At 67.5% G+C, this 57,531-nt stretch carries 52 protein-coding genes, 6 tRNA genes and 1 pseudogene (1 of these 59 only partly in view); 28 read left to right on the plus strand and 31 right to left on the minus strand.

Going from position 1 to position 57,531, the window contains the following annotated elements; genetic code table 11:
- Positions 1-287 precede the first annotated feature (287 nt).
- On the minus strand, positions 288-1,313 hold the full coding sequence (gene tdh, locus O9271_RS11400; RefSeq protein ID WP_298269650.1) for an L-threonine 3-dehydrogenase: 1,026 nt from the start codon (positions 1,311-1,313) through the stop codon (positions 288-290).
- 756 nt (positions 1,314-2,069) lie between these two features.
- Here tdh and O9271_RS11405 point away from each other — a divergent pair.
- Positions 2,070-2,357, plus strand: coding sequence for a hypothetical protein (locus O9271_RS11405; RefSeq protein ID WP_298269652.1), 288 nt, complete (start codon positions 2,070-2,072; stop codon positions 2,355-2,357).
- A gap of 122 nt (positions 2,358-2,479) precedes the next feature.
- Here the strand turns inward: O9271_RS11405 and O9271_RS11410 are convergent, their stop codons facing one another.
- The 12 genes from O9271_RS11410 to O9271_RS11465 all read right to left on the minus strand — a co-directional run bounded on the left by O9271_RS11410 (position 2,480) and on the right by O9271_RS11465 (position 11,991).
- Positions 2,480-2,659, minus strand: coding sequence for a hypothetical protein (locus tag O9271_RS11410; RefSeq protein ID WP_298269654.1), 180 nt, complete (start codon positions 2,657-2,659; stop codon positions 2,480-2,482).
- 236 nt (positions 2,660-2,895) lie between these two features.
- Positions 2,896-3,762 carry a hypothetical protein gene (locus tag O9271_RS11415; protein WP_298269656.1) on the minus strand — a complete coding sequence of 289 codons (867 nt, stop codon included), beginning with the start codon at positions 3,760-3,762 and terminating at the stop codon, positions 2,896-2,898.
- A gap of 66 nt (positions 3,763-3,828) precedes the next feature.
- Complete coding sequence (locus O9271_RS11420; RefSeq protein ID WP_298269658.1) at positions 3,829-4,281, minus strand: hypothetical protein; 453 nt, start codon at positions 4,279-4,281, stop codon at positions 3,829-3,831.
- Positions 4,282-4,293: 12 nt separating this feature from the next.
- Positions 4,294-5,787, minus strand: a complete 1,494-nt coding sequence (locus O9271_RS11425) for a glycosyltransferase family 1 protein (RefSeq protein ID WP_298269660.1) — start codon at positions 5,785-5,787, stop codon at positions 4,294-4,296.
- Positions 5,788-5,899: 112 nt separating this feature from the next.
- Positions 5,900-7,072: a class I SAM-dependent rRNA methyltransferase gene (locus O9271_RS11430; protein WP_298269661.1), complete on the minus strand. Its 1,173-nt coding sequence runs from the start codon at positions 7,070-7,072 to the stop codon at positions 5,900-5,902.
- A gap of 120 nt (positions 7,073-7,192) precedes the next feature.
- The gene (locus O9271_RS11435; protein ID WP_298269664.1) at positions 7,193-7,858 is read right to left on the minus strand and encodes a glycosyltransferase family 2 protein; all 666 of its coding nucleotides are present in this window, start codon (positions 7,856-7,858) and stop codon (positions 7,193-7,195) included.
- Positions 7,859-7,865: 7 nt separating this feature from the next.
- A complete protein-coding gene (mltG, locus tag O9271_RS11440; protein WP_298269667.1) occupies positions 7,866-8,912 on the minus strand; it encodes an endolytic transglycosylase MltG in 1,047 nt (348 codons plus the stop codon).
- Positions 8,902-9,408: a Holliday junction resolvase RuvX gene (ruvX, locus tag O9271_RS11445; RefSeq protein ID WP_298269670.1), complete on the minus strand. Its 507-nt coding sequence runs from the start codon at positions 9,406-9,408 to the stop codon at positions 8,902-8,904. The genes mltG and ruvX overlap by 11 nt, the downstream gene beginning before the upstream one ends.
- A complete protein-coding gene (gene rho, locus O9271_RS11450; RefSeq protein WP_298269672.1) occupies positions 9,405-10,658 on the minus strand; it encodes a transcription termination factor Rho in 1,254 nt (417 codons plus the stop codon). The genes ruvX and rho overlap by 4 nt, the downstream gene beginning before the upstream one ends.
- A 60-nt stretch (positions 10,659-10,718) precedes the next feature.
- Positions 10,719-10,792, minus strand: a tRNA-Arg gene (locus tag O9271_RS11455).
- A 161-nt stretch (positions 10,793-10,953) separates the two neighbouring features.
- Positions 10,954-11,442, minus strand: a complete 489-nt coding sequence (locus O9271_RS11460; RefSeq protein ID WP_298269674.1) for a ferritin — start codon at positions 11,440-11,442, stop codon at positions 10,954-10,956.
- A gap of 138 nt (positions 11,443-11,580) precedes the next feature.
- Positions 11,581-11,991 (minus strand): cytochrome c, encoded by a 411-nt coding sequence (locus O9271_RS11465; protein ID WP_298269676.1) that lies wholly within the window; start codon positions 11,989-11,991, stop codon positions 11,581-11,583.
- Positions 11,992-12,122: 131 nt separating this feature from the next.
- On the opposite strand from O9271_RS11465, the gene O9271_RS11470 reads away from it, so the two are divergent.
- Positions 12,123-12,977, plus strand: coding sequence for an NAD(P)-dependent oxidoreductase (locus tag O9271_RS11470; protein ID WP_298269679.1), 855 nt, complete (start codon positions 12,123-12,125; stop codon positions 12,975-12,977).
- Between the two features lie 104 nt (positions 12,978-13,081).
- On the opposite strand, the gene O9271_RS11475 is transcribed toward O9271_RS11470, so the two are convergent.
- The gene (locus O9271_RS11475; RefSeq protein WP_298269682.1) at positions 13,082-13,264 is read right to left on the minus strand and encodes a hypothetical protein; all 183 of its coding nucleotides are present in this window, start codon (positions 13,262-13,264) and stop codon (positions 13,082-13,084) included.
- A 463-nt stretch (positions 13,265-13,727) separates the two neighbouring features.
- Here O9271_RS11475 and O9271_RS11480 point away from each other — a divergent pair, with 463 nt between their 5' ends.
- The 3 genes from O9271_RS11480 to O9271_RS11490 all read left to right on the plus strand — a co-directional run bounded on the left by O9271_RS11480 (position 13,728) and on the right by O9271_RS11490 (position 15,766).
- A complete protein-coding gene (locus tag O9271_RS11480) occupies positions 13,728-14,120 on the plus strand; it encodes a hypothetical protein (protein WP_298269685.1) in 393 nt (130 codons plus the stop codon).
- A gap of 190 nt (positions 14,121-14,310) precedes the next feature.
- A complete protein-coding gene (locus O9271_RS11485; protein ID WP_298269687.1) occupies positions 14,311-14,682 on the plus strand; it encodes a DUF3108 domain-containing protein in 372 nt (123 codons plus the stop codon).
- Positions 14,642-15,766, plus strand: a complete 1,125-nt coding sequence (locus tag O9271_RS11490) for a DUF3108 domain-containing protein (protein WP_298269690.1) — start codon at positions 14,642-14,644, stop codon at positions 15,764-15,766. The genes O9271_RS11485 and O9271_RS11490 overlap by 41 nt, the downstream gene beginning before the upstream one ends.
- Before the next feature lie 313 nt (positions 15,767-16,079).
- On the opposite strand, the gene O9271_RS11495 is transcribed toward O9271_RS11490, so the two are convergent.
- Complete coding sequence (locus tag O9271_RS11495) at positions 16,080-18,827, minus strand: TonB-dependent receptor (protein WP_298269692.1); 2,748 nt, start codon at positions 18,825-18,827, stop codon at positions 16,080-16,082.
- A 215-nt stretch (positions 18,828-19,042) separates the two neighbouring features.
- Here O9271_RS11495 and O9271_RS11500 point away from each other — a divergent pair, with 215 nt between their 5' ends.
- The gene (locus O9271_RS11500; protein ID WP_298269694.1) at positions 19,043-20,245 is read left to right on the plus strand and encodes a glycosyltransferase family 1 protein; all 1,203 of its coding nucleotides are present in this window, start codon (positions 19,043-19,045) and stop codon (positions 20,243-20,245) included.
- Here O9271_RS11500 and O9271_RS11505 read toward each other — a convergent pair.
- From O9271_RS11505 to O9271_RS11530, 6 genes are all read right to left on the minus strand, one after another.
- Complete coding sequence (locus O9271_RS11505; protein ID WP_298269695.1) at positions 20,196-21,344, minus strand: glycosyltransferase family 1 protein; 1,149 nt, start codon at positions 21,342-21,344, stop codon at positions 20,196-20,198. The two genes, O9271_RS11500 and O9271_RS11505, sit on opposite strands and share 50 nt — an antisense overlap.
- A gap of 38 nt (positions 21,345-21,382) precedes the next feature.
- Entirely contained in the window at positions 21,383-22,621 is a 1,239-nt protein-coding gene (locus tag O9271_RS11510; protein ID WP_298269698.1) for a glycosyltransferase, read from the minus strand.
- Between the two features lie 3 nt (positions 22,622-22,624).
- Positions 22,625-23,140 (minus strand): phosphatase PAP2 family protein, encoded by a 516-nt coding sequence (locus tag O9271_RS11515; protein ID WP_298269700.1) that lies wholly within the window; start codon positions 23,138-23,140, stop codon positions 22,625-22,627.
- Between the two features lie 103 nt (positions 23,141-23,243).
- A complete protein-coding gene (locus O9271_RS11520; RefSeq protein ID WP_298269703.1) occupies positions 23,244-25,121 on the minus strand; it encodes an ankyrin repeat domain-containing protein in 1,878 nt (625 codons plus the stop codon).
- Positions 25,122-25,141: 20 nt separating this feature from the next.
- Complete coding sequence (locus tag O9271_RS11525) at positions 25,142-26,521, minus strand: DUF1552 domain-containing protein (protein WP_298269706.1); 1,380 nt, start codon at positions 26,519-26,521, stop codon at positions 25,142-25,144.
- 8 nt (positions 26,522-26,529) lie between these two features.
- On the minus strand, positions 26,530-29,043 hold the full coding sequence (locus O9271_RS11530; protein WP_298269711.1) for a DUF1592 domain-containing protein: 2,514 nt from the start codon (positions 29,041-29,043) through the stop codon (positions 26,530-26,532).
- Between the two features lie 173 nt (positions 29,044-29,216).
- On the opposite strand from O9271_RS11530, the gene O9271_RS11535 reads away from it, so the two are divergent.
- Positions 29,217-29,633 carry a hypothetical protein gene (locus O9271_RS11535; RefSeq protein ID WP_298269715.1) on the plus strand — a complete coding sequence of 139 codons (417 nt, stop codon included), beginning with the start codon at positions 29,217-29,219 and terminating at the stop codon, positions 29,631-29,633.
- Positions 29,634-29,663: 30 nt separating this feature from the next.
- On the opposite strand, the gene O9271_RS11540 is transcribed toward O9271_RS11535, so the two are convergent.
- On the minus strand, positions 29,664-32,207 hold the full coding sequence (locus O9271_RS11540) for a zinc-dependent metalloprotease (RefSeq protein ID WP_298269717.1): 2,544 nt from the start codon (positions 32,205-32,207) through the stop codon (positions 29,664-29,666).
- A gap of 142 nt (positions 32,208-32,349) precedes the next feature.
- Here O9271_RS11540 and O9271_RS11545 point away from each other — a divergent pair, with 142 nt between their 5' ends.
- The 5 genes from O9271_RS11545 to O9271_RS11565 are packed head-to-tail and all read left to right on the plus strand — an operon-like array spanning position 32,350 to position 37,122.
- Positions 32,350-33,153 (plus strand): glycosyltransferase family 2 protein, encoded by an 804-nt coding sequence (locus O9271_RS11545; protein ID WP_298269720.1) that lies wholly within the window; start codon positions 32,350-32,352, stop codon positions 33,151-33,153.
- Positions 33,154-33,212: 59 nt separating this feature from the next.
- The gene (locus tag O9271_RS11550) at positions 33,213-33,713 is read left to right on the plus strand and encodes a hypothetical protein (protein WP_298269723.1); all 501 of its coding nucleotides are present in this window, start codon (positions 33,213-33,215) and stop codon (positions 33,711-33,713) included.
- Positions 33,714-33,717: 4 nt separating this feature from the next.
- Positions 33,718-34,236 carry an L-2-amino-thiazoline-4-carboxylic acid hydrolase gene (locus O9271_RS11555; protein WP_298269725.1) on the plus strand — a complete coding sequence of 173 codons (519 nt, stop codon included), beginning with the start codon at positions 33,718-33,720 and terminating at the stop codon, positions 34,234-34,236.
- Positions 34,233-34,676, plus strand: a complete 444-nt coding sequence (locus O9271_RS11560) for a hypothetical protein (RefSeq protein WP_298269727.1) — start codon at positions 34,233-34,235, stop codon at positions 34,674-34,676. The genes O9271_RS11555 and O9271_RS11560 overlap by 4 nt, the downstream gene beginning before the upstream one ends.
- 58 nt (positions 34,677-34,734) lie before the next feature.
- Positions 34,735-37,122: a DNA polymerase domain-containing protein gene (locus O9271_RS11565; protein ID WP_298269729.1), complete on the plus strand. Its 2,388-nt coding sequence runs from the start codon at positions 34,735-34,737 to the stop codon at positions 37,120-37,122.
- On the opposite strand, the gene O9271_RS11570 is transcribed toward O9271_RS11565, so the two are convergent.
- Positions 37,113-38,414 (minus strand): DUF1343 domain-containing protein, encoded by a 1,302-nt coding sequence (locus O9271_RS11570; RefSeq protein ID WP_298269731.1) that lies wholly within the window; start codon positions 38,412-38,414, stop codon positions 37,113-37,115. The genes O9271_RS11565 and O9271_RS11570 overlap by 10 nt on opposite strands.
- A gap of 24 nt (positions 38,415-38,438) precedes the next feature.
- Positions 38,439-38,999, minus strand: coding sequence for a hypothetical protein (locus O9271_RS11575; protein ID WP_298269732.1), 561 nt, complete (start codon positions 38,997-38,999; stop codon positions 38,439-38,441).
- A 176-nt stretch (positions 39,000-39,175) separates the two neighbouring features.
- On the opposite strand from O9271_RS11575, the gene O9271_RS11580 reads away from it, so the two are divergent.
- The 12 genes and pseudogenes from O9271_RS11580 (at position 39,176) to O9271_RS11635 (ending at position 49,903) form a co-directional block, all read left to right on the plus strand.
- The gene (locus O9271_RS11580) at positions 39,176-40,018 is read left to right on the plus strand and encodes a DUF1028 domain-containing protein (RefSeq protein ID WP_298269733.1); all 843 of its coding nucleotides are present in this window, start codon (positions 39,176-39,178) and stop codon (positions 40,016-40,018) included.
- Entirely contained in the window at positions 40,015-40,632 is a 618-nt protein-coding gene (locus O9271_RS11585) for a YbhB/YbcL family Raf kinase inhibitor-like protein (protein ID WP_298269734.1), read from the plus strand. The genes O9271_RS11580 and O9271_RS11585 overlap by 4 nt, the downstream gene beginning before the upstream one ends.
- Before the next feature lie 156 nt (positions 40,633-40,788).
- A pseudogene (locus O9271_RS11590) lies at positions 40,789-40,983 on the plus strand (fumarylacetoacetate hydrolase family protein); the annotation flags it as partial.
- Between the two features lie 136 nt (positions 40,984-41,119).
- Positions 41,120-41,671, plus strand: coding sequence for an RNA polymerase sigma-70 factor (locus O9271_RS11595; RefSeq protein ID WP_298269736.1), 552 nt, complete (start codon positions 41,120-41,122; stop codon positions 41,669-41,671).
- 65 nt (positions 41,672-41,736) lie between these two features.
- Positions 41,737-42,744, plus strand: a complete 1,008-nt coding sequence (locus O9271_RS11600) for a FecR domain-containing protein (RefSeq protein WP_298269738.1) — start codon at positions 41,737-41,739, stop codon at positions 42,742-42,744.
- A 2-nt stretch (positions 42,745-42,746) separates the two neighbouring features.
- Positions 42,747-45,479, plus strand: coding sequence for a TonB-dependent receptor (locus O9271_RS11605; RefSeq protein ID WP_298269740.1), 2,733 nt, complete (start codon positions 42,747-42,749; stop codon positions 45,477-45,479).
- A gap of 40 nt (positions 45,480-45,519) precedes the next feature.
- Complete coding sequence (locus O9271_RS11610) at positions 45,520-46,347, plus strand: DUF4249 domain-containing protein (RefSeq protein ID WP_298269742.1); 828 nt, start codon at positions 45,520-45,522, stop codon at positions 46,345-46,347.
- 410 nt (positions 46,348-46,757) lie between these two features.
- Complete coding sequence (locus tag O9271_RS11615; RefSeq protein ID WP_298269744.1) at positions 46,758-47,138, plus strand: type II toxin-antitoxin system RelE/ParE family toxin; 381 nt, start codon at positions 46,758-46,760, stop codon at positions 47,136-47,138.
- Complete coding sequence (locus tag O9271_RS11620) at positions 47,122-47,445, plus strand: DNA-binding transcriptional regulator (protein WP_298269746.1); 324 nt, start codon at positions 47,122-47,124, stop codon at positions 47,443-47,445. The genes O9271_RS11615 and O9271_RS11620 overlap by 17 nt, the downstream gene beginning before the upstream one ends.
- 261 nt (positions 47,446-47,706) lie before the next feature.
- Positions 47,707-49,131 carry a site-specific integrase gene (locus O9271_RS11625; RefSeq protein WP_298269748.1) on the plus strand — a complete coding sequence of 475 codons (1,425 nt, stop codon included), beginning with the start codon at positions 47,707-47,709 and terminating at the stop codon, positions 49,129-49,131.
- A gap of 33 nt (positions 49,132-49,164) precedes the next feature.
- Positions 49,165-49,413: a hypothetical protein gene (locus O9271_RS11630; protein WP_298269749.1), complete on the plus strand. Its 249-nt coding sequence runs from the start codon at positions 49,165-49,167 to the stop codon at positions 49,411-49,413.
- A 259-nt stretch (positions 49,414-49,672) separates the two neighbouring features.
- Positions 49,673-49,903, plus strand: a complete 231-nt coding sequence (locus O9271_RS11635; protein ID WP_298269751.1) for a hypothetical protein — start codon at positions 49,673-49,675, stop codon at positions 49,901-49,903.
- Between the two features lie 42 nt (positions 49,904-49,945).
- Here the strand turns inward: O9271_RS11635 and O9271_RS11640 are convergent, their stop codons facing one another.
- On the minus strand, positions 49,946-50,152 hold the full coding sequence (locus O9271_RS11640) for a hypothetical protein (RefSeq protein WP_298269754.1): 207 nt from the start codon (positions 50,150-50,152) through the stop codon (positions 49,946-49,948).
- Between the two features lie 140 nt (positions 50,153-50,292).
- Between O9271_RS11640 and O9271_RS11645 the strand changes: the two genes are divergently transcribed.
- From O9271_RS11645 to O9271_RS11655, 3 genes are all read left to right on the plus strand, one after another.
- Positions 50,293-50,853 carry a hypothetical protein gene (locus O9271_RS11645; protein WP_298269757.1) on the plus strand — a complete coding sequence of 187 codons (561 nt, stop codon included), beginning with the start codon at positions 50,293-50,295 and terminating at the stop codon, positions 50,851-50,853.
- A gap of 91 nt (positions 50,854-50,944) precedes the next feature.
- On the plus strand, positions 50,945-51,298 hold the full coding sequence (locus O9271_RS11650; RefSeq protein ID WP_298269760.1) for a hypothetical protein: 354 nt from the start codon (positions 50,945-50,947) through the stop codon (positions 51,296-51,298).
- Positions 51,291-53,141 (plus strand): DUF3631 domain-containing protein, encoded by a 1,851-nt coding sequence (locus O9271_RS11655; RefSeq protein WP_298269763.1) that lies wholly within the window; start codon positions 51,291-51,293, stop codon positions 53,139-53,141. The genes O9271_RS11650 and O9271_RS11655 overlap by 8 nt, the downstream gene beginning before the upstream one ends.
- Positions 53,142-54,717: 1,576 nt before the next feature.
- On the opposite strand, the gene O9271_RS11660 is transcribed toward O9271_RS11655, so the two are convergent.
- The 6 genes from O9271_RS11660 to O9271_RS11685 form a co-directional block, all read right to left on the minus strand.
- Positions 54,718-55,830 carry a type I restriction endonuclease gene (locus O9271_RS11660; RefSeq protein WP_298269766.1) on the minus strand — a complete coding sequence of 371 codons (1,113 nt, stop codon included), beginning with the start codon at positions 55,828-55,830 and terminating at the stop codon, positions 54,718-54,720.
- 255 nt (positions 55,831-56,085) lie between these two features.
- Positions 56,086-56,159, minus strand: a tRNA-Pro gene (locus O9271_RS11665).
- Between the two features lie 34 nt (positions 56,160-56,193).
- A tRNA-Arg gene (locus O9271_RS11670) sits at positions 56,194-56,267 on the minus strand.
- Between the two features lie 142 nt (positions 56,268-56,409).
- Positions 56,410-56,483: transfer RNA gene (locus O9271_RS11675), tRNA-Val, on the minus strand.
- Positions 56,484-56,501: 18 nt separating this feature from the next.
- A tRNA-Gly gene (locus O9271_RS11680) sits at positions 56,502-56,574 on the minus strand.
- Positions 56,575-56,666: 92 nt separating this feature from the next.
- Positions 56,667-56,739: transfer RNA gene (locus tag O9271_RS11685), tRNA-Ala, on the minus strand.
- Positions 56,740-57,052: 313 nt separating this feature from the next.
- Here O9271_RS11685 and O9271_RS11690 point away from each other — a divergent pair.
- Positions 57,053-57,531: the 5' portion of an RNA polymerase sigma factor RpoD/SigA gene (locus O9271_RS11690; protein ID WP_291263425.1), read on the plus strand. The gene runs 409 nt beyond the window's last position; 479 of the gene's 888 nt are visible here — the first part of the coding sequence; it begins with the start codon at positions 57,053-57,055; the stop codon falls past the right edge of the window.

Here is a 57,531-nt window from a genome sequence, read left to right on the forward strand (position 1 = left end):
ACAGCGGGCGGCGGGGTCAGGGTCGAGGCCGGGGGCTACCTGTCGGGGCACACCACGCCAACCCCCGCCCCCCGCCCCCGCCACCGCCGCCCCCCGACGCCCAGCGCAGCGAAGGCACGACCGGAGCCCCGACCCCGACCGCCCTCAAGACCCCGACCCGGGCCCAAACCCCGACTGGAGGAAGACCCCGACCGTGGTGGCCGTACCCCGACCGCTGTGGCCGTACCCCGACCGTCGTGGCAGTGCCACGACTACACCCCCGACCCCGACCCCGACCCGCGTGCGGTCTACGCGATGCTGAAGATGATCTTGCCCGCTTCGCCCGACCGGATGAGATGCATCGCCTCGTCGACCGCCTCGAGGGGGAGACGGTGCGTGATGACCGGCGTGGGGTCGAACTGCCCCGAGCGAACGAAGCGCGACATCTGGTGCCAGGTGTCGTACATGCGACGGCCGACGACCCCGTAGATGGTGAGCCCCTTGAAGATGATCTCGGTCGCGAAGTCCACATCGATCGTCCGCGACGGAATGCCGAGCATGTTGACCCGCCCCGCCGGCCGCGCCAGCGCGAACGCCTGGTGCACGGCGCTCGGTACGCCGCTCATCTCGAGCACGACATCGGCCCCGTGGCCGTCGCTTGCCGCCATCACCGCTGCCTGCGCCTGGTCCGGGTGGACCGCGTCGTGCGCTCCCATCGTGCGGGCGAGGGCGAGCCGCTTCGGGTTCACGTCGGTCGCGATGATGTGCGCCGCGCCCGCCGCCTTGCAGATTCCCACCGCGAAGGCGCCGATGGGGCCGCAGCCGGTGATGAGGACCACGCTCCCCGGAATCTCAGCGGTCAGTGCCGTATGGAAGGCGTTCCCCATGGGGTCGTGGATACCGCCAATGTCGTAGCTGATGGCATCATCCAGGTGCCAGATGTTCGTGGCGGGCATGGCGATGAACTCGGCGAAACAGCCGTCGCGGTCCACGCCGATGATGCGCGTGGAGGGGTCGACGTGCGCGTTCCCGGTGCGGCTGAACAGCGAACGGTCGTCCACGATGTGCCCCTCGGCCGTCACCCGGTCGCCGACCTGCACGCTTTCGACGAGGTTGCCGACGGCGACCACATCACCGGCGAACTCGTGTCCGCAGATGAACGGCGGACGGCATCGCCCCGCGGCCCACGCATCCCACTCGTAGATGTGCACGTCGGTGCCACAGACACCGGCGCTCCGTACGCGCACCAGGACCTCGTCGTCGCGGATCGTCGGTTCCGGAACGTCCGTCAGCGTGAGGCCGCGTCCCGCGGTCTGCTTCACCAGCGCTTTCATGTCACTCCACGTCGTGAACCGGAGCGGCGCTCCGGAAGATGTTCGTCGCAGGGAACGACAAAAGTCGCACCATGGCGCGAGCTCTGGTAGACGTTCGCCCGCGTCAGTCTGCCGCGAGTCCGCTTAAATCGCGCGCGTTCTTTATACGCGCTATTGCGCGTTTGAATTATCCACGCGTATATTCGCGTCAATTCAACGACTTGCGCGCGCTGTCCACATCCGGAGTCCTCGAGCTGCAGAGTTCACGCAGGATCGGGGCGCGCAGTCCTCATCGGCAACGCGTGGCGATAAAACGGCACGAGTTCCACCTGAAGTCCCGCGTCGCGATTGCGACCCCCATCTTTGAGGCTGACGACCCCTGCTCGTCGGCCTCGGCTTCGCCGTCGTTGCTCGCGCCCGTGCGCGGACCGACGGCTCGCTCCGCTGTCGCCGTCAACATCTCGGTGGCGCGTCCGAGCGGTCCCGCCCGTCAGCATGCGGTGCTGGCACACGGCGTCGGCAGCCGGTCGGTTGCCTTGTACGCCGCTGCCACGTCTTGCCACCAACTGTCCGGTCCTCTCGCCACGCTGGCGGTGAGACGGTCCGCAGCCTTGTCTGCACCTGCCGCCGCGGTGGCGGTGCGGACACTCCACTACGCGTGCCTCCTGGAGGCCGCGTAGCGCACGACGACGCGGTGCATGCGCCGCCCGACGTGTGTGCTCACCTTTCCACCGGGGGAAAGTGAGCGTTTCCATCTCTCGTGAGAGGGTTGTTCAAATGGCTCCTGCCAAGAAGGCCGCCAAGAAGGCGGCAAAGAAGCCGGCCAAGAAGGCCGCGAAGAAGGCCGCGCGCAAGCCGGCCAAGAAGGCCGCCAAGAAGGCCGCCAAGAAGCCGGCCAAGAAGGCGGCCAAGAAGGCCGTGAAGAAGGCGGCCAAGAAGGTCGTGAAGAAGGCGGCCAAGAAGGGCGCCAAGAAGGCCGCCAAGAAGGCCGCGAAGAAGACGGCTCGCAAGCCGGCCAAGCGCGCCAAGAAGGCGGCGGCGGCTCCGGCTCCTGCTGCGGCGTAATTCGCTTTTCAGCGATCCCGCAGTACCCATACACGCGAAAGGCGCCGGCTTGTCTGCCGGCGCCTTTCACGCTTTGCGAGAGGACCGGTCGGCGGCAGCCACCGCCACCGCGTCCCCTGGCACTACGAATGAACCGCGACCAACTCCTGCGGGTCGCGCACGAGCGCCGGCTCGTCATCCGGAACCGGCCCCCACACGAACGCCGAGAAACGGGGAGCCATTGGCGCGCGGCCACCGTCGGCAATCACGATGCCGATCGGCTCCTGACTGGCGGTAGGCGGCAACAGTTGCTTGAGGCGCATGATGGGTGACCCTCCACCCGGGATTGAAGACCCGCGACGCACCGTGCGTCGAGGCAGGCAGCGGCACCGCCGACGGCGGTGACCTCAATCCCTCGTGCATAGCTGGTGCCATTCCGTGGAATAATCGCAAGTTCAAGAAAAACAATAGCTTGCGAAATAACCAGGGAGCTCATCCCAGGCGCCGGTGTCCCCACGACACAGACGACGAACCGTTTCCCGTGTCGAAGTGAAACGGGTCAGGCGACCGCTGCCTTCCGCGCCATGAATGTTTCGCGCAACCCGGAAGTACGCTCGACCGAAATCGTCCACCCACGATAGCGGTGCGCCAGCTCCTCGAGCGGAAGTCCATCGGCGCGGCTGTCGGCACCGGCAGCGATCGTCTCGACGAGGTGCACGCCCCCGTCCACGGTCGCACTCTGCAACACCTCGATGACCCGCGCCCGATCCTGTGGCGTGAGCCCGGCAAACGCACTCGGCGAGCAGACCACCGCGTGCAGGGCCACGTCGGGCGCCCAGGCTCCCAGATCGGCGCAGTAGCCGCGAATACGCTCGGTAAGCCCCGCCGCATGGGCGGCCTTCACCACACGCTCCACGGCGTCTTCGGCGGGCTCCACGGCCGTCACCGCCGCGCCCCGCGCCGCCAGGTACAGCGCCGGCCCCTCCCGCTCGGCCCCCGCCACCAGCACGTGACGGTCGCCCGAATCGGCCAGGGCGCGCACCAGCGCGGCGTCGGGATCGATTCCCCAGTGCTCCGGCCGACGGTACGCCTCGAGCATGCGCAGCCGCCGGCGCTTCCACGTGGCGTAGGTCGGCAGCCGGAGGCGGCGCGCAATGATGCGGTCCACTTCCTGCCACACCAGCAGCTCCGTCAACGCGATCTGGTCCGCCTTGCGCAGCGCCTCGACCGCCTCGTCGCCGATCTTCAGCAGCGCGTTGCGCGAGACCGAGTCCTTGTAGTCCTCGATCTCGTGCTCGACATACTGCTCGTATTCGTACTTGAGGGACCGGGGAGAACTGATAGCGCTAGCCCTCTGGATGTGGATGGAATGTGGACAACTTACCCGCTCCCGGCATTCCCGCAAGAGCCAGTTTTGTGATCGCACCGGGGGTAAGTGTTTGCGCTGCCGACAACTGACCGTCAGGGCAGAGTACGACGGGATCCTTCCGCCTCACGTGATTGTTCCCCCCGTATGCCGGAGCTCCCCGAAGTCGAACACGCCGCCGGACGCCTGCGCGCGGCCGTGCTCGGCCACACCGTTGCCTGTGTCGAAACGCTGCACGCCAGCCAGCGCCGCGCCTTGCCCCCCTCGGCCTGTCAGGCGGTACACGGCCTCCGCATCGAACGCATCGAGCGGCGAGCCAAGGTCCAGCTGCTGCATCTGCACAACGGCGCCGTCCTCGAAGTCCACTTTCGCATGACCGGCGACTGGGAGTTCACCGGCCTCGACGAGGCCCCCCCCAGGCACGAACGGGTACGCCTCGAAACGCGCGAGGGCACCCGCGTGAGCCTCGTGGACAGCCGTGCGTTCAGCGTGGTGCGGCTGCACGCCCCCGGCACCTTCACGGGTATCGACGCCGGTCCCGAGCCGCTGAGCGAGGCCTTCACCGCCAGCGTGCTGCACGCCGCCCTCGCCTCACGGCGTGGGCCCATCAAGCCGGTCCTTCTCGATCAGCGGCTCGTGGCCGGCGTGGGCAACATCTATGCGAGCGAAGCCTGCTGGGAGGCGAAGATTCACCCGCACACCCCGGCGCATTCGCTGTCCGCCGCGCGGGTGACGCGGCTGCGCGATGCCATCCGTCTCGTGCTGGAGACGGCCCCGACCGGACGCTACTGGGCGCAGGAGGGCGTGAGTGAAGACGCGATCTGGCGGGTGTACGGGCGCGACGGCGCACCGTGCCGCCGCTGCGGTTCCCGCATCGCGCGCACCGTGCAGGGGGGACGCAGCACCTTTCACTGCGGACGCTGCCAGCGGCGCTGACGGTCCCGGCGCCGCGAGTGCCGACGACATGACCGCGCCCTGGCGACGGACCATGGCGCGATCGAACGCCTGCAGCGTCTCGCGCGCCGTTGCCGCCCAGGACAACCGTGCTGCCTGCCGGCGCCCCGCCTCCTGGAGCGTGTGCCGCGCTCCCTCGTGCAGCGTCAGCTCCTGCATGGCATCGGCCATCGCGGCCGCATCGTTCCAGGCCACATAGCGCGCCGCGCTCCCTGCCACCTCCGGCAGCGAACTCTCCCGCGTGCAGATCACCGCGGCGCCTGCCCGCATGGCTTCCGCCACGGGCAGTCCGAAGCCTTCGTAGCGCGAAGGAAACACCAGCGCCGTGCACCGCCGGTACAGGGTGGCCAACTGGTCGTCGCTCACATACCCCACATGGTGCAGCCAGGGCGCCTTGCCGAGTCGCGCGCGCGTCTCGCGCGCCAGGGCGGGGCCGCACTGCACGAGAGGCACACGCACCCCACGCGCCCAGAGCATACCCATCGCCTCGTAGAGCATCACCAGATTCTTCCGCGCGTCCTGTCCACCCACCGTGAGCATGAAGGGTGCGCCCACGCCTGCCGCCTCGAGTGGCTGCGCGTCGTCGCTCCCCCGCAGCGGCACGTCATCGGCGGCCAGCAGGGCCACCGTGATGCTGGCGGGATCGGCCCGCAGGTGGTGCACGAGCTCGTCGCGCGAGAAGCAGGAGTCGGTGACAATGGCGTGCGCGAGCTGCACGGTGCGCCGATATCGGGCACGGTACTTCACACGCTTGAGCAGCTTCCACCACCGATGGTCGTGCTGCAGCATGGGGGCGATGTCGTGCACCGTGGCCACCATCGTGGCCGCCTGGGCAGGCGTCGTGATGAAGTTCCACGGATACCACGCCACCTCGGCGGCTGTTGTCGGCAGCGCATCGATGCAGTCGATCGTGGCGTTGGAGGCCAGTGTCGGATGCACCGAGGCGAGCAGAAGGCGCAGGGCCGCCACGTCCCGGCGGTCCTTCACGAACAGCGTGAGCTGGAGCGAGGGCCGCTGGAGGGCGAACTCCCGCAGCAGATTGCGCACATACCGCGCGATGCCGCGACGCTCCTGCAGGAGGCGTGTTGCCTCCACGGCAAGGTGGCGCAAGGGGAAGGTGGCGGACATCATGGGCTACCGAACGGGGGAGTGCAGCGAGGCATGACGCGAACACGCCAGTCGCGTTCCACCCTATCTGGCCCGCGGACCCATCGCGGTGCCCGGCATCACCGGCACGTCCGGTTCAGCTCATCGCTTCCAGCAGGGCGCCCTTGAGGTACCCCGACTCGGGGACGTTGATGAGCTCCGGGTGATCGAGGGGCTGACCGGTGATGGCGCGCAGGGCAAACGGACGGCCGCTGTCGGCCACCGCGTCGCTGAGCATCTCGAAAAAGAGCCCGCGCGACAGGTGAAAGCTGCAGCTGGCCGTGAAGAGCAGGCCACCCGGCGCCAGCAGCTTCATGGCCTGGAGGTTGATGTCCTTGTACCCGCGCAACGCCCCGTCGAGCGCGTTCCGGCTCTTCGCGAAGGCCGGCGGATCCACCACGATGGTGTCGAAGCGTCGCCCCTCGCGATGCCACGTACGCAGCACCTCGAACGCATCACCGACGACCGGTTCGATGTTGGTGAACCCGTTGCGCGCCGCGTGGTCGTGTACCCGGGCCAGGGCGGGGGCGGAGATGTCCACCGCACAGACATGCTCGGCACGGGTGGCCAGGTGCAGCGCGAAACTGCCGTGGTACGCGAAGCAGTCCAGCGCCTGGCCACGCGCCAGTGAACCAATGAGCACGCGGTTTTCGCGCTGGTCGAGGAATGCCCCCGTCTTCTGGCCGTCCCATGGCGCGGCGAGATAGCGGACGCCGTGCTCGAGCACTTCGACCACCGGCGGCACCTCGCCGTACAGCAAGGTCACCTCGCGCGGCAGCCCTTCGCGTGCGCGCGCGGCGGGGTCGTTGCGCGCGAGGATGCCACGGCATCCCGTGAGATCGCGCAGACAGTCCACGATGAGGTCGGTGTGCGCGTGCATGCCCGCCGACAGTAACTGCACCACGAGGGAATCGTCGTATCGGTCCACCACCAGACTGGGCAGGCCGTCTCCCTCCCCGTGCACCAGGCGGTAGGCATTGGCCACGGCCTCCAGCGGCGCGCGGCGTGCCACGGCGGTGCGCAGGCGCGCGTGCCACCACGCGGCATCAATCACGACCTCGGGGTCGCGCTCGATACGCCGCAGCGAAATCTCCGACTGCGGGCTCCACAGGGCCCAGCCCAGTGCGGCGCCATTCGCTTCCTCCACCCGCACCACACCGGCAGGCAGCGCGGGCAGCCGTTCGACGTCGCTGCGAAACACCCACGGATGCCCTTGGCGCAGGCGCTGGGCGCCCTTGCGATTGACCACGGCAATGTCGCCGCCTGTCACGGCGGTGGGCTCCCGGCGCGGCGAGGTGGCCCCTCCCCGGGAAGGGCCGGTGCGGGACGGTGAACGGCGATGGGGACGATTCACGGCAACCTCGACGTGCAGCGGGTGAAGCGCAGGCGGTCAGGCCACACGATTCGCGGGGGACAGATACTGATCGAGGCCGTGATCGCACCACGTGCGCCGTTCGCGCACGGTGCGCAGGAAACGATCGTGATTGCGTGCCACCGACTCGGTACTCGCGGAGCGGTGCCACAGATGATAGCACACCGCGGCGAACTTGAGGTTGCGCCGCACCACGCCCGCGTTGGAGAGCCGGGCGGCCAGTTCGCTGTCTTCCCGGCCCCAGCCTTCCATGGCTTCGTCGTAGCCCTTCACACGCCGCAGGTCGTCGCGCCAGAACGCCATGTGACAGCCCCGCACGCGGCGTTCGGCGCCGCGCTCGCCCCGCGCGTACGCGGCGTGCGCCTGGATGAAGCGGGGATGCAGGACAACATCTCCGTCGATCTGCACGATGTAGTCACCACGCGCCTGGGCGATGGCCTTGTTGCGGATCGCCGCCAGGCGAAAGCCCGCATCCTCGTGCCATACATGTACCAGCGGCACCGGCAACCCGGCGCGCTCCCGGTCGATGAGCGCGCGCGTGTCGCTGCGCGATCCGTCATCGGCGATCAGCACTTCGGTGGGCCACACCTGCTGCGCACGCACACTCCGCAGCACCACGGCCAGCGCCTGCGGCCAATTGTACGTGGCAATGATGAGCGAGATGGACGGCGACGGCAAACCCACGCTGTGTCTACCGGCGAGCGGCGGGCGACGCCACCCCGGCGCTCGCGCGCCGCGCGGCCTTGCTGCGCGCAATGGCGCGGGTATGCTGCGCAAACGTCTCCGTGAACTCATGGCTGCCGTCGGGGCGCGCCACGAAGAAGAGATACGGCACGTCGGCCGGTGCCAGCGCCGCGGCAATGCTGGCCTCGCCGGGGCTGGCAATCGGTCCCGGGGGAAGGCCCGCGTACCGGTACGTGTTGTACTTCGAGTCGACCTCGAGATCCTTGTAAAGGACCCGCTCGACGTGCTGCGGCAGCGCGTACTGCACCGTGGGATCGGCCTGCAGGCGCATCCCCTTCTTCACGCGGTTCCAGTACACGGCGCTGATGAGCGGACGTTCCTCGGCCTTGCGTGCCTCCTTCTCCACGATGCTCGCCATGGTGATGGCATCGTGGCGCGAGAGGCTCATGGCCTGCAGCCGGGCGTCCCATTCCGGCTTCCACACGTCGAGGAACCGCTCCACCATGGCGTTCACCGCGTCCCGGGCCGTGGTACCGGCGGGAAACGTGTACGTGGCGGGAAACAGATACCCCTCGAGGCTCGGTACGGGCACATCGAGTTCGCGCATCCACGCCGTGTCGGCCGTGGCGGCGCGCACCGAGTCGGCGGGCACATCGAGCGCCTTGGACAGCGCCGGCACAATGTCGCGCAAGTCGAACCCCTCGGGGATGACCACGCTCTTCATGAGCCCGCGACCGGTGACCAGCGCATCGAGCACATCGCGATACCCCGCGTCGGCGGCAAACTGGTATGTGCCCGGCTTGATCGTGGTCTCGGCACCGGTGAGGCGGGCAAAGAGACGGAACAGCGGCGGAGAGCCGATCACCCCGTTGGCCTCCAGCGAGTCTGCCGCCACACCAAGGCTTGCCCCCTTGGGCACCACCACCCGCGCCGGTTGCCCCGTGGGGCTGCTCGCGCCGCCCACTTCGCGCCACACCCACGCCATCAGCACGATCGCCACGGCAAGGACGCCGAGCGGGATCACGCGATTGGGCGTCGAACGCTTACGGGCCATCCGCGTTGTCCCCGAGCCCCATCCCCTCCGTGCCTCCCGCCACGGCCTCGCCAAGCGCGACGCCCTGCGACGCCGCACGGAGCACGCTTTCCAGCAGCACGCACGCCGCCATCGCGTCCACGTCGCCCTTGCGGCCGCGGGTGGAGCCACCCTGTTCGCGAATGCTGCGCAGCGCTGATGACGTGGTGAACCGTTCGTCCACGAGACGAATGGGGAGCGACTGGCGCGTGGCGAGCCTGGCCGCGATCTCGCGCACCTCGCGCGAGCGGTCGGTCTCGGCGCCAGCAGGGTCGAGCGGCAGGCCAAACACGTATCCGGTGGCGCCCAGCGCCTCGGCCTGACGCATGAGTTCCGCCAGCGGCGGGCGCTTGCCGGCGCGGCGGGTGATGATGCCGACGGGCGAGGCCAGCATGCCCAGTTCGTCGCTGATCGCGAGGCCGATACGCTTGTCGCCCCAGTCCACGGCAAACAGTCGCCCCGCCGACGCGGCCGTCACGCTTCCGCCATCTGCTCGAAGAACTCCTGATTGTTCTGCGCGCGCTCCATGCGCTTGAGCAGAAACAGCATGGCCTCGTCGCTCGGCATATCGGCCAGGAAGGTGCGCAGGAGGAAGACCCGCTGCTGCTCCTTCTGCGACAGGAGCAACTCCTCGCGCCGGGTGCCGCTCTTGTTGATGTCGATCGCGGGGAAGATGCGCTTCTCGGCAAGCTTGCGATCGAGCACCAGCTCCATGTTGCCCGTACCCTTGAACTCCTCGAAGATCAGCTCGTCCATGCGCGAGTTGGTCTCGATGAGTGCCGTGGCCACGATGGTGAGCGACCCGCCCTCGGTGAGGTTGCGGGCGGCGCCGAAAAAGGCCTTGGGCTTCTGCATCGCCGTGGCCTCCATGCCGCCGGACATGAGCCTGCCACCCTGCGGGGCCACCGCATTGTGGGCGCGCGCCAGTCGCGTGATGGAGTCCAGCAGGATCACCACGTCCTTGCCGCTCTCCACGAGCCGCTTGGCCTTCTCCAGCACCATTCCGGCCACCTGCACATGGCGTTCGGCGGTTTCGTCGAAGGTCGAGCAGATCACGTCGGCGCTCGGGCAGCTTGCCTGCATGTCGGTGACCTCCTCGGGGCGCTCATCGATCAGCAGGACGATGAGCGTGACCTCCGGATGGTTCTCCGCGATCGCGTTGGCGAGCTGCTGGAGGAGGATCGTCTTGCCCCCCTTGGGCGGCGCGACGATGAGGGCACGCTGGCCCTTGCCCAGAGGCGCGATGATGTCGCAGATGCGGGTCGCGACTTCCCCGTTCTTGCGCTCCAGATGGATACGCTCGTCGGGGTACTTGGCGGTCAGGTTGTCGAAGGCGCTGCGCAATTTGGACTGCTCGGGGTCACCACCGTTGATGCGCTCCACCTTGAGAAGCGCGAGGTACCGTTCCCACTCCTTGGGCGGCCGCACTTCGCCCATCACCGTGTCGCCGGTGCGAAGGTCGAAGCGCTTCACCTGGGAAGGGGAGACGTAGATGTCGTCGGGGCCGTGCAGGTAGTTGAAATCCTGAGCCCGCAGGAAGCCATACCCTTCGGGAAGGACCTCCAGCACCCCTTCGCCGTAGAGCGTCGTCTCGGTTTCGAGCAGGGCCTGCTCGATGCGGAAGATCAGCTCCTGCTTCTTCAACCCGTTGACGCTGGAGAGCTGCAGCGACTCGGCCAGCACCAGGAGTTCGGGAACCGACTTCCGCTTCAGCTCGGCAACGTGCACGGGGCAATGAGAGCGAGGGGAGCGCGGCAACCACCCACGACCAGCCACGTGGCAGTGCCATGCGCGCGGCAGGACTCGAACCTGCGACCTTCGGCTCCGGAGGCCGACGCTCTATCCAACTGAGCTACGCGCGCATTGCGGCATCCGGCGCCGACCGGAGGCCGACTCGGGAACCGCTTGGGCAGTACCACGGGAGCACGTCGTGCACCCGCATACCGCCAGACTGGGGAAGCTAACCGGGCAGGGGGGCGTGCGGCAAGGAAAGCCGGATGGGAAACACGCCGCCCCTGGCCATTCACGCGTTACCGTGCACCAGATACGCTTCCACGCTCAGCAGGTTGCGCTCGCCCGCCATGCGAATGACGCCCAGCAGCCGCTGCATCTTCGTGACCTCTTCGAGCTGCTCATCGACGAACCACTGCAGGAATCCCTGCGCCAGATAGTCCCCCTCGCTCGCGGCGAGGTCCATGAGCCCCTTGATCTGCCCAGTGACCTCCCTTTCCCAGCTCAGCGCGGCCTCCACGGCCGCCTCGGCGGTGGGAAAGACGTGCATCGGGGCGCGGACGGCGGGGATGCGCAGGCCACCACCGGTTTCGAGCACATACTTGAGGAGCTTCTCCGCATGCTCGCGTTCCTCCGTCGCCTGCTTGTGGAACAGGCCCGCCAACTGGAGCAGGTGCATCTCGTGGAAGTGCGCCGCGATCTGATGGTACTGCAGGCTGGCAGCAAGCTCGTTGCCGATCTGCGTGTTGATGGCCGCGGCGAGGGCGGAGGAGATGAGCATGGGTGACTCCGTGGCATTGAAGAGTGTCGGGAACAATCGCAAACTGGCGACGGACAGCGCGAACGGAAAGTTGATCGCGTGTCCGCGTTCAGTTCACGCGTTCCGCACGCAGTTGAACAGCGTGTGCCGATCGCACCGTCACTTGTGCGACAGGGTCCAGACGTAGGCCGCCACGGCGCTGATCTGCTCGTCGTTCAGATTCATGCGCCCGCCGCGGGCGCCCATGGCGTTCGGGCGCGTCGTCACCTTGATCTTTTCCTTGGGGACGCCGCTCACGATCAGGGCGCGAATCTCCTCGTAGCTGCCCGTGGCCAGCTGGTCCCAGGCATTGTCATTGAGGGCAGGGCCGTTCTGCGCGCCCACGCCCTTGGCCCCGTGGCAGCGCATGCAGCCGCCGTTGTTGAACAGCGAGTCGCCGAGCGCCACGCGCGCCGGGGTCACTTCGGTGGGCATCGCGGGCTTGGCGGCAACACCACTTCCCGTACCGGCGCCGGACGAGCGGCACGCAGCGGCAAGCAACAGCACGGACAGGGTAGCGAGGATACGCATGGCTCTGGGGCTGGGGACGAGGATCGGTTCCCGCGTGCTCGCAGGCAGCGGGCAGGGATCAGCAGCGACCGGCTGAGTTCGGCCGCGTTCTATTCTGCTGCCCGTACCCGTTGATCGCTATGTTTCGCCGTATGACGGTCATCGCCTATCTCGGAACCGGGCTGCTCGGCAGCGGTTTCGTCGAGGCCGCGCTCACGCGCGGCGACACGGTGCGGGTATGGAATCGGACGCGCGGCAAGGCACAGGCGCTGGCAGCGTTCGGCGCTCAGGTGGCGGCGTCGCCGGCCGATGCCGTGCGTGGCGCCGAGCGGGTTCACCTGGTACTCAAGGACGACGCGGTGGTGGAAGAAGTCGTCGCCGCCTTGCGCCCTGGCCTCGCGCCGGAGGCCATCATCTGTGACCACACCACCACCCATCCCGCGCTCACGGGCGAGCGCGCCGCGCGGCTCAACGCCGAGGGCGTGCGGTATCTGCACTGCCCTGTCTTCATCGGACCGGCGGCGGCGCGGCTGGGGCAGGGGATCATCATGGTCTCCGGCCCCTCGGTGTTGTACGACGCGGTGCGTCCGGCGCTCGAACAGCAGGCGCAACGGGTCGTGTACTGGGGCGAGCGGGCCGATCTCGCCGCCGCCTACAAGCTCATGGGCAACACGCTCATCATCGGGCTGGGCGCGCTGGTCAGTGACGTCTTCACCGTGGCGCAAGGATGCGACGTGCGCGCCCCCGATGCGCTCAAGCTGCTGGAGTTCTTCAACCCCGGCAGCATGTTGCAGAACCGCGGCAAGAAGATGAGCGAGGGCGACTTCACGGCGAGCTTCGAGCTGGTGATGGCACGCAAGGACGTGCAGCTCATGCTCGAGACCACCGGCGCGCGTCCGGTGGCGGCGCTCCCGGGGATTGCGGCGCGCATGGACGAGGTCATTGCGCAGGGCCACGGGCACGAGGACTTCGGCGTCATTGCCCGCGACGCGGTGCGCGATCGCTGAACGTCCCCGTCAACGCGCACGACAAAGGCCCGGAGCCGAGTGGCAGCTCCGGGCCTTGCAGGTGCCACGGCGGTCGGTGTCGTCGTGGCCGTCGCGTAGCAACGCTACGGCTGGTGCGGCCCCATGATGTTGCGCGTGAACAGGGCGATGAACGCCGCAATGATCGCAATCTGCCCGATCGGTCCGACCGCCAGGATCACCTGAAAGATCGAGGAGATCAGCAGGAGCGGCAGCTTGATGATCGGCAGGAGGAAATCGGCGTTGATCGGGGCGCTGAACGGCGGCATGGCAGGGCTGGTTGAGGGTCCAAGGGGCAGTATAACCACGCCCGGAGACGAACTGCAGCCCCGTTGTGCCGGTTCCGTTGTGCCGGTTCCGGGGCGCTGGGCACGAGGGCGGGGGAGCCCGAAGCCGCTTCACCGGGAGATCCGGCCCGCCGGTTCGCTTCAGCACCCGCGTGCATGGCCCCGGAGCAGGCGGCCGCCAATCCGACTCGCCCATGTGCCACAGGGGCTGGCCGCGATGGTCAACGTCGGGCGCGAATCGTCACCTGCATGGCACCGTCCGGGGGGGCCCCACCGTCGCATGTGCGCGTTCTTGTACGCTGCATTAGGATGCTCGGACTGGACTCCCCATCCCAATCACCCATCTGCTGCGGCCATCCCGTTCAATGGTCGCGTTCCACCCACCGGAGCCCCGTTGCCGACTCAGGATGACATAGCACCGACCGCTCGCGGCGAGAGCGCGTTGGTGAGCCCGGACGCGGATGCCCTGCTGTTCGAGGCCCGCTTGGCCCTACGCGATGTGCTGCCATCGGTGGTCCATCAGGATCACACATGGGCGGCCTCGCTTGTGCACTGCCATGTGACCGACGAGCGCGTGCGCCATGTGCTGCAACTGCACGCTGGCACGGCGCGCGCCGTCGGCGGAACCGCCGATGTGCAGGTCCACGTGCTCGAGCGCTATCTGAGCGTCGCCGGTGTGGTTGGGCTGCTCGGCGATGGAGCCGTGCGCACGGGCAGCTTGCCCCTGCACACGGGACGGTACGTGGAGGTGACGCTCGTGGAAGGCGGCACCCGTCTGGCGACCTTCTGGATGCCCCTGGTGCCCGTGTTCCGGGTGTCGTCGCGCATGGTGGCCTGACCGGCCGGACCGCGCACGCCGTGCAGACCGCCGTGAGATAGCTCGCACGGCAACTGTCGGGTAAATCCTCACGCAGGAGAGGGGGGGCGCTGCTGAACGGGGAGGGATCCCGTGTTCAGCTTTCCCCCCACATGCCCACCGTCTCGCTGCTCCCTCTTTCGCTGCCAACAATCGGCGGCTCGGCGCTGCTGTGCTGGCGTCACTCGTGGCGCCCGTCCGGGCGCAGGCGCAGCCATCGGCGCTACGCGACACGGCGGCAACGCCGCGCCTCCCGTTTCCGGTGGGTGAAGTCCTCGACTACCGCGTGAACGTCGCCTTCGGCGGCAACATCGGACACGGGCAGATGCGTGTCGAGGGGCCGGTGCTCGAGCGCGGCGTGCCCACCTGGCGCCTGGTCTCCGAAACGAAGGCCAGGCGCGCGTTCGTTCGCGCCACCGATCGCACGACCTCCTGGCTCGACCCCACGCGCTTCGTCGCCGTGCGCTTCGAGCAGCGCGAGCGTCATCCGTTGTCGCAGTCGGATGCCCTGGTGGAAATGGATCTCGCCGCTACCGCTCGATGAACTCTCCTTCCTGCAGTTCCTGCGCACCATCCCGCTCGACCGGGAAGGCGCTCACCAGTTCAATCGTCACTTCGACGTGACGCGCAACCCGACGCTCGTCACGGTCGGGGCCGAGGAAGTGGTGGAAACGTTCGCCGGGGCGTTCACCACCCGGGTGGTCATCATGCATGTGCGCGATCCCAAGCACCATAAAGGGGTCGGTCCATTCAAGCTCAACATCGAGCTGTCGTCCTGTCGCATCCCCGTGCGCATCGTGAGCCGCATGCCGATCGTCGGAGACCCCACGATGCGCTCCCCGCTTTCGCATCTCACCATATCCGCCGCGGCGCTGCTCCTCGTCGCCGCCACGCCCGCCGTGCCCGGCCGTGCGCTGACCTTGCGTGACGGCATCCGCCTCTGGTTCGACGGCACCTCCACGCTGCGGAGCGGGAGCTGCAGCGCCGACAAGATCGAGGTCTCGCTCAACGCGGCCACCGACGACGTCATCGAGCATACGCTCGACGGCAGGAAGGTGAGCGGCACGGTGGAGGTCGACTTCCCCGCGGCACAGCTCGAGTGCAGGAACGACACGCGGAACGAGCACATGGGCAAGGCACTCAAGATGAAAGAGTTCAGCAACGGTGCCGCTGCCGATGGGGGAAACGGGCAGGTACTCTACACCCCGCTCGTGGGCAACCTCATTCTCGATGCCTTCACCACCGAGGTCGGGGCCGAGGCCATCTTCCAGCAGCACGGCCTGCTCGGTGTGGTGGCACTGACGAACGGGGAAGTGCGGGGCCAGACGCTGCGTGCCAGTGATCGCTCCCCGGCCTTCATGGCGAAGCTTGGCTTCGACAAGCAGCTCAATGACGATCTGCGCACACGCCTCACGGGGTCGTTCCGCAATCAGGGGTCGGCGGCCAACGGCACCTTGTACAGCGGTGACCGCGCCGGCTCGCGCTACTACTACGTGCTCGAGAACACCGCGTCCACCGAAGCGGCGAACTTCACCTCGGGCATGATCAACCCGGGCTTCACCGACAAGGTCAACGCGGTCATGGTGAACCCGTTCGTCAGGTTCCGCGGCGGAAACCGCCACGCGTGAAGTGACCCAGCTGATGGGCGAAGGCACCGTCCGCCTTCTCAAGGGCGACAAGCTCTTCCTCTCGGCGCGCTGGAACCGGGTGGAAGGCGACCTGGGGTCGTACCGTGTCACCCCCAGTACCGGCGCCCCGGTGACCGTCACCAATCGCGACGTCACGGTGGCCCGCAGGACATCCGCAGCGGCGGCAAATGGCGGGGCTTCGTACTCGCAGCGGCAACCAGCTTCTGATCGGGGCAGGTGCAACGAGGCCCCCGCACCGGCATGGTGCGGGGGCCTCGTGGTGCATCGGGGGCATCCCCGATGCGGTGCGGTATCAGAGCGAGTACGCCAGACGCGCGTACAGGAACCGGCCGTTGAAGCCGAACGGCGACAGCCCCGAGAAGCGGAAGACGCCGAAGGTGCCCTGACCACCGTAGCCCGTGGCTACGTCGCCCAGATCGGTGATCTGGTCGGGATACACGTCGAAGACGTTGTCCGAACCCAGCGTGAGGGTGGCCCGCTTGAGCAGCTTGTACGAGGCGCTCACGTCGGTGATGACCTTCGCGCTCAACTCCACGTCCGGGACCTGCCGCGCTGTGCCGGTGGCGAGCAATTGCCGCCCCGTCACCTCACCGAACCGCTGCCCGCGCAGGGTAAAGGTGAAATCCTTGATGTCCCACGTGCCGTTGAGCACCAGATTGTTGCGCGGCTGTCCCACCTCGATGCGTCCGCGCTCAGCGCGACCGAACAGCGTTTCGTTCAGGTTACCCAGCTGCGGCGGCGTGTTCACCACCACGCGCGTCACCTTGGTCTGGTTCTGATTGTAGCCGGCCGTGAGCCGCACCACGCCGTTCGCCTTGAGGTCCAAGCCGTAGTTGACCACCACATCCAGGCCATTGGTGCGCGTGTCGATGGCGTTCGTGAAGTAGCGACCACCGCCAATGCCGGTGAGCCCGTTCTGGGCGAAGAAATTCACGATGCCCGTGCCAATGAAGTTCTCCGACAGCACGATGCGGTCACTGATGGCGATGTTGTAGTAGTCCGCCGTGACGGTGAGGCTCTTGTTGGGCTGGAGCGTGATGCCGGCACTCAGGTTCACCGAGTTCTCGGGCTTGAGGTCCGTGGCGCCCAGCAGACGCGCCTCACGGCTGGCCACCGGCAGCGTCTTGATGTCTACCGGCAGGCCGTTCACGAACGTGGTGGCCGTGGACGTGAAGAAGCTCTGCTGCAGCGACGGCGCCCGAAAGCCGGTCGAGGCGGCACCACGAATGGCAAACTGCTCCACGGGGGCAAAGCGTGTGGTGAACTTGCCCGTCGCCTGCGATCCGAAGTCGCTGAAGTTCTCGAAACGCGCCGCGGCACCCACGAGCCACTTCTTGGTGATGTCGCTTTCGACGTCCACGTACGCGGCAACGGCGGTACGCGACTGGTCGGTAGCGTCGGTGGGCGAGAATCCGGGAAACACCTGCGACCCCACCAGCGCGATCGTCGTCTGGCCAGCGGCGTTGCGCACCGGTGCTCCGTTGATGTCGAGCACCGGGACGCGACCGTTGATGTACGACGCCTCTTCGCCCTGCTCGATGCGGTAGTTCTCCCAGCGGAATTCGGCGCCGCTCGAGAGGCGCACCGGCTTGCCGGCGGCACTCACTTCACGCGTGACGTCGAAGTTCGTGAGCGCCTGCGCGAAGCCGAGGGTGCCGGCATCGAACACCGTCGGGCTGTTGAGCCCCATCGAGGCGTTGTTGGAGTTGGACACCGTGATGCCGAACTCGTTCATGCCGAACACTTGGCTCAGGTCCCAATCCCACCCCTTGGCCGTGCCTTTGGCACCACCCCCCGCCGAGAAGTCCGTGATGTCGCTCTCGATGTTGGGAAGGAACCCGTTGGGATACAACCGCGCGACCACCTGCGCCGTCTGGATGGGGCGCCGGAAGAAGCCCGTGGACCGCCCGTCGCGGCGGCCAAACGATCCGAACCCGTACAGCTGCAGGTTCTCGCTCACATTGTGCGCCGCGTTGACCATGCCCACCACGTCGGCGGTTGCGGCATCGCCCGACCAGTGCGTCAAGCGGTTGGCCGTGGATTCGCGCGGATCCCCCGTGGGAAACTGCTGCCGGGGATCCTGGAAGCTCCGGTTGGTCATGGCGCGATTGCGCCACTCGATGCCGGCGTGCAGGTAGCTGCCGTTGCCCCAGGTCACCGCCTGATCGGCCGACGCGGTCGTGTTGGTCCCATCGTTCCGCTGGCCGAGTCCTTCCACGTCGGTGTTGAACTGCCCCGTCTGAATGGAGGCGCCGCCCGCCGTGGCACCCTTGAGGATGATGTTGATCACGCCCGCGATGGCGTCCGAACCGTATTGCGCGGCGGCGCCGTCGCGCAGGATCTCGATGCGGTCAATCATGGACGCAGGAATGGCGTTGAGGTCCACCGCCGAGGTGCCGCGCCCCACCGTCCCGTTGTTGTTGATGAGCGCGCTCGTGTACCGCCGCTTGCCGTTCACCAGCACGAGCGTCTGGTCCGGGGCCAAGCCACGCAGCGTGGCGGGGCGTACATGGTCCGTGCCATCGGCGACGGCGGGGCGCGGGAAGTTCAACGACGGGGCGGCCGCCTGCAGCATCTGCGCCGTCTCGACGCGACCCGTCGACCGCAGGTCGGCGGTGGTGATGACGTCCACCGGGACGGGGCTGCTCACGAGCGTACGCTCACCACCACGCGACCCGGTCACGGCGACCGCCTCCAGCTGCGTGGTGGACTTGGCCAGCACGAAGTTCTTGGTGACCGTACGTCCCGCTTCCACCACCACGGTGTCCACGCGGCCGGCGTAACCCAGCATGCGCGCGCGCAGTTCGTACCGGCCCGGGCGCAGCGTGAAGCGGTAGCTGCCGTCGGCCCTGGTGATGGCACCGATCTGCGTACCGGTCACACCAATCGATGCCCCCTGGAGCGCCTCGCCGCTCTCCGCCACCGTCACCTTGCCCTCTACCGTGCCCGTCCCCTGAGCCTTCAGCGCGAGAGGAGACGCAAGCAGGGACAGCGCAGCACACGCTGTCGTGACAGCATACCAACGTCGGACACATCGCATGGCGGGATCTCCGTGAGGGTAACGGATGGACCGGGTGGTCCACAGAAGGGCTAATCTCCCGCTTTTCGGGCCGAGCCGCAACAAGAGGCACGCCAGACGGTTTGCCATGGGACGAAATGCGGGGCGCCATCCCCGGCATATATGTGACCGCGCGTTGACGGTCCCGTGACAGTCGGTCGCGCCGCTGAGATATGGCCGTCGCACACTCCCACCTGATGCCACGCCTTCTCGTTTGCACCGACAGCTTCCCGCCCCAGCTCAATGGAGTGAGCGTCGTGACGGCCAGCATGGTGACCGGTTTGACCGCGCGCGGGTGGGACTGCGCAGTGCTGGCGCCCGCCTACCCCCCGACGCTCTGCGCGGCGCTTTCCGAGCCACCTGTCCTGCGCCGTTTCTCGATATCGTCTCGCGCCCTGCCGTCGTACCCGGCGGTCCGACTCGCGTGGCCCCCCCTGCGGTTGGCGCACCGCATCATCCGGGACTTCCGTCCCGATCTGGTCCACTGCGCCACCGAATTCACCGTGGGGTGGGCCGGTCTGCGCGCGGCTCGCGCGTACGACGTACCGGTGGTGACCACGCATCACACGGACTTCTCGCGCTACTGCGATGCCTACGGCGTGCCGTTCCTGCGTCCGGTCGTGCAGCGCTGGCTCGGCGGCTTTCACCGGCGTGCGCAGCTTACGATGGCTCCGTCCACCACGGTCGAGCGCACGCTGCGCGCGATGCACGTTGGGCACACGGCCGTCTGGGGCGGAGGCGTGGATACCACGCATTTCTCGCCACGACACTTCTCGCTGCTGAGCCGCCATCGCTTTGCCATGGGTGCCGACTTCACCTTCCTGCATGTGGGCCGGCTCGCCCCCGAGAAGAACGTGGAGTTCGTGCTCGACGCCTTCGAGCATGTGCGCGTGCGCTTTCGCGAGCGTCGACTGCGCCTCATCATCGCCGGGGCCGGGCCGATCGAACGACGACTGCGGCAACGGGCCGGCGACGACGTGATCTTCCTGGGGGCCGTCGATCGGGTGCGCGACCTGCCCGCGCTGTACGCGAGTGCCGACGGATTCGTCACCGCGTCGGAGACCGAAACGCTCGGGCTGGTGGTGCTCGAGGCCATGGCGTCAGGGTTGCCCGTGGTGGCCTGTGACGCAGCTGGCGTGGGCGAGCATCTCGAACATGCGCGCAACGGACTCGCCTTTGCGCCGGGTGACATGAACGGCTGCGTGTCGGCCATGTCGCGTCTGGTGGCCGACGCCTCGCTGCACGAGCGACTGCGCGTCGGTGCCCGCGCGTCGGCCGAGTCCCTGTCCACCGATCGGGCACTGGATCAGCTGGATGCCCTGCTGCACAAGGTCATGGCTGCCGCCGCCGTCAGCTGTGGACCGTCAGCCTCGCCGCTGGTGATGACCCCTGCACGGTGAGATAGTCGTCGAACAACCGATCCCAGACGGCATCCCACGTGCACGCTGCCGAATGCTTGAGCGCCGCCTCACGGCGCAGATGGAGCGGCGTGCGATCATCGGTCAGCTGGGTCAGCAGAGAGGCGACCGCCGCGGCATCACCAGGCGGCGCCACCCACCCTCGATCGGGGAGCAGCACTTCGCGTGTCGGCGCGACGTCCGCGCCGATCACCGGCGTGCCCGACGCCATGGCTTCCAACATGACGTTGCCGAAGGTGTCGGTGGTGCTGGGGAACAGCAGGACATCGGCGCTTGCGTACGCCTCGCTCAGCGCAGCGCCCTCGAGGCGACCGGTAAAGGTACTCCCCTCCGGCGCACGGGATCGCGCAGACACATCACACGGCCCATCGCCAACCACCAGGAGTCGCACGGCCCCCGGTCTGGCGGCAGACGTCAGCCGCACCGCGTCGAGGGCAACGTCCACCTGTTTTTCGGCGGCGAGGCGCCCCACGTAGGCCGCCACGAGGGTGCCGTCGTGCGCCCCGATGGCCGCGCGAAATGCCGCCGATCGATAGCGGGGAGAAAAGCGGTGGCCGTCGACTCCGCGCGTCCATACGGTGCAGCGCTCGAATCCCTCGGCTTCCACCTCCCGCACGATGGCCGCGGTGGGGCAATACGTGCGACGACCGCCGTTGTGAAACCAGCGCAGGTAGGACCACCCGGGTCGCGCGAGAAGGCCCATACCGTAGTGCGCCGCGTACGCGGTGAAGCTGGTGTGATACGATGACACGAATGGGACATCGAGCGCTCGCGCCGCACGACGACCCGCCAACCCCATGCCGAACTCCGTCGCGGCATGGACGAGCGTTGGTTGGAACTCGCGAAGGCGCGCCATGACCGCGGACTGCCGCGGCCACGACAGGCGCAGCTGCGGGTAGGCTGGGAACGCGCGTCCCGGTGATCGCACGACATCCATGGCGTCGTGGGCGCCCGGTTCGTCGGTGGTGAACACCAGAACCTCACCGCCGCGCTCCCGCAGGGCGGTCGTCAGACGGTCCAGGGTGCGCGCCACCCCGTTCACCTGCGGGCTGAAGGTGTCGGAGAAGAGTGCGAGCCGCACACCCGCCATGCGGCCGGCGCACCGTAGCGACGCGGCATTCACCGTCGCAGGGACGCGTACAGGGCGAAGAGGCGGTCGAACACGTGCGCCCAACTGTGCTCCGCCACGGCATAGCCGTGCGCGCGAGCACCGAGCACCGTCAGATCCGACCCGAGCAGGCACGCCGCCGCGTGCACCAGGGAGGTCGCGTCTCCCGGTTCGTAGCAGAGGCCGGCACCGCTCTTCGCCACATGTTCCGCCACACCACCGCGGTTGACGCTCAGGACCGGTGTGCCGCAGGCCATGGCTTCGACGGCGGCCAGGCCGAAGGTCTCCGCCGGCCCGGGAGCCACGTACAGGTCGGCCGCGGCCAGCAGTGCCGCCAACTGCGTCCGGTCGCTCACGAAGGGCTGAAACAGCACGCGCCGCGCGTACGGGTGTGCCCGCAGCCTGGCCGCGTCGGGGCCCGCGCCCACCAGCATCAGTCGGGCGCCCGTCTGCGCCTCCACGCGACTCCAGGCGTCGAGCACCACGTCGAGCTCCTTCTCGCGCGCGAACCGGCCGGCGAAGACGGCGAGCGGCGCGTCGGGGAGGCCAAGGTGCGCCCGCAACGCCCACCCTGTGGGGCGTCGCGCCGGCGTGAACGTGTCGACATCCACCCCCAGCGGGACACGCTCCACGCGCCCGAAGCCGTTGGCCTCGAGTTCGCGCTTGCCGCTCTCGGTGGCCACGATGGCCACGGCGCACCGTCGCGCAATCTGGCGCAGGTACCGCCAGACGAGGGGCGTCACGTGCGGGCGGAGCGATGCCGGCGTGACGTTCGAGACGACACGGGCCACGTCGGTGTGATGGAAATACGCCAGCGGCACAGGCGTGTGCCGCACCGCCTGGTGCACCAGCCAAGGCACAAGGAAGGGACTCCCGATTTCGATCAGATCGGGCTGTTCGTGCCGAATGACGCGTGCGATGGAACGGGAGGCGAGCAGGAAGCGGTAGGGGCGATGACGGGGAATGGACGGGCCGCGCATCCGCACGAAGCGGACACCCGATGCATCGTCGATGGCATCTTCATTGCCGGGGACGAGCACCACCTGCCGCAGCTGACGACGCGCGGCCACGTATCGTCCTTTCTCGAGCAGGTAGGTGCGGATGCCGCCACTGGTCTCGCCAAACCACTCGGTGGCGTCGAGCACCGTGAGCTCCGCATCGGGGCGCGGGTTCGCCGGCAACTCGGCGGTGGCCAGGTGCAGGCGGCGTGGCGCCGCAGCAAGCCCAGAGGTAAGTGGAACGCTGGTCATGCGTCAGCGCAGGATCGGGAACGCTGTCATCAACGCAATGGCCTGCCCTACGACCACGTCTCCCGGGTAGTGCACACCCAGCATCACCCGCGAGAAGCCCACCAGCCCCGCCACCACCAGCAAGGGAACAGCGCAGGTGGGGAAGGCCGTGGCGAATCCAATGGCCACCGCCATGGCGGCGCAGGAGTGACCGCTGGGGAAGGAGAAGCGATCCGGAACCTCCACCAGCGACGTGAACGTCGGTGCCGTCGACGGCCGGGGACGGCCCACGGTGCGTTTCACGATCTGCACGACGAGATGCGACCACCCCAGCAGCAGCAGCGTACGCCAGCAGAGGCGCAGGTCGACGGCGGGAAAGAGCAGCGCCAGCACCGTGAGACCGATGCTGGCGCGCGCACCCCCGAGATGCGTGATGCAGGACCAGAAGGTGCGGGCGGCGCTGCCGCTGCCCGGTGACAGGCACAGCCGGGCGAAGATCGCGCGATCACTCGCGTCGAGACGCTGAATCCATGGAGGCATGGTCGACAAGCTCGACCCGCTTCGGCACGGCGGCGTGTTGACCCGGCAACGGCTACGTAAAGGGACGCCGACGGCTGTGTCATGCCGTCGGCGACTCAGCGCATCAGCAGCTCACGCACCGGTGGTTGTTCTTCGCGCCCATCCCTTCGAGCAGCTTGATCGTATCGAGGTAGGGCGAGGTGCGCTGCACCGGGCCGTTGGCCATGTCCACGGTGGTTTGCCCGGAGCGCGCCACCAGCGTGGGGTCGGCACCCTTCGACACCAGGTACAGGATCATGGCGTTGTCACCGCGCGCGGCGGCGTGGTGCAGCGGGGTGTAGCCGGCGAAGTCGCGCGCGTTCACGTCGGCGCCCAGCTCTTCCACCAGGAACTTCACGCTTGGCATCCAGCCATCGGTCACGTGACGGTGGTCGTTGGCAGCAAACCCGGTACCGTAACCCACGCCGGCCGCCGCATGAATGGGCAGGATGCCAAGGCCGCCGACCGGTACAGGAGGCAGCCCCGACGGATCAGCGGCGGGTGCCGTCGCGCCACCACGCCGTACTCGTGCCGGTGGTTTGATGGTGCCGACTTTGGGATCGGCACCGGCGGCCAGCAACAGCTTCATGGCCGCCACGTCGGTCGCATACGCGGCGCGCAGAAACGGCGTGGCCCCGTTGAAGTCCACGCCCAGGTTGTCGCGATTGTAGGTGGTGTACCAGAGGGAACGCGACAGACGGGCATTGGGATCGGCCTTGGCCGCAAGGAGTGCCTGCATGACCTCGAGATACGTGGCCTTCTGCTGCAGCTGAAACGCCGGCTGCGGCGTGCGGGTGCTGGGCGCCCACTCCTTGTTGAGCACCCCGAACAGCGGTCCCGCACCGGCGTCGCTGTACAGGTTGGGGTTGGCGCCGCGGCGCACGAGCACCATGGCCAGGTCGTAGTGGCCATTGATGGTGGCCATGAGCAGCGGGCTCGTATGGTCGCCCAGGCTCACCTGGTTGATGTCGGCACCGCCGTCGAGGAGCGCTTCCGTGGTCTCGATTTCTCCCTCGCGGACCGCCAGCAGCAGCGCGGAGAGTCCACCCTGCCGCCCCATGAGCTCGTTGTAGGCCGGGTTGTCATCATCGAGGCCACGACCGCCCTGCGCGGCGAGTCGCGCCTCCTCCGCTGCTGTGGCATCGCGCACGCCGGCGATGGCCTGCGCGGTTGCCTCGGCCCGCTCGACGTCACGGGACGCCTTGACGGCGGCCTGCACCTGCTCGGGGCTAGGCATCCAGTTGGGGTTGTTCGCCTGTCCCTGCTTCTCCCGCAGTTGCTGCAGCATGGCGTCGCGCCGCATCTTGGCCTGCCGATCCTGCGCGGCGCTGGCCATGATATCCATGGTGCGCGCCGCCAGTGCGGGGTTGGCACCGGCCTTGAGCAGCATTCGCACCGCCTCGGTGCGGCCACGGCCGGCGGCCAACATGAGCGGGGTCTGGTTCCACCCCGGCTCCAGGGCGTTCACATCGGCCCCCGCCTTGAGCAGCGCCGACACCGAGGCCGGTACACCGGCCAGCGCGGCGAGATGCAGCGCGGTTACGCCTTCCGACGTCGTGGCCCGCACGTCGGCTTTGGCCGCCAGCAGCTGGCGCACAATGGCCGCGTGCCCCGCGGCGCTGGCCACATGAAGGGGCTGATACGCCCCCACGCGCGTGGTTGCCGCCAGCGGGGCCTTCGCACGCAGCAGGAGGGCACTCATGACGGAGTCGCCGCGCTGCGCCGCCCAATGCAGGGCGGTCATGCCGTCCCCTTGCGCCACGCTGGCGCTGACGCCCCTGGCCAGGAGGGCGCGTACCGTCGCGAGATCGCCCTGCATGGCGGCATCGGCCACGGGCGCGGCCGCCGGTTCGGCCGACACCGACCATTGCCTCCCGTGGTGCGCGTCGGGGGCGAGCGGGGGCGCGATGCCGGGACCCAGTAACACCAGCGGCAGCAGCGCCGCACTCACTCCGTGCCTCATGTGCTCCGTGCCTCCCCGCCTCAGAAGGTGAACTCGCCGGTGCTGTCGCCGAACGTCTGCAGGTCGTCCATGCCCATGCGATGCAGGAGACTGAGCATGGCGTTGGCCATGGGTGTGCCGTCGGGGGCCTTGAGGTGCTGGTTGCCGGACGCGACGCCATGGCCACCGCCGAGGAAGATCAGCGGACAGCGGCGATGGTTGTGCGTGTTGCTGTCCGACATGGGCGAGCCGTAAATGATCGTCGTGCGATCGAGGAGCGGCACGTCGCCATCCATCGTCGTCCGGAGCTTCTCCAGCAGGTAGGGCAGGAGGCTCACATGGTACCGGTTGATCTCGGCGAACTCCTTCACGCGCGCCGGATTGTTGCCGTGGTGCGAGGCCGGGTGGAAGCCGGTCATGACCCCGCTGTCCGGGTACACACGCGCCGAGGCGTCGCGCCCCATCTTGAAGGAGAAGACGCGCGTCATGTCGGCCTGCAGCGCCAGCACCTGCAGGTCGAACATCAGCTTCACGTGATCCCCGAAGCTGTCCGGCACGCCGGCAGGAGCACCGGCCAGTTCACGCTCCTCGCCCGACTGGTTTCGCGCTTCCACCTGCTGGATGCGCCGCTCGATCTCGCGAACGTGCTCGAGATACTGCCCCATGCGCTGGCGGTCGGCGGTGCCGAGTTCGCGATTGAGTTGCGCGACCCGTCCGGTGATCCAGTCGAGAATGCTGCCGGTGCTGCGATTGCGAGCCGCGCGCTCTTCCGGCGTGCCGCCCGCCCCGAACAGCTGTTCGAACGCCACCCGTGGGTCGCGGATCATCGGCAGCGGCTCCGTCGGAGAGCTCCAGCTGATCGAGTCCGTATACATGCAGGAATAGCCGTACGCACACCCGCCCGCACGGTCGAGCGGCTCGATGCACAGCTGCATGCTGGGAATGGGCGTAGCCTGTCCGAAGCGCTGGGCGTACAGCTGATCCAGCGACGTGCCGGCAAAGATGTTCGACCCCTCGGTTTGCGTGGGGTGCGACTGCGTGAGGAACACCGCACTCGACCGGAAGTGATCACCCCCGATCTCTTCCGGCTTGTACGCCTCCGCCATGCGCACATCGGTGTTGCTGATGATCGTGAGATATTTGCGCCACGGTTCGAGCGGCGAGAGCGACGTCTTGCTGAGATCGAAGGCGCGTCCGGTCGTGGGCGGCGACCAGAGATGCTCGGTGAGCCCGAAGGGCGCGCACCCGGCCGCCCCGTGCACCATTTCCAGCGCCAGCAGGCGCGTGGGGTTGGCGGCATGGCCGATGCGCCCCATGGCGTGCACCGGCATCATGGCCTCGAGATAGGGCAGCGCCACCATGGTGCCCATTCCCTTGAGGAACGTACGTCGTGGCAGCGGCTGGCGGAGGAGGTTGGCCATGATGGGACTCAGCGATGGAGTGAGGCCGCGCCGGAGGCGCCGCTTTCGACAGTGGGAGACGACTCGATCTTCTGCATGCGGAAGGCGGGACTCTTCACGACACCCATGATGTACGCCGACATGCGGTGCTGCTGGCGCCCGGCGTCGCGCACAATGCGCCGCACACTGGGCATGTCGGTGGCTTCCATCCGACGGCCCACCGCATACGCCATGAGGTTGCGGGTGAAGGTGCGCATGAGCGCCTCCTCCCGCCGCAGCAGCGCCGTTTGCAGTTGCACGGCGTTGGAGGCGGTGCTGCCGTCCCAGAGATCGCCCCTCGAGTCGATGGGCATGCCGTTGTCGCGCAGCCGCACCTTGCCCGTCGCGTCGTACTGCTCGAGCGCCAGGCCAATGGGGTCCATCATCTTGTGGCAGCTGCTGCACGAGGGGTTCTTGCGATGCTGCTCCATGCGCTCGCGCACGGTGAGCGGACGGCCCCCATCGGTGCCGGGCGTGGCCTCGAGGTCTGGCACCCCTGGCGGTGGCGGCGGCGGCGGGCTGTTGAGCAGCACTTCCATGACCCACTTGCCACGGTCCACCGCCGAGGTGCGGGTGGCGTGCGAGGTGAGCGTGAGGATACTGGCGTGCGAGAGCAGCCCGCGACGCGTTGCGTCGGGATACGACACGCGGCGGAAGGCTGGCCCCACCACCTGCTTCATGCCGTAGTGCTGCGCCAACCGTTCGTTCACGAAGGTGTAGTCGGCGCGATACAGGTCGAGCACCGGTCGGTCCCGCCGCACGAGATCATCGAAGAACAACTCGGTCTCGCGGCGCATGGCCGTGCGAAGCTGTTCGTCGAAGTCGGGATACTGTCGAATGTCCGGGGTGACCACGTCCAGATCGGGCAGCCGCAGCCACTGCGCCGCGAAGCGGGTCGAGAGCGCGTGGGCGCGCGGGTCGGCCAGCATGCGCTTCACTTCGCGCTCGAGACCACCCGGTTGGGACAGCGCGCCACGAGCCGCCACGGTGAGCAAGGCGTCGTCGGGGGGCGCAGACCAGAGGAAAAAACTGAGTCGCGACGCCAGATCGATATCACGCAACGCGTACCGCCCGCTTTTCGGCGCGGTGCTGGGGGCACGCTCGAAGCGGAAGACGAAATCGGGGCTCGCCAGCATGCCCTCGAGCGCCAGGCGCACGCCCTGTTCGAAATTGCCGCCGCGTGTCCGCTCGGCGTCGTACAGCGCCATGAGTCCCCCACGATCCTCGTCCGTGAGTGGGCGGCGATATGCCTGCGTGCCCAGCCGGTTGACGATCGACAGCGCGCACGGCCGCTCCGCCGCGGCGGTCGTGGGGTGACAGCTGAACAGCCGGCGCCGAATGTGCGAATCGCTCACCCCGCTCGGCGCATAGGGCCCCGTGATGGTGAGCTCACGCAAGTGCGGCAGCAGCGTAAAGCCGTACGCCACGGCGTTGGAGGTGCTGTTGAGCGAGTACTTGAGTGGCGAAATGAGATCCTGCACGACGCCCTGAAAGCGCGGCGGCACGAACGCGGCCGACACCTTGTGCGGCCCGGCGGTGACGCGCACCGGTGGGGCACCCTGCGCCACGCCGTTCGGATCGGAGGCGTGCATGAACCGGTCGATCTCTACCAACGCCACGCGCTCGCCGTCGATCGCGATTTCGAGCGCCTCCCCGCGGGCGAGACCGCCCGCGAACGCGCCCGTGGTCTCGTGGAAGAAGTTGACACCGAAACGATACTCCCCATCGGCCGGGAAGAGGTGGGTCACCACCATGCCGCCGCGGGTCCCGAACGGTGCCCCTTCCACGTGCGCCGTCTGCGACGCCAGCTTCGGCATGGTATAGGTCGTGGCGCCGGCGCTGGCGCGCGGATTACCCACGGCGAGCCAGCTGATGTCGCCGGCCGCGCGCAGATAGGCACCGAGCAGCGTGGGCGAAAGCGCCTGCACATCGGCAATGTTGTCGAAGTTGTCGCTCTTTGTATCGGGGGGCAGATACTGTGCCGCATCGATTTCCACCCCCAGCAGCTGCTTCACCGCCGCCTGATACTCGGCCCGATTGAGTCGCTGAAAAGTGCGGCGGCCGGGATCGGGATCGATGGTCGCCACCGAATCGAGGCGCGTTTCGAGCTCCATCACGAGCGCGTCGAGCGTATCGCCCACCGGACGCGCCGACCCCACCGGCGGCATCATGCCGGTGCGCAACTTGGCCACCATGCGCTCGGCGATATCGGCCTGGGCGAACGGCGACGCGACGTCGAAGCGCGACAGGGTGAGGTTGCCGCGCTTCATGGTGTCGTTGTGGCACTTGCCGCAGTACTGCTTCACGACCCCGTTGAGCGCCGCCGGCGCGAGCCGGGCGGGCGCGCGCGTCGTGCCGGCCCGGCGGAGTACGGGATGAATGGCCGCCGGATTGCGGGGCGCTGCGCCAGCAGCTTCGGGGCGAGGGTTGGGACGCGCGATGCCGGGGGGAGGGGACAGCAGGGCAACGGAAAGCGTCACAGCCAGCGCGGACAGCATCTTCATGCCGCACCTCAGTACGTGATGTCGCGAAAATCGACTTTGCAGCGCCTACCTGTAGAGGGAAGGTGCGGGGTGGAGGGACAGGGCGCAAGAAACCCGCAATCGGACGCAGCGGTATGGGGCAAAGACCGCCCCTCCATTGACGGACCGGCCACCGATCCGGAAGTTCCTGTCCCATGACCGCCTCCCCCCACACCTTGCTGCCGATCGTGCTTGCGAGCGCGGTGCTCTCCCTAGCCGGGGCGACGCTCGACGCTCAGCCCCCAGTGGGTTCGCCGCCGCCCGCCAAAGCCGCGCCAGTGGTGCCCGCCGCGGTACCCGACAGCACGCGGCAGGCCATTGAATCCTTCGCCAAGCTGCAGCTCGCGCTGAACGGGCTGCGCGACCGGGAGCAGGCCGAATTGGCGGAGCCGCGCAACAAGAAGGTGGAAACACAGGCCGAGCTTCGCACCAAACACCGGGCGCTCCGCGCGGATACGCTCAAGGCGCACGGGTTCACGCCGGCGCAAGTCAGCGCCATGACGTTGCGGTTGAGTGGCGACGACGCTCTGCGCGCCCTCTTTGAGTCCACGATGGAGCGGCTGGCCAAGTAGCCGCTCCATCACGTGGGATACGTGGGGGCGTTACTTGTCGCTGTCGAGGATGGCCGCCGCGCGTGCAGCCACGTCCGCCCAGTGTGCCTGAAGCGTGGGTGAGGTGGCGGCGCTGGCAAAGCGGCGCGCATCACTCTGGACGGAGCGCAGCTGTGCCCGGGCGAGCGCCGGCAGGTCGCTCTGCGGCACGCTGGGAGCGGAGACGAACGGGGTGTAGCGAGCCGCTTGCCCCCCGCCGAATCCACCACCGCCCGGTCCCGAAGCTGGAGCCGCTGCGGGCGGGGCAATGAGCGCCTCCAGTCGCTGCAGATAGACCCGCTGCAGCGCGCGCCGATGCGCATCGGCCCGCGCCCCGGGGAATAGCGCCCGCCGCAGGTCGGTCATGTACTCCGCCAGCGGATAGGCGTTGCCAGCGTCGTACCGCTCGGCTTCCGCGAGCCGGCCGAGCCGAGCGGGGGAGAGGAGACTGCTGACGACGCCGGCGGCGCGTGTGCCGACCACGTTCGACGGGCCGATGCGGGTGATGATGCTGGTGGGGGCCAACCACTCCGGGGCGTCGAAGATCTGATTGCCGATGAACGTGAGGGCCGCCTTCTGCCGTGCGCTTGGTACCACGCGAAACACCGCGCCGGGTTGCTCCGCGACCTTGAGGTCCACCTCCACGCCGCCGACCACGGTGGCCACGTGGTTGATGTTGCCGAACCAGCGCCCCACGGTTTCCTCGTACAGCTCGCGGAGTTCGGTGAAATCGGCGCCCGGGGTCGCTGTCCACGCCGCCAGGTTGGGCAGGACGCGCTTGTAGTTCGCCGTGGAATAGGTGGTGGCCTTGAGCGGATCGTCGCCAAGGTCCTCCGTCTGGTTGCGCGGATCACCGGCGGCGAGCTGCTGCGACGCGAAGCGATAGGGGAACGGGCCGCTCTGCTGCGTCAGCCACCGATTGAGTATGACGCGTTCTGCCTCGGCGGTAGGGGCGTTCGTCACCCGATAGCCCCAGTTGATGGCGAAATCGTCGAACGGACCAACGCGTCGGATGAAGTCCTTGGGCTGGAGCCCGTCACCCGGCTGCGCCACGTAATTCTGGCGCGCGTAGTCCATGATGGTGGCACTCACGCCGTACACGCGCGTGAAGCTCGGGCTGCGCAGCGAGTCCACCGGGAAGGAGGCCGACGCAATCATGTTGTGCTGCAGCCCCAGCGCGTGGCCGATCTCGTGGGTGATGACCTGACGCATCGTCTCGCCCATGAGCTCCTCGGGAATGTCGAGCGAGCGGGCCGCCGGGTTGGCGGCTCCGGTCTCCATAATGAGCCAGTTGCGGTAGGAGCGCATGTGGTTGTGGTACCACGTGATCTCGCTGTTGATGATCTCACCAGAGCGCGGGTCGTGGGTGTGCGGCCCGGTGGCGTTGCGCACGAGACTCGCGGCCCAGCGCACGATGCTGTAGCGCGCGTCATCCATGTCGAAATCGGGATCGTCGGCCTTGGACGGCGCATCCCGCGCGATGATGGCGTTCTTGAAGCCCGCCTTCTCGAACACCTGCTGCCAGTTCTCCACCCCTTCCTTCACATAGCGCCTCCAGCGCATGGGCGTTGCCGGATCGAGGTAGTAGATGATGGGCTTGACCGGCTCTACCAGTTCGCCGCGGGCGTAGGCCGCGGGATCCTTGGGTTCGAGGCGCCAGCGGGTAATGAACTCCTCCCGCTCCGCCTTCTGCACATCGAGCCCGTAGTTCACGCGGGCCACCGAGAAGTAGCCCACGCGCTCGTCGGCAAACCGCGGACGCATGGGAACCTTGGGGAGGAGCACGAGGGACTGCCGTGTCTCCATCGTGACCGTGGCGCCGTCCGCATCGCTCGGCGGGGTGGCGGCGTCGAAGGTCTGCACCTGCCGGACTTCGATGTTGATGGGGAAGCCGCGCATGCCGGCGATGTAGCTGCGCGCCGGATCGAAGCGACGCACACCGTAGGCCCGACGCTGCGCCGCGTCCAGTCCCGACGTGGCCGGGGTGTCGTTGCCGAAGAACTCCGTGACATCCACCACGTACGACGTACTGTCCTTGCCGTACGCGGCAATGGGGAAAGCGCCGATGATGGCGGGATAGTTGTTCTGCGCCACGCTCCGGGCAATGGGCAGCGAATCGTCAGCCACGGCACCGGTGCTGATGCTCTTGAGCAGCACCCGATCGTTCGCGCGTTCCCAGCGTACGAGTCGCTCGACCAGCGAACTGCCGGCGCTGAGAAACCCACCGGCACCGGCCGGCACCCCCGACACGCGGGACACCATGAGGAAGTCACGGCCGGCCAGCGAGTCGGGTACCTCGAAGAACCAGCGGTCGTCGACCCGATGCACGGTGATGCTTCCACGATCGGTACGCGCGCGTGCCGTGATCACCTGGGCGTAGGGCCGTGGTCCGCGGCGGGCGCCGGCGGCCGATTCCGGCGCGGTGCCTCCCGTTGCGGGCGGCTGTGCGGCGGCTCCCGGTGGCGCACCCTGCGCCATCACGGCACTCGCGACGGTACACAGCGCAAGTGCGGCACCGGAAATCGGCGCGAACGAAAAGGTTCTGGAAATCGGCATGTGAGACGAGGGTGGCGGGAACTTCGGGAATGGGGCACGATGTAAAATACTGGTGACGGCCGCAGCATTCGCGTGGTAGAGCGGAACGGCCCAACGCCGCAGCACCAGCGGCAATTCTCCATGTTCGCCCGCGAGCCGATCCGTGCCCAGTGCTTCCCTCGTGATTGCTACGTACAACTGGCCTGAGGCGCTCGATCTGGTCCTGCGCAGTGTGCGTGCCCAGCGCCAAATGCCGACCGAGGTGCTCGTGGCCGACGACGGATCCGGCGAGGCCACGCGGCACGTGGTGACGGCACACCAGACGGATTTCCCCGTGCCCTTGCTGCATGTGTGGCATGAAGATCGGGGCTTTCGCCTGGCCGCCATTCGCAACGAGGCCATTCGACGGGCATCGGGCGACTACATCATTCAGATTGACGGGGACATGGTGCTGCATCCGCGCTTCGTCGCGGCGCACGCACGCTTTGCCCAACGCGGGGCCTATGTGCAGGGGAGTCGGTGCCTCCTGGGGCCGAACCTCACGCAGGCATTGCTGCGCGACCGACAGCATGCGGTGGCGTGGTTCGCGGCCGACTTGCGCAACCGGCAGAACGCCTGGTATCTGCCATGGCTGGCCCCGTTCGTCCGCGGTCCGCGGGACCCGAACCGACGTACCCGCGGGTGTCATATGGCATTCTGGCGGGACGACCTGTGCCTCGTGAATGGCTACGACGAAAGCTTCGTGGGCTGGGGCCGCGAAGACAGTGAGCTGGCCGCGCGGCTCATCCACAGCGGCATTCGCCGACGCAACTTCAAGTTCGGCGCCGTGGCGTACCATCTGTGGCACGAGGAAGCGTGCCGTGGGCGGTTCAGCGTGAATGAAAGCCGCTACGAGGCCACGCTGCGGGAAAAACGCCGGCGCTGCCTGCACGGGCTCGTCGGCGAGTTCCCCGAGGCCGTCGTATAGCACACACCGGTGGCGTGCCGCCCATGGCGAGGGGACCGTTGAACGGCTAACGTTGCGCCATGCCTCGCTCTGGTCTTCACACCGTTGCCGGCCGCGCCCTCGCCGCACGTGGCGCAAGCGTCGTGCTGGCCGCGTCCGTCTCGCTGGTGGCGGGGTGTTATTCATACAAGCCACTGGCCGTCGCCAGCGTGCCGGCGCGCACCGAGGTGCGGTTGGTGTTCAGTGCGGAAGGGGCCAGGCAGCTGCGGGAGGCAGCCGGATTCGAGATGCGGCAGCTGGACGGCATCGTGGTGCGCACGCTGGCCGACACGGCCGTGCTCATGAAGCCATCCGCCCTCATCACGGTCGACGGGGATGAACTGCCGTGGCGTCGCGGCGATCTGCTGGTGCCCTGGCGCACCGTCGCGCAATCGCAGCAGCGCACCATCGACAAGCGGCGGAGCCGAGGCTTTGCGGCGGTCATGGGCGCGGTGTTCACCGGCGTGGTGTACTTCGCCCTCAAGAGCATCGCGGGTGGCGGCGGTGCCACCGCGCAATCGGGCGGCGGTGTCCCGGAGTGACCCCATGAACCTTCCCACCAACGCCGAACTCAACGCGATCGGTGTGCTGCGCCGTCGCCTCATCGAGGCGCGGGTGCTCGCGCCGGTGCTCGACGCCCTCGGCACCCGTTTCGGCCGCGACGAGGTGCTGGCGGTGGCGCGCGATGTCATCGTCGCGCTGGCGCACGAGCAGGGGGAGGAATTGGCGCAGGCGGTCGGCGGCTGTTCGCTCCGGCACTTCGAGGGCACGCTCGATCGCTGGCAGGCCGACGACGCGCTGCACATCACCGTGCGCGAGTCCGCCCCGGAACGATTCGCCTTCGACGTGACGCGCTGCCGCTACGCCGAGATGTACCGGGAGTTGGGCATCCCGGAACTCGGCGCCATTCTCTCGTGTAATCGCGACGCCGCGCTCATTGGCGGCTTCAATCCCGACGTGTCCTTTACGCGCACGCAGACCATCATGGGCGGCGCCTCACACTGCGACTTCGTGTACACCCTCACCCGCGCCACGCCACCCACGTCTTCCATCCGGACCGTGTGATGTACGAGATCCTGCTCAAGCTCCACAACGTGCTCGCCTGGCTGGTGCTCGGCACCGGTTTCTTCGTCATCGTGAAGGCGCTGGGCGCGCGCACCACCTGGAGTGTGCCGGAAACCGCCTGGGTGCGCCGCCTCACGCTGCTGGTGCACCTGCAGCTGGTGGCGGGGCTGGCGCTGTGGTTCGTCAGTCCGGCCGTTTCGGCGGCCCGATCGACCATGGGAGAGACCATGAAAGATGCGGCGCTTCGACGGCTCGTGGTCGAGCATCCCACACTCATGCTTGCGGCCGTGATCACCGCAACCGTGACCAGCGTGCTGGTGCGCAAGGCGGGGAGCAGCGAGGCCCAGGCGAAAAAGGCGCTGGTCGGCACCGCCGTGACGCTGCTGCTGGTGGCCGCCATGATTCCATGGCAGCGCCTGACCGGCAGCTGGACCTCGTGAGCAACGCCTCCTGACGGCCAGCGACTGGTTGTGGGGGTGGGATCCGACACCGGGCATCGTGTCGGTGTGGGCCAGCGGCGATGGACAGGTCACCGTGTGGCGTCGTGACGGCGACGGGCTGCTGTGCACGGAAACGGTGCCATTCCGCCCGTGGCTCCTGCTTGCGTCGCTCGACGCGCTGCGGGCGTCGGGGGGCTCGCATGCGGTGCGCCGCCTCGACGCCCCACCCGTACCGGGAGACGGACTCGCTGCCTGCGAACTGCAGGGGCCGGGCGCGCTGCGATGGCTCGTTTCGCACGATTCGTGGTCGGAGCTCGAACGGGTCGTTTGTCGCGGGGCCGCGCGCGGACTGGGGCGCCGCTGTACGCATCTGTCGCAGCTGCCGCGCGAGATGCGCCATGTGCTGCCGGCCGAGGAGCAGTATCTCGTGGCCAGCGGTCGTACGTACTTCCGGGGGCTGACGTTCGCGCAGCTGCGGCGCTTGCAGTTCGACCTCGAAACCACCGGGCTCGATGCGCGCACCGATCGCATCTTTCTCATCGCCCTGGGTGCCCCCGACGGCACGGTCGAGCTGCTGGAGGCGGAAGGCGAGGGCGATACCGCGGAAGCGGCGCTCATCGGCCGCTTCGTGCAGCGCGTTCGCGCGCTCGATCCCGACGTCATCGAGAACCACAACCTGCACGGATTCGATCTCCCGTTCCTGCGACAGCGCGCGCGACGGCTGGGGGTGCCGCTCTCGATGGGGCGTCTCGCGCACACCGATCTGGTGGAGCGCGCGGCCATGCGCGGCGTGGTTGCCGACGATGAGCGGCTGACCGGCGGCGGTGACCGTCGGGTACGGTATATCGTGCCCGGACGGGAATGCATCGACACGCTCGATGCGGTGCGCCGCTACGACTTTGCCGTGCGCGAGCTGCCAAGCTACGGCCTCAAGGCTGTGGCACAGCACTTTCGGGTTGCGGCCCCTGCCCGGGAACGCATTCGCGGCGATCGCATCCATGCCGTGTACCAGCGCGATCCCGCCCGCGTGCGACGTTACGCGAGCGCCGACGTCACCGAGGTCGCCGCCCTGTCCCGCCTCCTGGGGGGCGCCGCCTTCGCGCTCGCCGGCATGGCGCCACGTCGCTACGAACGGCTGGCCGACGCCGGACCGGCCACCGGCGTCATCGATCCGCTGCTCGTGCGTGCCTACCTGCGCGCGGGGCAGGCACTCCCCGCCTACGCGACCGGGGACGATACCGTGCACAGCGGCGCCGCCCTCCATCTCTTCACGGTTGGAGCGCTGCACCGGGTCGTGAAGGTGGATGTGGCCAGCCTCTACCCGTCACTCATGCGCGCCTATCGCATCGGCCCTGCGCGCGATCATCTGCAGGCACTGCTCACGCTCGTGGACGGGCTGGTGGAGCAGCGTCTGGCGGCCAAGGCGCGTGCCAAGGCCGCGGCGCCGCACTCCGACGAGCGATTCACCTACGAGGCGGTGTCGGCTGCCATGAAGCTGGTGGTCAATTCGGCCTACGGCTATCTCGCCGCCAGCGACGGACTCACCCGCTTTGCCGATGTGCATGCGGCCAACGACGTCACGCGGCAGGGACGGGAGACGCTGCGCCTCATGTGCCAGGCGCTGGCCCAGCGCGGGGTGGAACTCATCGAGGCCGACACCGACGGCGTGTACTTCGCCGTGCCCGACACGTGGAGCGAGGCCGACGAGCAGCGGGTGGTGGCCGAAGTCGCTGCCCTCCTGCCACCGCTCGTGCAGCTCGAGCTGGAAGGACGATATGCGGCGATGCTGTCGCACGAAGCCAAGAACTACGCGCTGCTGACCTCCGACGGGCGGTTGCTGCTCAAGGGCGTGGCGTTTCGTTCGAGTCGCGCCGAGCCGTTCGGGGAGGAGTTCCTGCGCGTGGCCATCGCCCGCCTGCTGGCCCACGATGTGCCCGGCGTGCGCGCCGCCTATCTGGAGACACGCGACGCCCTCCACACACGCCGGCTGCCGACGCTTGCCGTGGCGGCGCGGGTGCAACTGCGCAAGTCGCCCGAGATGTACGAACGGACGCGCCACTCGCGACGGGAGTTTGCCTATGAAGCCGTGTGGCAGTGCCGAGGCGGCACATGGCGTGCCGGTGATCGCGTGCGCGTCTATCGGGCCGCCGGTGGGAGGGGACGGGTCATCGACGAACTCGACGGCGAAGCGTATGTGGATGATGATCCGCGCGACTACGACGCGGTGTACTACGCGTCGTTGCTGCGGCGCACCTTCGCGACCCGCCTGGCGCGTGCCTTCCGCCCGCCCGACTTCGAACGGCTCTTTGCCGATGCGGAGCAGTTGCCGCTCTTCGCGCCAGCCCTCGAGGAGATCCGACCTGTCGCGACGCGTGACCCCGCCGCGTGGCGTCTGCTCGACGAGGCGGCGGGTGGCGCACGCGCAGCGGCGGACGGTCAGCGATAGAGCAGATACGGCTTCACGCTCGCCTCGAACTTCATGGCGTCGGCGTTCCACTGCCGGAGCAGCAGTTCGATGGTGCCGTCGTCGACGGCCTTCGTGAGCGCATCCGTGCCGGCGAGGCGGTCGATGCCGCGGACGCGTGTGGGCGCATTCACCGTGGGTTCGCGCCACGCGAACTCCGTGGGGTGCGCCGCCCGGAAGGCCCGCAGCAGCCGCACGCCAACTTCGACCGGACGCACGGCGTTGCGGTCGGTCACCACCACCTTGATCATGGGGATCGTCTTGCCGGCGAACTTGTACCCCGGGGCGATGGTGCGCGTGGCCGTGTCGAATCGCACCCCCCCCAGCTTGAGGGCGTTGAGGCGCCCGGCGAGCGCCACGTGGTCCGTGAGGTAGTCGGCGCCGATGAGCTGGAACGGTGCGTCGGTGCCGCGCCCCTCCGTAGCATTCGTGCCCTCGAAGAACACGGTGCCTGGATACAGCAGTTCGGCGTCGGGCGTGCGCAGGTTGGGTGAAGGGTTCACCCGTGGTAGCCCCGTTTCGTCGAACCACATGGCCCGACGGTAGTGCTTCATGGGCACCACGGTCACCGTGGCGGTGAGCGCCCTGGTGCCCACGAGAAAGCGCATGAGCTCTCCCACGGTGAGTCCGTAGCGCAGGGCCACCGCGTGCTGGCCCACGAGGGAGCGGAAGCGCAGGTCGAGGATGTTGCCTTCGAACCGGTCGGCGCGAATGGGGTTGGGACGGTCGAGCACGATGATCGGCTTCCCCGCTGCCGCCGCGGTCAGCGCCAGCGTCCACGGGTACGTGTACACGCGGGCGCCCACGTCCTGAATGTCGTACACCAGCACATCCACCTCGTCGAGCATCTCCGGGGTGGGCGTCTCCACGGTGCCATACAGCGAATAGACCTTCACGCCCGTCTTGCCGTCCACGCTGTTCGCAATCTTTTCGCCGGCGCGCGCAGCGCCCCGAATGCCATGCTCGGGGCCGAAGAGGGCGGTGAGCGAAACGCCCGGCGCCTTGAAGAGCAGGTCGATGCTGCTTGTGCCCTGTCGATCACGCCCGGAGTGATTCGTGATCAGCCCCACCCGCTTGCCGCGCACCAGGTGCAGCGAATCCGACAGCAGCACCTCGATGCCGGGAATCACGCCGCCGCGCGTTTGCGCTGCGAGGGGACGTGTTGCAGGCGCGAGGGGAAGGAGCACCAGCGCCGCGCAGGCGGCGGCAATGCCGCGTACGTGGCGCGCCAGACAGGGGCGGGTCATGTCGAGCCGGGACAGGGTGGAAACCATCGTCCCGGGTAAACTACTGGTGTTTCACCTCGGCGGCGGCCGCATGCGCTGCATCATCTTGTCGTGCATGGCCGCCATGCCGCGGTTCACCAGCTCCGTGACCTCTGCCGCGTGTGCCTGCAGCAGCGCCACGCTCGTGCTGTCGGTCGAGGTCTCGGTCACGATCACCCCCGTGCGGGTGTGCTCCACGACACGCGTGACGGTCGCGCCCCGCGCGAGCAGCTGACGCAGCGTGGGTGAGGCTGGCGGTACGTTGAGATCCTGCGACTTGGCCATCAGCACGCCGGTGGTGGCCACGTGCGCCTGCAGCTGCGCCACCATGCTCGAGTCGTCCGACTCCGTCACCGTGCGCACGCCGTTGGGCAGGACCGTCACGGTGCGCCGCAACTTCTGATGGTTGGTCATGAGGTCGTGCACGATGGGCATCACCGCGGCCGCGGTGGAATCCCCCATCATCCCGCGGCCTCGGCCGCGCCCCATCATGCCGCCCCCCTGCGCCGCCATGGTCGTGGGAAGCGAACTCAGCAGCAGGACACCCGCCAACAGCATGGCGGACGTGTGGATCGATCGGTATGGATAGCGCATGACTCCTCCGGGCGTTTCGTGAACTGTCGCCCACGCCGGGCGCACAAACCATCAGCCGGAGGAGGTCGTGCTGTGGTGCATTCCCCGACACAACCGCGCGATCGGCAACAGGTGCCGTACCCAGCCGCGGGCGGCCGTCGTTGACGAACCCGGGCGCAGGCTGCCTCTTATGCCGCATGCGATTCCTCACCCGATTCCTCGTAGCCCTGACCTGTCTGCTGCTGCCCCGCGCGGCGCATGCCACCTGGTCGGTCATCGCCGTGGACATGGCCACCGGCCGCGTCGTCATTGCCTCGGCCACCTGCGTGGACCGTGACGATGCCTTTCTCATGGGCATTCAGGCCGTCGTCGTGCCCGGCAAGGGGGTAGCGGCCTGCCAGGCCGGCGTCGACGGCACCCATGCCAACCAGATGCTCGTGTATCGCGAGTTGCAGAAAGGCACCGACCCGGCGCGCATCATCGAGATGCTGTCGGCCGATCCCGCCTTTCAGTCGCGACAGTTCGGCATTGTGGACCTCACGGGGCGTACCGCCGGACACTCCGGTCTGTCCAACGGCTACGTCACACAGGACATCCAGGGACAGGTGCCCGGCACGCAGATCTACTACTCCATCCAGGGCAACATCCTGCGCACCGGTGACGTGATCCCCAATGCGGTCCGTGCGTTCGTGCACACGCAGGGCGCGCTCACGGACCGGGTGATGGCGGCGCTGGAGACGGCCGACCGGTTCGGCGGGGACAGCCGCTGCGTGTGCCCTCCGTTGCCGGCGGACGGCAGCAAACCCGCCATCGCCTGCGAGGGGCGCACGTCGTACATCGCCTACATCCTCATGGCCAACCGCACCGACAGCAGCGGCGACTCGCACAGCAACGGCACGTACGCGCTCTACCTCACGGTGGCGCAGCCCAATCAACCGGGCCCCAACGCCATCAAGCCGGGGGAGAATCTCAACCCCGTGAAGACGCTGCGCACCCGCTACGACGCGTGGCGTCGCGGCCAGCCGGCGTCATACAAGTGAGCCGCCCCCTCTTCCGGGTCCGGCTGGCGACAGTCGCGCTGCGGGCGTGCTGCGCGATGAGCATGCTGGCACTCGCGGTGCCGGTGCACACGGCCACCGCGCAATCGCGCGTCCCCTTGCGGGTACTCACGCTCACCACGCCGGCCTTCCCCGACGGGGGCAGCATCCCCGCGCGCCACGCCCAGCCCGGACGCGATGTCTCGCCTGCGCTCACGTGGAGCGGCGCACCCGACTCCACCCGCAGCTTCGTGCTGCTGGTGCACGATGCCGATGCGGCGCAGGGTGACGGCACCGACGACACGCTGCACTGGCTCGTGTGGAACATTCCCGGCACGGCAACGGGGTTGCCCGAGGGGGTGCCAAGCGGGGCGCAGCTGGCCGACGGGACGCGACAGATCAGCGTGAGCGGTCCGTACTATCGTGGCCCGGCGGCCGCCGCCACCGGCCCGGCGCACCATTACGTGTTCGAGCTGTACGCACTCGACACGATGCTCAACATCCAACCTACGGCCATGTCTGCCGCGGCCACCCGTGAGGCGGTCATGCGCGCCATGGCGGGGCGCGTGCGTGCCAAGGGCGTGCTCGTGGGGCTCTATCGCCGTCCAGTGCCCTGATCGCCGACGTTCCGTCGCGTTCACTCGCGTTCACTTTCCTCACGACGGTGGTGTCGGCATGACGCCGGTCAGGCTCGGTTCTGGACCACACCGTCTGCGGAGCGGTCCACGGGGCGCCACCACCAGACGCATCCGGGCCGGCGTTCTGCCGCGGCCAATCCGGAGCGCCTCGCCACGCGGCCTACCGCCATCGTGGTCGACGGCAACGGCGTGGTGCTCCCACCCGACGCCAGGAACCGGTACGACGAGGGGGAGATGGTGATCGTCATGGGCACGCTGCCGAGCCACGTGCCCAGGGAGCGAGCGGAGGCGTACGTGTGGCGCGTGACACCACCGGCAACGACGTGGTGAACGTGAGGCGGGAGACCGGGGCCCCTCGCGGAATCCGGTGGTGCAGCGGGCGCAGCGCGCCGCTCCCGCCCGTTGACGTGCAACCTTGGCCGCGTCTAGCTTGCCCGCGTGCCGTTCCCCCAGGATCTGCAGCCGCGTGCGTGAGCTGCCCAACAACTGCGTTCAGCGCGTCCGTGCTGGTGACCTCGAGGCGTTTGAGTCGCTCTTTCGCGCCATGCATGCGCCGTTGCTGGCGTTCGGCGCTCGATATGTCGGCGACACGGCCCGCGCCGAGGAGCTGGTGCAGGACGTGTTCCTGGCGCTGTGGGAGCGGCGCGCCGAATGGGTCGTCACCGGCAGTGTGCCCTCCTACCTGTTCGCGGCAGTTCGCAGCCGCGCACTCAACGTGCGTCGGCGCGACGCGGTCGAGCAGCGATGGGCCGATGACGAGGCGCACGACAGCGTGCGGGCCCTGCATCCCCCCCCGCAGCGGGCCGATACCGCACTCGAGGCACGCGAGGCGCGGACGCGAGTCGACGCGGCCATGGCCGCCCTGCCGCCCCGCCTCGCCCAGGTCATGGTGATGCGCTGGCACGGGGGATTGAGCTATGCCGAGATCGCGCGCATCCTCGGCATCTCGGTCAAGGGAGTGGAGAATCAGCTGGGGCGGGGCCTCAAGGCCCTGCGGGCGGCGCTCGACGACGGGTAGTTGGCGCGCTGGTTGTGGGGGTTTTGGCGAGGGAGGTGTCTACTCCCCAACCTCAACCCCACGTCATGACCAACGACGCAGAGTTTGACCCACTGCTTCTTGACCGGTATCTGGCCGGCGATCTGTCGCCGGCAGACCGGGCCAGGGTGGAAGCGTGGCTGAACGCACATCCCCGCGACGCGCAGCTGCTGCGCGAGGCGCCGCGGGCATCCCTCGGCGCCGCGCAGGCCATCGACACCGACGCCGCGTGGCGTGCGCTTTCCGCACGGCTGCAGGCGCCCGCGCAGGACGACCTTGCCGCCCGACGTGCCCGCCTGACCGGTAGTGCCAGCCGTCGAAGCGTGGCGCCGTGGGTGCGCCGTGTCGCGGCCGTGGCCGCTACCCTGTTCCTCATGATCGGTGGCGTGGCCACGTGGCAGGCGACCCGCGGTGGTTCCATCACGGCGCCCATCGGGCGCGACGTCTCGGCGCAGCTGCCGGACGGCTCCCGCGTGACGCTCGCCGCCGGCAGCCGGTTGCGCTGGGGGGGGAGTTTCGGCCGCGGTGCGCGCGACGTCGCCCTGGAGGGCGAGGGATACTTCGATGTCGTGCATGACGATACGCGCCCGTTCCGCGTGCGGACACGCAACGCGGTGGCGGAGGACGTGGGCACGCGCTTCGTGGTGCGGGCGTGGCCCGAACTGCCGGCGGTGGATGTTGCGGTCGAAGAGGGGATCGTCGCGCTCATGGATACCCTGCGGCCGCGCGTGGAGCGGGCGACCCTGCTCCACGCCGGACAGCGCGGACGGCTCCTCGCGTCCGGTGTGCAGGTCACGTCCGACGTCGCGTCGGCATTGGCCTGGATGCGCGGCGAGTTGGTGTTCGACGAAAGCCCGCTGTCCGAGGTGTTGCCCGCCATCGGACGGCGGTACGACGTGACCATCGCGGCGGATCCGGCGCTTGCGCAGCGGCGCCTCACGGCGCGCTTTGCGGCGCAGTCGTTGGACGAAGTGCTCGCCGCGTTGCGTCTGGCGCTTGGCGTCCGGATCACGACCAGCGGGCGGACCGTATCCCTCACGCCGGCGGCACCGTGACCATGCTCGGTATCTTGCGCAGTATCCTCCTCTCCTGCTCGGCGGCGTCCCTGCTGGCGGCCCAGCCGCGCCCGGTGCCCGGGACCCCCGACCTTCCGCCGGGCTATCGTCGCCTTGCCGACGTGACGGACCTCAAGGGCCCGCTGGCGAAGGCCATCACCCTCGACCTCGCCCAGGTCCCGCTCAAGGACATCCTGCGGCAGATCGCCACGCAGGCCGGCCTGTCGTACGCGGCGGATCCGGCGCAGCGCGGCATGGAGGTGCGACGGACGTTCAAGGTCAACGCCATTCCGGCGCATCGCGCCATCGCCATGCTGCTGGAGGGCACCACGTTCGAGGCGCTCGTGAGCCCCTCCGGTCAGCTCACGGTGACCGCACGGGGGACCGGGCCGGACACGCGCACGCCGCAGTCGCCGCGGGTGCGCATGAGCGGCTATGTGCGCAGCGCCGCGTCGGGCGAAGTGCTGCGCCGGGCTCGGGTCTCGGTCGACGACGAGGCGGTCCGTGGCGAGAGCAACGATGATGGCTTCTACTCGCTGCTCCTTACGCGGGGGACACACCGGGTGATCGTGCGCGCACTCGGGTACGCGCCGTTCGACACCACCGTCACGCTCACCGACGACGTCACCCGCACCGTCCTGCTGCAGCGGCGCGACGTCCAGCTGGCGGCCGTCACGGTGCAGGCCAGTCGCGCCAGTGAGGATCGACCGGACCTCGACCCGCGTACCCCCGACATGAGTGTCGTGCGCCTCGATCTTCCGGCCGTCAAGCTGCTGCCGCCGGTGCTTGGCGAGTCCGACCCCATTCGCAGCCTCACGCTGCTCCCCGGGGTTTCGCTCTCCAGCGATGCCTCCACCGCCTTCAGCGTACGCGGAGGTGCTGCCGACCAGAATCTCTTCCTGCTCGACGAGGCCACGGTCTACAACCCGAGTCACGTGCTCGGCTTCCTCAGCACCTTCAATGCCGATGCGATCGACAACGTCACGTTGTACAAGGGCGCCATCCCGGCGCGCTTTGGTGGCCGCCTGTCGTCCGTGATCGATGTGCGTCAGCGCGAGGGGAACGCGAACGAGTTCAACGGCTCCGCGTCGATCGGCTTGCTGGCCGGCCGCGGTCTGGTGGAGGGGCCGCTGCCGAAGAAGGTCGGGTCGTACATGATCGCGGCGCGACGGTCGTGGGCTGACCTGTTCACCGGGCTTGCCAGCGATTCGGGCGTCCAGAACACCACCGCGTTCTTCTACGACGTCAACGCCAAGGCGAACGTGCGTCTGGGGGCCACCGGGGCCTTGCTGCTCTCGGGGTATCTCGGTCGCGACCGGGTTGCCGGCATCGGCGATCTGGGTGCCGGTTGGGGGAACCGGGCGCTCACGCTGCGCTGGAACCAGGCCCTGCGCAGCAATCTCTTTTCCAAGGTCACGGCATCGTGGGGCGATTACGACTACCGGCTCGACATTCTCACGGGAACGAGTGACAACGTCCGGTGGAACTCGCGTATCGGCAGCCTGAACGTGCGCGTCGACGAGGCGTGGTATCTCTCGCCGACCAACACCATCGAGTTCGGTGCTGAACTCACGAGCCAGCGCATCAACCCGGGTGATCTCGTGCCGGTTGGTACGGGGAACGCATTCAATGCGCGCCGAATCCAGCGCCGCAACACCCTCATGCCGGCCGCGTGGCTGGGGCAGGAGCTGGGTATCGGACCGCGTGTCTCGGTACGCTACGGGCTGCGGGTGGCCGGGTACGAGCGCCGTGGTCCGGCCACCGTGTACTCGTACGTCAACGACTCGCCCGTCGTCTACTCGGCGGCGCTCGGGCGCTATGAACCCGGCGTCGTGCGCGACAGCACCCAATTCGGCGCCGGGGCGCGACTCGCTTCGAGCGCGGGCCTCGAGCCCCGCATCTCGGGGCGCGTCATGCTCAACGCGTCGTCGAGTGTGAAGGCGAGCTATGCGAGGACCCAGCAGTTCCTGTTGCTGGTGTCCAACACCAACTCAATCAGCCCGCTCGACGTGTGGGAGCCGGCCGGGCAGTGGGTCAGACCCCTGCTGGCCGACCAGTATGCGGTGGGCTACAGTGCGACGCGCGGCACCGTGGAACTGTCGATCGAGGGTTTCTACAAGCAGGCGCGCAACGTCGTGGACTTCATCGACGGGGCGGACGTGCTGCTCAACCCACGCATCGAGACGCAGATGGTGCAGGGCCAGGGGCGGGCCTACGGCCTCGAACTGCTCGCCCGCCGGTCGCAGGGCCCGGTCACGGGATGGGTCAGCTACACCCTCGGGCGGTCGGAGCAGCGCTTCACCCTGCCGGGGAATCGCGGTGGTGGCATCAACGACGGCCGCTGGTATCCGAGTCCATTCGACAAGACGCACAACCTGAACGTCGTGGCGCTGCGGCCGCTCGGGGAGAAGTGGACCCTCGGCAGCACGTTCACGCTGGCCACCGGACTGCCGGCCACGTTTCCCACGTCACGCTACCAGGTTGACGGGCTGCTGGTGACCGAGTACGGCGCCCGCAACGCGGGACGCCTCCCCCTCTACCACCGTCTCGACCTCTCGGCAACACGCAAGGGCAGGCGCGGCGAGTGGCAGTTCGGCCTGCTGAATGCCTACAACCGATTCAACGCCCAGGCACTCCGGTTCCGCCAGCGCGAGGGTCAACCCCTCGTCACGGAAGCGGTCCAGACCTCGATCTTCGGCATCGTCCCGAGCATTGCCTACACCTTCACTTTCTGAGCGCCTCATGCCAAATCGCGGCGTACTACCGATGTTGCTCATGTCCACGCTCGCGCTGGTCGGCTGCGAACGGGTAGTGAACGTGAGCGGCCTGGAATACCAGCCGCGCCTCGTCGTGGAGGCGCGCCTGGAGCGTGAGCGGAGTGCCACCGCAGCGGACCAGGTCATCCAGCTCAGTATCACCCAAAATGTGTTCGCCACGGCGTCACCCACGCCGGCCCGCGGGGCGCGGGTCCGTGTGCTGGACGATGCCAACCGGCCCACACTCTTCGTGGAGTCGCTGCGGGACCCCGGGACGTATCGTGCGGCGGCGATGGCCTTGCCGGTGGGTCGCGCGCTCACGCTCGAGATCGAATGGGACGGCGACCTGTACCGCGCCACGGAAGTCATGCAGCCCGGCGTCGCCATGGACTCGCTGTTCTTCAGGGCGGAGTTCGACGAAGTGGACACGGGGCGGAACTGGCGGGCCACGATCGCGGTGCAGGATCCCGGATCCCAGCGGAACTTCTACCTGTGGGACCAGTGGATCGACGGGCGGCGACTGGTCTCGCCCGACAGTGAAGAGTTCTCGCGGGTCGTGCAGTCGGACGAGCGATTCAACGGCTCGAGGATTCGCCAGTTTCAACCGTACTCCGACTGGCTGGTCCGGTCCGGCCAGCTCGTGCGGGTGCGGCAGCTGTCAATCTCCGAGCAGGCGTTTCGCTTCTATACCGCGCTGTCGGCGCAGGTGGGCAACAACGGGTCGCCCTTCGGCGTGCCGGTCAGCAGCGTCCGCGGGAATGTGGCCAACACCACGAATCCCTCGAAACGGGCAGTGGGATACTTCATCGCCGGGGAGTACACGGAACTGGAGCGCCGGGTGCCGTAGGGCGCGGGGGGTCCGCCTCCGCGCGTTGGCGGCGGTCATGCCGACACGCACGGCGCGAACGGGGTCCCTTCGGACGAAGGCCTCCATGGGTACCGATGCAAGCAAGCCCCCGCAGCGACCGAAGTCGTTGCGGGGCGTCTTGCTGTCTCAGTCGGGGCGACTGGATTTGCACCAGCGACCTCCTGCTCCCGAAGCCGGAGCGCGGCGATGGCGACCGCGACAATCGCGACAGCACAGAGGGGAAATCGCGACAACCGCGACACCCACAATGGGGTCTTGGCGGGCATTCTGGGAAAGTATCTGGGAATGCCCCTGGGGGCGCCGGTCAGGCCCCTGCAATCTCGCGGACGTGACGCCCGGGAACCCCGCCCCGTCTTGTGGGGTGTAGCACTGGGTGCTACAGTATACGCATGGCCAGTGCTCCCCGCCCGTCCCGCGTCTTCAAGACCGCCTGGTTCGCCAAGGCGGCCCGGAAGGCGACCATCGGGGACGACGAACTGTGCCGCGCCGTGAAGCAGGCAAAGGCCGGTCAGTGCGACGACCTCGGCGGCGGGGTGTACAAGAAACGGGTGAGCCGGAATCTCTACCGGAGCATCGTGCTGGCGAAGGGTGGCCGGCACTGGGTGCTGACCTACCTGTTCGCCAAGAAGGACCGCGCCAACATCGATGCGGCGGAGCTCGCGACCTTCCGGGAGCTCGCCAAAGGGTATGAGAAGCTGACGGCCGCGCAGCTCAGCGCGCTGCTCACGTCCAAGGACCTCGAGGAGATCTGCCATGGCGACCAAGCCTAAGTACAAGAGCGACGCCTTCGAGGCGATTCATTCCGCGGCCTCTGCGCTCCATCGAGCGGGTGCCATCGGCAAGACCACCATGCGCCAGTTCGACGACGCGGCGCTGAGTGCCCCCGAGCCCCTCGCCCCAGTGCAGATCAAGAAGATCCGGGAGCAGGCCAAGGTGAGTCAGGCCGTGTTCGCGCGCCGGCTCAACACCAGCGCCAGCACCGTGGAGAAGTGGGAGACGGGGGCCAAGAAGCCGAGCGGGGTGGCGCTCAAGATGCTCGCGGTCGTGAGGAAGCACGGATTGGCGGTGCTGGACTAGCACTTTTCGCGGGATGCCAACAGAAAAAAACCCCGCAGCGACCGAAGTCGTTGCGGGGCTTCTGTCTCTCTCAGTCGGGGCGACTGGATTTGAACCAGCGACCTCCTGCTCCCGAAGCAGGTGGGTTGCAAGAAATGGCCGTTGGGCGCATCTTGGGGCTGTGCGCGCTCCAGAGGAGAAATGCCGCTGTGACCCGCTGAGAGCCGCAACCGTTCCCGGCAATTCCTGCCATTCTATGTGACCCGTTTGTGTACGGTAACCATGCCGAAGATTGCGCGACAGGCCATTAGCAAGCGGGTGCTTGACGCCGCGAAGCTCCAAGCCGCCCGGGAAGGGCGCCGTGTGCGCCTCTGGGACGTTGAGCCCAAGGGGTTAGGGGCGCGGGTGCATCCGACCGGTACGGTCACGTGGTTCGTCCGGTATGCCCGCCCGGAGGGCGGGGAGAAGCGGTGGCAGACGTACAGCCTTACCGCCAGCACCGACCGTACCGACGAACGCGTTGACGAAGCCTCTACGCTGGACCATGTGCGCAAAGCGGCCAAGGCGGCGCTCTCGCGGATCGAACGGGGGCGCGACCCCCTCGCAGAGCGTGGCGCGTGGCGCACCGCCAAGAGCGTGTCCGACCTATTCCCGCTCTGGATTGCGGCGCCTTCGCCCCGTGGCGTAGCCAAGAAGGAGAGCACCACGGGTGAGTATGAGCGGCTATGGGAAGCCGAGATTCAGCCCCGGCTCGGTAGCAAGACTGTTGCATCGGTCACGCCGCTCGACGTGCGCCAGGTGATTGCCGAGGTGCGGGCCACACCTGGGGAGCGCACCGGGAAGCCGCGCGTGGTGCTGGCAAACCGTGTCGCCGCGCGACTGCGCGCGTTCTTCAACTGGTGCGAACTGGAGGGGCATCGCCCAAAGCACTCCAACCCGGTGAACACCAAGGAGGACGTAAAGCCGGAGCCGCAGCAGAAACGCGCGCTGACCGTCGCACAGTGGCATGCCCTCTACGGAGCCCTTGCCACGGCAGAGACGACAGGGTTGCCGGTGGCGCCCGCTTTGAAGGGCAAGGAGCGCGGGAAGCCCAAGACGCCGCGCGCGTCCCGTGCAAAGCCGAACGCGCGCGCCTACGTGCTCAAGCAGCCGCGTGGTGCGCGCGGGTCGTATGCCCGTGAAGCCACGGAGGTGATCCGACCGGCCAGCCCGGTGGCCGTGGCGGCACTGCGCTTTCTGCTGCTCAGTGGCTGGCGAGAATCGGAGGTGCTCACGCTCCGGTGGGAGCACATCGACTTCACGACGGGCCAAGCCACGATAGACACCAAGACCGGCGAGCGGGTGATGGAACTCGATACGGTCCACATGCTGCCGCTGCTCAAGGGGCTACCGTGGCGACAGGACACCGGCCCGGTATTCCCGGGTCGGAAGGCGGGGAAGCCGCTCAAGGAGATTCGACACCTGTGGTATGCCGTGCGTCACGCCGCAGGGGTAGGGCATGCCCGGTTGCATGACCTTCGGCATACCGTCGCGTCTATCGCGCTGTCCAGCGGCAACACCCTAGAGGAAGTGGGCGCGCTGCTGGGGCACCAGGACCCAGCGAGCACGCGCCGGTACGCGAAGCTGTACAGCAACACGGTGCGCCAAGCGCAGGACCGGACGCTGTCGGCGCTGCTCGGTACCCCCGTGCAGCCGCCGCAGTCGTGACCGGTAGGGAGTCGCCCGTGCTACGTTCCGTGGATGTCGATGGCTGACCGGTTCCTGACTCGCGCCCAAGCAGCGGCACGGCTCGGCATTGCCCCCAAGACGCTGGCGAACCTGCACAGCACCGGGGGTGATGCCCCGCCCGTGGTGTACGTCGGGCCCGGATCGCCGCGCTATTCGGAGCGGGCGCTGCTGGCGTGGCTCGCTGGGCGCACAGTGGCCAACAGTACGGAAGCCGACGCTCTAGGGTTGACGCGTCGGGGACGCCGCCAGCGAGGCGGATAGATCCCACTGCGGGCGCGTCGGCGAGTAGGGGACTGCGCGCGCTGGCGGGGGGCTTCGCTGCGACCCACCCCCGTAGCCCTTCGGACCCCCCGGGGGCTTCGGTCGTTACCTCCCGACCCCACGTATTCCGCCGTACCGAGCGTTCACCAGACCGCAGTAGAGTCCAGAGTACATTACGTTTCAATTAAGACTCTTGACAAAAGCTCCTCTCATCGAACGTCCCTCTTGCTGTACGGAAATCGGGCAGTATACTACGTGTATGGCAACGGAGCATATCGCGCCACCGGCACCGGCTCTGCTCACCCGGCGACAGGTCGCCGAAGCCGCTGGAGTCACCTCGCAACATCTCGCCAATCTGGCGGTGCTCGGTCGGGGCCCGGTCATTACGTATGTCGAGAACCGCCCCCGCTACGCCCTGGATGAGGTGAACGCGTGGCTTGCCGCCCGTCGCGTGTCGCGGCGGCGCCGTGCGGAACTGGTAGCCGGGTAACCGTCCATCGCCCTCCCGTGTTGGGCGGCGCCGTATTCGCGCCTAGACGAAGCTAGGTACGCGCAATTCGCTGGCTGCGCGCGCTCCTAGGCTATCGCAGACGGTCAACGACACCGCGCACTCGCGCGCGCGTTCATCGTGCTGCACATGAACGACGACCTTCCCGCCGTTGGGCAGGGCAATTTCCTGCTCAAGAAACCAGCTCGCATCATCGTTGATGCCGCTGGCGTGTTCGGTGACTTCCAGCACGGGCGCCTCGTTGGTGGAAGGGTGCTAGTGAAACAGACAGTGTCGAAGGTAGGATGCACGTAAGTCGTTGTCAAGCAAGCAGTTAGACGTGTCGCGTTGCCCTTAAGGTGTCGCGCCAGCCAATGGTAGGAGACAACACAGTGAACGACCCCGTCCCGGTCCCGGCTCCGCTGCCGGAGGATGCGCGCGCACATACGGTGCTGGACCTCGTGTGCGACGGCGCCAGTGTGCGTGATGCGTGTGTGCGTGTCGGGTTGCCGCGTACGACGCTCTACCGGCTGCTCGACACCGACGCCGCACTACGCGAGCGGTACGCCCTGGCGTTGCAGCTGCGCGCACATGCTTGCGCTGATCTTATTGAGGACATCGCTAGCGGGCGCGAGAGCGCCGACGCCACCGCGCGCGCCGTGCTGAATGCCATCGCCGACGTGGACCCCGCGAAGGTGGAGAAGGTCGCGCGCGCCGTGCTGCGCGAGAGTGTCCAGCGCGACCGATTACGCATGGACGCGGCCCGCTGGATCGCCGCCCGGATGTACGCCGGACAGTACGCCGCCGACGCGGCGCCAAGCGCCAAGGTACCCGCCGCGCACCGGGTACACATCACCTTCGAGCCGCCACCGCCCCACGTCGCCGCGCGACTCGGCGCGGGCGGTTCTACTCACGACATCCCGGAGGCTGACTTTGAGACGATAGAGCAATAGACCGCCGCAGGATCACGAAGGACCCCGCAGCACCACAACCGAAGGTATGCCCCGCGTGATACGCGGGGGAACCGTTCTCAATGAGGCATTAATGACACAGCGTTACCTCTACTCCTTCCCGGAGCTTGCCCTACTCGGCCTGCTCGACTTCGCCACTGACCGACAGTTGCAGGACCTTGCGAGTTTGGCGGAGATATCTGAGCCGTTGCGCCGCCAGATTTGCGCCGCCGCCGCGCGCCGTGCCCGTTATCCCGATGACTGGGAGATGTACGACCACGCGCATCTCTCGCACGAAGTGACCGGCGACAACTTCGAACGCCTGACACCGGAACGCCGCATGTGGCTACGTGCCGAGTTGGCGCGTGGCGACTACCGCGAACGGCTCCGGGAGCAAGCGACCCAACGCGAAGAAGCGCAGCGCACCGGAGGGGCGAACCATGAGTAACGGCACCCTCGTGGCCGAGTACCCGTACCGTGCAGCAGATGGCACTGTTCTCGCGACGAAGCAGCGATACGCGCCGAAGGATTTCCGGTGGACGATCCCCCTCCCCACAGGGGGCACCGCGTCGGGGCTGAACGGCTTGAAGCAATCCGACCTGCCGCTATTCCGGCTCCCGGAGTTACTCGCCGCTCCGCTGGACACGCCGGTCCTTCTAGTGGAAGGCGAGAAGGACGCCTTGACGCTGGCGGGTCTTGGGTTCGTTGCCACGACACTACCGGAAGGGGCTGGCGTGAAACACATCCCGCTCGCTCGCCTGGAGGTGCTCCGGCATCGGCGCGTGTACATCTTCGCCGACAATGACGCCGCCGGGCGCGCGTTTCGGGATCGGCTAGCGGAAGCCCTGGGCACCGTGGTTTCGTGGCTCTACGCGCCGGACCTGCCCGACCTACCGCCGAAGGGGGACGTGACCGATTGGGTCAACGCAGGGGGCACCGCTGACGAACTGTGCGCGATTATGGACGCTGCCGCCCCGTGCGGCGGCAATGGCGAGGATACCCCCGACCCAATCCCGGACGGGGCGCAGCTGGCCGATGAAGTCATGGCCGCGATTCGGCGGTTCGTAGTCATGAGCGACCACGCAATCTGCGCTTCGGCGCTGTGGTGCCTGCATACGTGGGCGTTTGAGGCCAGCGAGAACTACACGCCGTACCTCGCCATCTCATCGCCGGAGCCGGGTTGCGGGAAAACCACGGTCATTGACGTACTCGCGACCCTGGCGGCTGATCCGAAGCGGGCAGACTCCGCAACCCCTGCGGCCATCTATCGCATGGTGGACCGTGGGCGCGGCGCGGGGAAGCCTGACGGGCGCCCGCCAACGCTGTTTCTCGACGAACTAGACACGGTGTTTAGAGGCGCCGCTGCGCGGAGCGAACGCGCCGAAGCCTTGCGCGGAGTGCTCAATTCGGGCTTCAAGCGGGACGGTATCTTCACGATCTGCCAGGGCGACGACCACGAGGTCCGCGATTACCACACATGGTGTCCGAAGCTGTTGGCCGGAATCGGGGAGTTGCCCCCGACCGTCGCTGAACGCTCGATCCCTCTCCGTCTGTCGAAAGCGACCGACGAAGAACGGGTGCACATCGAATCCGCCCGCTCGCGCACCCTAGCGCAGCTGGAGCCAATAAAGCGCAAACTGGCCGCATGGGCGCAGGATGCGACTCCCCGACTCAAGGCCAGACCTGAGCCCTTCGCGGGGCTGAGCGCCCGTCAGGACGACATTTGGGGTCCGTTGTTGAATATCGCAGACGACTGCGGGGGCGCATGGCCGCAGCGCGCGCGCGAAGCCGCCCGGGTGCTGCATGCGAAGACCGGAAACAGCATGGACAGCGTGGCGCCGACTGTGGCGCTACTGTCAGACCTACGCGACATCTTCGCCGAAGATCGGGCGACGTTCATTCCTTCCGCTCGCCTTGCGGAACTCCTGCGACTTATGGAGGATCGCCCGTGGCCAGAATACACACGCGGCGGGCCGATTTCCCCGCGCGGAATTGCCGTATTGCTCGGTGTCTACGGCATTCACCCTCGCGTGAGTACAACGCTCATGGCGGATGGGAGGCGGGGGCGGGGGTACTATCTGGACGACTGCCGCGAGGCGTTCCGGCGCTACCTGCCACCCCCTGACGGTGAAACCGTTCATCCGTTCATCGGGGGCACTCCCCCCTATGAAAACGCCGTGAACACTTTGACGAACGGAACGCCATCGAGACCTGTTCGCGAACTGACCATAGCGCCCTTCGACGAGGCAGCAGTGCCGCTCGCCGCAGCGGGCTACCCTGCTGACTGGTGACACCATGAACGAATGAACGGATCGGAACGGATTACCGCAGGTGGACGGCGCATGTTGAATGGCCTCGCGCCGCTCCCGTACTAGTCGCCCGTCGCTCGCGCCGTAGTGCCGCGCCCTTCGCCACGTTGGCGGGGGGCGTTGTGCTTTCTTCCTACGTCGTCACTTTTCGTCCGTAGCGAATCAGCGCGACCGGGATTGGCTCGGTAAGTGGGGGCTAGCGTCGCTGGCGTATCTCGTCTGCGAGCCAATTCATGCACGCAAGCCCTACAGAGACAATGATCGCCATGATGGCGGTAAGGGCGAGGAAGGCCGCGATATACGGTCGATCCAAGTACAGCGCCACGCCGGTTCCGACCCATGCGCCGCCAGCAAGTAGCAATGCCCCCGCCTGGTCCATTCCCGCCTCGCAATGGTTGTGGGTGAATTGACGCCACCTGAATGGAGGCGCACGCGAACCCTACGATGCGCCTCGACAGGGGGAGGCGGCAAGCCATGCCGCCCGCGTCATCCCGTTGTCAGCTATCGTCGCTCGTCGGCCTCCGTCGTGGGCGCGCGCACTCCCGCCGAATCTTCATCAGGACCGCCCGTGTCTGCTCGGCATCTTCGCGGGCCGTTCGAATTGTCGTGCGCTGTAGCTCATCCGACACTACGCCGTTGAGGAACAGTATGCGGTCGATGAGCCATGAACGCACAACTAGCAGCGCGAAACCGCCCGCCACGGCTACCAGCATCGACTGGCTCAGTACAACCGCCACGAGGTACAGGACGAGGGCTGCACCGCTATGTACTGTGCGCCCCTTCGTGAAATTGCTTAGCTCGGCCTCGGTATCGACTGACTGCACTTTACCCTCCATTGTGTGCCTAACGCAAACGCGAACGGACCACCAGCCACCGCACTACCCCCGAGCGTATCCCCACGACCACACGAGTGCCGCAAGGATGACCGCTGCGTTACTGCCTGGCGTTGACGACTCCGCGACCGTCGAAAACCTACGGTTGAGGTCTCTCTCAGAATCCGTCTCTGACGACAGAGAACGCGTCTCGAGTAGCGCGAACGGGCTACCCTCTGCCATCGAGGCGAGAAAGCCGCCGAGCAGCCAGTACGCAAGCATTCCGCCTGTCTGAGCCGTGATGCTGATGAGCGCGACCCCGATTACTCGAATCACGATATGCTCGCCTTCCATCTCAGCCCGCAGCGTATAGGCTACGACGAGCGCCGGAGCGAACTGCGCCACAAGGCTCCAACCGCCTTGCCAGTAGCGCCGCACGCGCCCCGACAATGATCCAGACGACATAGGCAACCCATTGAAAGAAGGACCGCCGATATTCGCCCCCGGTTGGATCCTTCGCAACACGCTAGCCGCGCGGCGGGAGTGCGAAGCAGGACTAGAGATGCGTCCGACGGCACCACTACGCACGCGAACATCCACCACTACCGCCCGTCATCGAGGCCCGCCGTGTTCAATCCGGCGCCCTTGAACGAGAAAGCACCCCACACGAAGTGGGGCGCGCCCGAGCATCGGCTAGGGCTTCATCTCTGGTACAATCACCACAAGAAGGGGAGCGATTTGGGCAGTTACCCATCCGCCTTGCCCTGAGGCCCGACGTAAGACTCTACCACAGCGAGGATGTCATCGGCGTGTGTGTAGATGTCGTCAACGGAATCGATCGCGACCACCTTCTCTTCCTTCGACCCGTTGAACAGGCCGATGCGGAGCTTCTCAGGATTGTTGAAGCGCAGGCGGCAGATAGGCCTACGGTTGTTGTCATCGAGGAAGATGGCGCAGTAGCTCTGTGCGTCACGCATCACGACCCGCTTCGCCGGGACAAGTGAACGCAAGATCGCACGGACGGTATAGAAACCCTCCAGCTCTTCCTGGGTCGTCGTAACTGACGACTCGCTGACGGGGATGTCGCCGTTCCCAATTACTTGCGACAGTTCAGGCTGTTGCGGCACTTCAATGCGCGGAGGCTCAGGGGCCATCGCTCCCTTGAGTCGCTCATTGATCTTCTCTGAGACAAGCTGCTCAAAAGCGCGCCTCGTGACAGCCGTGAACTGATCGCGAATCGCCGGTGTGAAGCGGCGGCCTCCAACAAGCTCGGCGGAAGCGAGGCGAACGAAGTCCTCGCTTGGCGACACCATCCACTCGGCAAGCTTATTCTGAATCGCGCGCGTGTACTTCAGCTCATTTGCCGTCGTTAGAATCTGTTCAACGTCGAATGCGGCTTTCGCGAACTTCCTCAGTTCTTCGACATCGCGTTCCTTGAAGTCCAGAATGCTGAACTCAAAGAACGGTGTATCATCCATCTTGTTCGGCTGCTCAAGATCGGTGAAGAATTTGTACGTGAGTCCGTTTGTCAGAACCCCGAACCGCGCTGCGGTGACGTGGAAATAGCGAAACAACTGCCCTGCGTTGTTCACGCTGAGTTCCGCTCCCGCTTTCTTGCACTCAAAGAGCATCACCGGCTTTCCATCCCGAAGAATGGCATAGTCAACCTTTTCTCCCTTCTTCGTTCCGATGTCCGCCACAAGCTCTGGGGTGACCTCGGTAGGGTCGAAAACGTTGTAGCCAAGGATCTGGATAAACGGCATGATCATGGCCGTCTTGGTGGCCTCTTCCGTCTGCACCATCGAGCGGGTGGTCGTAATGCGACTGGCGAGGAGCCGAAGCTGATCAATGAAGTCCATGAATTCGGAAATAGGAGAAGGTGAGCGCCTTGCGTTTCGTGTACAGCGAGACCGGCGATACTCGGTCCGGTTCCAATATGCCGACTAGGCCGACAGTTCGTTCGTCCCACATGGTTACGGCGGGCGGTGATTCAGGTGCCACTACGCGCGCGGATGTGTCCCCATCGTGTACAGCGGCCAAAATTCGGCTAGGGGCCCGGGATAGCAAAAGCCCGCCAGCGACGTAAGTCGTTGACGGGCTTCTATCTATCTCAGTCGGGGCGACTGGATTTGAACCAGCGACCTCCTGCTCCCGAAGCAGGCGCTCTACCGGGCTAAGCTACGCCCCGTGCGATACTGCGGTGCACCTACTCAACCCACCAACGCGCCTGGAAGGACTCGAACCTCCAACCTTCTGATCCGTAGTCAGATGCTCTATCCAATTGAGCTACAGGCGCAACGGACCACCACGCACACCGCGGTACCACACTGCTTACTCCCCCCGTGCCCGAAGGCAGAGGACTCGCAACCTACCGGGTCGGTCGTCGCGTCGCCACTGCCCGCGCTCCCGTCCCGCTTCCAGCGGTACTGCTTCCTGCATGGGTCGTACAAGACTCGAACTTGTGACCTCCACGATGTCAACGTGGCGCTCTAACCAACTGAGCTAACGACCCTCGACATCGGACCAACAGAGCGGGAAACGGGACTCGAACCCGCGACCCCAACCTTGGCAAGGTTGTGCTCTACCAACTGAGCTATTCCCGCATGAAACCCGAACCGCGCCAGCAATGGCCGCCGCTGGGGTGCCCTGTTTCACCGTTCGCCGCCACGAGGGGCCACCTGGGTGAACCGGGGCATGGAGCCGAGGGGAATCGAACCCCTGACCTCTTGAATGCCATTCAAGCGCTCTCCCAACTGAGCTACGGCCCCGGACCCCGAGACGGGGTGCTGCGGCAGCCCAACGCGCCGCGCAGCAAGGTCTCAGGAACCGCGCAGTCTAGTCAGGTGTATGTCTGTCGTCAAGCAGACTCCCAGAATTCACACTGGCGCTTCCCCTGCGGTGTCGTATCTTGCATGGCTACCCCCGCTTCGCATCCGGCCGCGGTCACCACGCGGGCCTTTCACGAGGGGGGCGCGTGCCGGCGCCGCTGCCTGGCCAGCCGAATCGCCCGTTCCACCACACGCCTGTTTCTCTGTTTCCCCAGCAGGGATGATGTCTCATCCCGAGGTCGCATAGCACATCATGACCGAAGTCAAGCGGAAGCGCCGTCGTGCGGCCCCCGCGGGCATTGCGCCCAGCGAGCCGGAGCGCGACATCCTCGACCAGTACCTCTACGAAGTCTCGACCTACCCGCTGCTCAAGGCCGCGGAAGAAATCGACCTCGCCAAGAAGATCCGGGCTGGTGACCAGGACGCGCTGCAGGAACTTGTCAAGCGCAATCTCCGCTTCGTCATTTCCGTGGCCAAGAAGTATCAGAACCGCGGCCTGCCGCTCATCGATCTCATCGGCGAGGGCAACGTCGGGCTGCTCACCGCGGCGCGGAAGTTCGATCCCGATCAGGGCGTCAAGTTCATCTCGTACGCCGTGTGGTGGATTCGTCAGGCCATTCTCTCGTCGCTCGCCCGTCAGGGGCGCACCGTGCGCGTGCCGCTCAACCGCACCGCCGACCTCTCGCGCATCATCAAGGCGTCGGAAATCCTCCGCCAGAAGCTGCGTCGTGA

The sequence above is a fragment of the Gemmatimonas sp. genome, assembly GCF_027531815.1.
GTDB lineage: Bacteria > Gemmatimonadota > Gemmatimonadetes > Gemmatimonadales > Gemmatimonadaceae > Gemmatimonas.

Bases quoted from the DNA above. Each gene is read 5' to 3' on its own strand.
- tdh (WP_298269650.1), bottom strand. From the start codon at position 1,313: ATGAAAGCGCTGGTGAAGCAGACCGCGGGACGCGGCCTCACGCTGACG.
- O9271_RS11405 (WP_298269652.1), top strand. From the start codon at position 2,070: ATGGCTCCTGCCAAGAAGGCCGCCAAGAAGGCGGCAAAGAAGCCGGCC.
- O9271_RS11410 (WP_298269654.1), bottom strand. From the start codon at position 2,659: ATGCGCCTCAAGCAACTGTTGCCGCCTACCGCCAGTCAGGAGCCGATC.
- O9271_RS11425 (WP_298269660.1), bottom strand. From the start codon at position 5,787: ATGATGTCCGCCACCTTCCCCTTGCGCCACCTTGCCGTGGAGGCAACA.
- mltG (WP_298269667.1), bottom strand. From the start codon at position 8,912: ATGGCCCGTAAGCGTTCGACGCCCAATCGCGTGATCCCGCTCGGCGTC.
- O9271_RS11460 (WP_298269674.1), bottom strand. From the start codon at position 11,442: ATGCTCATCTCCTCCGCCCTCGCCGCGGCCATCAACACGCAGATCGGC.
- O9271_RS11465 (WP_298269676.1), bottom strand. From the start codon at position 11,991: ATGCGTATCCTCGCTACCCTGTCCGTGCTGTTGCTTGCCGCTGCGTGC.
- O9271_RS11470 (WP_298269679.1), top strand. From the start codon at position 12,123: ATGACGGTCATCGCCTATCTCGGAACCGGGCTGCTCGGCAGCGGTTTC.
- O9271_RS11475 (WP_298269682.1), bottom strand. From the start codon at position 13,264: ATGCCGCCGTTCAGCGCCCCGATCAACGCCGATTTCCTCCTGCCGATC.
- O9271_RS11490 (WP_298269690.1), top strand. From the start codon at position 14,642: ATGCCCTGGTGGAAATGGATCTCGCCGCTACCGCTCGATGAACTCTCC.
- O9271_RS11495 (WP_298269692.1), bottom strand. From the start codon at position 18,827: ATGCGATGTGTCCGACGTTGGTATGCTGTCACGACAGCGTGTGCTGCG.
- O9271_RS11500 (WP_298269694.1), top strand. From the start codon at position 19,043: ATGCCACGCCTTCTCGTTTGCACCGACAGCTTCCCGCCCCAGCTCAAT.
- O9271_RS11510 (WP_298269698.1), bottom strand. From the start codon at position 22,621: ATGACCAGCGTTCCACTTACCTCTGGGCTTGCTGCGGCGCCACGCCGC.
- O9271_RS11515 (WP_298269700.1), bottom strand. From the start codon at position 23,140: ATGCCTCCATGGATTCAGCGTCTCGACGCGAGTGATCGCGCGATCTTC.
- O9271_RS11520 (WP_298269703.1), bottom strand. From the start codon at position 25,121: ATGAGGCACGGAGTGAGTGCGGCGCTGCTGCCGCTGGTGTTACTGGGT.
- O9271_RS11525 (WP_298269706.1), bottom strand. From the start codon at position 26,521: ATGGCCAACCTCCTCCGCCAGCCGCTGCCACGACGTACGTTCCTCAAG.
- O9271_RS11530 (WP_298269711.1), bottom strand. From the start codon at position 29,043: ATGAAGATGCTGTCCGCGCTGGCTGTGACGCTTTCCGTTGCCCTGCTG.
- O9271_RS11535 (WP_298269715.1), top strand. From the start codon at position 29,217: ATGACCGCCTCCCCCCACACCTTGCTGCCGATCGTGCTTGCGAGCGCG.
- O9271_RS11540 (WP_298269717.1), bottom strand. From the start codon at position 32,207: ATGCCGATTTCCAGAACCTTTTCGTTCGCGCCGATTTCCGGTGCCGCA.
- O9271_RS11550 (WP_298269723.1), top strand. From the start codon at position 33,213: ATGCCTCGCTCTGGTCTTCACACCGTTGCCGGCCGCGCCCTCGCCGCA.
- O9271_RS11555 (WP_298269725.1), top strand. From the start codon at position 33,718: ATGAACCTTCCCACCAACGCCGAACTCAACGCGATCGGTGTGCTGCGC.
- O9271_RS11570 (WP_298269731.1), bottom strand. From the start codon at position 38,414: ATGGTTTCCACCCTGTCCCGGCTCGACATGACCCGCCCCTGTCTGGCG.
- O9271_RS11575 (WP_298269732.1), bottom strand. From the start codon at position 38,999: ATGCGCTATCCATACCGATCGATCCACACGTCCGCCATGCTGTTGGCG.
- O9271_RS11580 (WP_298269733.1), top strand. From the start codon at position 39,176: ATGCGATTCCTCACCCGATTCCTCGTAGCCCTGACCTGTCTGCTGCTG.
- O9271_RS11600 (WP_298269738.1), top strand. From the start codon at position 41,737: ATGACCAACGACGCAGAGTTTGACCCACTGCTTCTTGACCGGTATCTG.
- O9271_RS11605 (WP_298269740.1), top strand. From the start codon at position 42,747: ATGCTCGGTATCTTGCGCAGTATCCTCCTCTCCTGCTCGGCGGCGTCC.
- O9271_RS11610 (WP_298269742.1), top strand. From the start codon at position 45,520: ATGTCCACGCTCGCGCTGGTCGGCTGCGAACGGGTAGTGAACGTGAGC.
- O9271_RS11615 (WP_298269744.1), top strand. From the start codon at position 46,758: ATGGCCAGTGCTCCCCGCCCGTCCCGCGTCTTCAAGACCGCCTGGTTC.
- O9271_RS11620 (WP_298269746.1), top strand. From the start codon at position 47,122: ATGGCGACCAAGCCTAAGTACAAGAGCGACGCCTTCGAGGCGATTCAT.
- O9271_RS11625 (WP_298269748.1), top strand. From the start codon at position 47,707: ATGCCGAAGATTGCGCGACAGGCCATTAGCAAGCGGGTGCTTGACGCC.
- O9271_RS11630 (WP_298269749.1), top strand. From the start codon at position 49,165: ATGTCGATGGCTGACCGGTTCCTGACTCGCGCCCAAGCAGCGGCACGG.
- O9271_RS11635 (WP_298269751.1), top strand. From the start codon at position 49,673: ATGGCAACGGAGCATATCGCGCCACCGGCACCGGCTCTGCTCACCCGG.
- O9271_RS11650 (WP_298269760.1), top strand. From the start codon at position 50,945: ATGACACAGCGTTACCTCTACTCCTTCCCGGAGCTTGCCCTACTCGGC.
- O9271_RS11655 (WP_298269763.1), top strand. From the start codon at position 51,291: ATGAGTAACGGCACCCTCGTGGCCGAGTACCCGTACCGTGCAGCAGAT.
- O9271_RS11660 (WP_298269766.1), bottom strand. From the start codon at position 55,830: ATGGACTTCATTGATCAGCTTCGGCTCCTCGCCAGTCGCATTACGACC.